The organism is Streptococcus sp. HMSC056C01, assembly GCF_001811305.1.
GTDB lineage: Bacteria > Bacillota > Bacilli > Lactobacillales > Streptococcaceae > Streptococcus.
This window is the reverse complement of sequence record NZ_KV804182.1, coordinates 48,799-106,469: the sequence shown is the minus strand read 5'-3', so window position 1 is coordinate 106,469 and position 57,671 is coordinate 48,799. Positions and strand designations below refer to the sequence as shown.

The following is a 57,671-nucleotide window of genomic DNA, read 5'->3' as shown; positions in this document are numbered from 1 at the left end:
CAAGCTAGATGCTGTCACTGTTGCCTGTGGTTTTTTGCATGACGTGGTAGAAGACACAGATGCTACTTTAGATGACTTAGAACGCGAATTTGGTCACGATGTTCGAGTGATTGTAGATGGTGTTACCAAGCTTGGTAAGGTTGAGTATAAGTCTATCGAGGAGCAGCTGGCTGAGAATCATCGCAAGATGCTCATGGCTATGTCAGAAGATATCCGTGTTATCTTGGTCAAACTATCTGACCGCCTGCATAATATGCGCACCCTTAAGCACCTTCGTAAGGACAAGCAGGAACGTATTTCCAGAGAAACCATGGAAATCTATGCACCGCTTGCTCACCGTTTGGGGATTTCAAGTGTGAAGTGGGAACTGGAAGATCTCTCTTTCCGCTATCTCAATCCAACTGAATTTTACAAGATTAGTCACATGATGAAGGAAAAACGTCAAGAGCGTGAAGCCTTGGTCGATGAAGTTGTGACGAAACTCGAGGAATACTCATCTGAGCGCCATCTTACAGGAAAAATCTACGGTCGTCCAAAGCATATCTACTCTATCTATCGCAAGATGCAGGACAAGAAAAAACGCTTTGAAGAGATCTATGACCTAATTGCCATTCGTTGTATTCTAGACACTCAGAGTGATGTCTATGCGATGTTGGGCTACGTTCATGAGCTGTGGAAGCCAATGCCGGGACGTTTTAAAGACTATATTGCCAATCGTAAGGCCAATGGTTACCAGTCTATCCATACGACTGTTTATGGACCAAAAGGGCCGATTGAGTTCCAGATTCGTACTAAGGAAATGCATGAGGTTGCTGAGTACGGGGTTGCGGCTCACTGGGCTTACAAAAAAGGAATCAAGGGTCAGGTTAATAGTAAGGAATCTGCTATTGGAATGAACTGGATCAAGGAGATGATGGAACTCCAAGATCAAGCAGATGATGCCAAGGAGTTTGTAGATACTGTCAAAGAAAACTATCTGGCTGAGGAGATTTATGTCTTTACTCCAGATGGAGCGGTTCGTTCACTTCCAAAGGATTCTGGACCGATTGACTTTGCTTATGAAATTCATACAAAGATTGGGGAAAAAGCAACAGGTGCCAAGGTTAATGGCCGCATGGTACCATTGACTACCAAGCTAAAAACAGGTGACCAGGTTGAAATCATCACCAATCCAAATTCATTTGGACCAAGCCGTGACTGGCTCAACATGGTTAAGACCAGCAAGGCACGAAATAAAATTCGTCAGTTCTTTAAAAACCAAGACAAAGAATTGTCCATCAATAAAGGTCGTGAATTGCTGATTAGTCAGCTCCAAGAAAACGGCTATGTAGCTAATAAATTTATGGACAAACGTCACATGGATGAAGTCCTTCAAAAAACTAGTTACAAAACAGAAGAAGCCCTTTTCGCAGCCATTGGTTTTGGAGAAATCGGAGCTATTACTGTCTTTAACCGTTTGACAGAGAAGGAACGTCGTGAAGAAGAGCGGGCCAAAGCTAAGGCAGAAGCTGAAGAATTGGTCAAGGGTGGCGAAGTTAAAGTGGAGAACAAGGACACGCTTAAGGTTAAGCATGAGGGTGGAGTAGTCATCCAAGGTGCTTCTGGTCTCTTGATACGGATTGCCAAATGTTGTAATCCTGTTCCAGGTGATGATATCGTCGGCTATATTACCAAAGGACGTGGAGTTGCCATCCACCGTGTGGACTGTATGAACCTTCGTTCACAGGAAAATTACGAACAACGTCTACTCGATGTTGAATGGGAAGACCAATTCTCAAGTAAGGAGTATATGGCTCACATCGATATCTACGGGCTCAACCGTTCTGGTCTATTGAATGATATCTTGCAAGTCTTATCAAATACAACTAAAAATATCTCAACAGTTAATGCCCAACCAACCAAGGATATGAAATTTGCCAATATTCATGTTTCTTTTGGAATTTCAAACCTTTCGATGCTGACCACAGTGGTTGATAAGATTAAGAGTGTACCAGAAGTCTACTCGGTTAAACGTACCAATGGTTAAGTTGGCTTGATATAATCAGAAAGGATTGCTATGAAAATTGTCGTTCAGCGTGTCAAGACAGCTCAAGTTTCTATTGAGGGGCAAGTATATGGGAAAATCCAGCAGGGGCTCTTACTCTTAGTAGGTGTTGGACCTGAGGATCGAAAAGAAGATTTGGATTATGCAGTGAGAAAGCTTGTCAATATGCGAATTTTCTCAGATACTGAAGGTAAGATGAACTTATCGGTTAAGGATATCCAAGGCCAAGTCCTTTCCATCTCTCAGTTTACTCTGTTTGCAGATACCAAAAAAGGCAATCGTCCAGCCTTTACAGGGGCAGCTAAACCGGATATGGCGGAAGCTTTCTATCAAGAATTTAACCAAGAACTAGCTAAGGAAGTTCCTGTTGAGACAGGAGTCTTTGGAGCAGATATGCAGGTGGAACTGGTCAATGATGGCCCAGTAACCATCATTCTTGACACCAAAAATAGATAAGAAAAACCAAGCTCGCGGGCTTGGTTTTTCTTATCTATCACAAAATATTCCAAAATGAAATGGGTTCTTGATAGGCTTGGGGGAAGTCTCTTTTCAGGCTTTGGCAGGTGCGATAGGAAGGGATGAGATATCTTAGGATGAGGAGACTTCCCTGAAGGAAAGGTGGGATACCACTTAAAAACAGCAAGGAGAGAATTATCAGGTTATCCCATAGGAGGATTTGTAAGGCAAAACGCCAGAATCTCGGTCTAATCTGGGAATAGAGTTGACTAAAGTGGTCACAAAGTTGGTTGGAAAGATAGGTAAACAGCACAGGGTGAAAGAAGATGAGCCAACCACTGTAAATCAAAATCCAATCCCAGGTAATACTCTTCGAAAATCAAATTCAAACTACGTCAGCTTCGCCTTGCCGTACTCAAGTACAGCCTGCGGCTAGCTTCCTAGTTTGCTCTTTGATTTTCATTGAGTATAAGTCCCTCTTTAAATGTCAAAAATGCCAGCATGATTCCATCGATGATGAGGAGTTGAATGGTTTTGATGTAGATGATTTTTTTCATGATAAAACCTTTTTTTCTTAGAGACACTCCCACAAATAGATATGTTTGTCATAAAAGTCTGGATAGTTTTCTTTTAGGTGGCTAGCCGTTATATAATAAAAAGTAGAATGACAGGAAGTAAAGACTGGAGTAAGAGAGTAAAAATGTTGAGGGCCAGTGATGGCTAAAAAGACAAATAATAGTAGGTCAGTGGAGAGAATCTCTAAGTAGTAAAGGCGAATTTTTTTGTTCATCTGAGGATAAATCTCAGAGAAATGTTTTTTGAGTCGATTGACCAAGCGAAATAGCAGTAGTCCTTGAGCAAGGATGAAAATGAAGCAAAAAATCAGGCCTCTCTCCAAAGAAAGTTCGTATCGGGGTCTGAAAGTTACCAACAGTAGCAAATCGCTGACTACGATGGCTGTAAAATGGATTCTAAAGAGATTTTTCATAAGATGACCTCCCTCTTTTATCTAGCTTCATTCTACTCCAAAAGAATGGGAGTTACAAGTAAAATGATAAAAAATTTTAGTAAGGAGATTCTATTAAGTCGACTTGCTTTCTTTATTTGAGTTTCCTTCTATTTTTCCACTTCTTCATCATTCCAGACAAATAAAGCTCCGATTGCATTGAGGATATAAAAGATGTATTTTCCGATATTGGCAAAGTTTCCTTGAATGCCAGCCTTTGTCAGCTGAACGAAATTGTAAATCAACCAAAATCCCCACTGAGTTGTCAGTTTCAATGCATTCAAAGCATTGGCAATGAGGGAGAGTGCAAAGGAAATAGTTGTTACGTAGGCAAGGAGATTCATCTTTCCTCCATAGCCGATATAGTTGGTCATAAATGCAAAGAGGAAGGCTAGAACTGAAATGATGACGGCTGCCCATTTCAATTGTTTTTGGTTCATCTTGTTGGGTCTACCTTCTTGTGAAGCTTCCCATTTCTTAATGGCAAAGGTATAAATGAGGAAGGTGACAGGATAGGTGATAATGGCCGCCTTATTTCCAAGGATATAGTCAATGGTGCCGGACAAAATCGTATTGACAATGCCAAAGTAATTTCCCCATTTGCTTAATTTTCCCGTGAAACGAGTGGACAACATGGAAATCCCAACGTTGGTTACGGAAATCAATCCAAAGGGCACAAGGGCAGTCCATGGGCCCCAGTCTACGAATTTATCGAGACGGGAGTTGAGGTAACCAGATGCGATCGCAATTCCAACGACCAGAGCAACCCCAAAGAGGTCAAACCATTTGGATGTCGCAAAAATTTTTAGTGATTTTTTCATAGATTAAAATATCTTTCTTTTTTTTACAAACATTCTACAACAAAATGAGAGTAACATCAAATGCTAGAAATAAAACCCTGAAAATCAAGCTTTCAGGGTTGGTAGGGGACTTGAGAAATTAGTTCAGTTTTTCAACATAGAGCTGTTTGGCGATTTCTAGGCTGACTTGGAGTTCTTCATTCTTGTGAATGAGAGTGAAGGTATTAGAGAAGCCATCAAACTGCTTGACTTGGAGTTGGTCTCCAATATGGATGCTGTGTTTTTCCAAATACTGGAGAAGTTCAAAACTATCATGGACCCGAGTCAGTAGATAGGTCCCTGCTTCTTTGATATCAGAGAGTGGAAGGTTATTAATCTCAACTAAAAGCTCTCCCTTGGCAGGAATGGTTCCTCCATGGGGACAGGTTTTTGGAAAGCCTAACATTTTGTCTAATCTCTCGACAAAAAAGTCTGAAACCGTATGTTCTAATACCTCAGCTTCATCATGAATCTGATTACTGGTATAGTCCAGATGGTGAACCAGAAAAACTTCAATGAGTCGGTGCTTTCGGTAAAGGTCAGATACAAGTTTTAAACCAATATCCGTTAGTAAGTAGCCCTTTTTCTGATCTTTTAGGATAAGATTTTCGGATTGCATGCGCTTGATCATTTCAGTTACAGCTGGAGGTGATACCTGCATTCGAGCAGCGATTTCCTTATTGGTAATCTTAGGAAGTTCCATGCCAATCTCATAAATACATTTTAAGTAATCTTCTTTATTTGGTGTCATTCGCATTTCCTTGTTTATTATCTCCATCTAGTATACCAAAAAAAGCTAGATTTCTCTAGCTTTCTGCCTTGTTATAAGTGGTCTTTCTTTTAGTCAAGCGACTTTGCTGCTTCAATGGCCGCTTCAAAGTTTGGCTCGGAATTGATATTGTCCACATACTCAACATAACGGATGGTATTGTCAGTATCGAGAACAAAGACCGCGCGTGCTAGGAGATGCCATTCATTGATTAAGAGGGCGTAATCACGTCCAAAGGAGTGGTCGAAGTAGTCTGAGAGCATGATGGCATTTTCAATTCCCTCTGCGCCACACCAACGTTTTTGAGCAAATGGAAGGTCCATAGAAACAGTAAGGACAACAGTGTTGTCCAAGCTAGCCAATTCTTGGTTAAAGCGACGAGTCTGAAGTGAGCAGATCCCAGTGTCGATAGAAGGAATGACACTCAAAATCTTTTTCTTACCATCAAAGTCAGCCAGTGATTTTTTAAAAAGGTCAGTTGTTGTTAGAGAAAAGTCAAGAGCCTTGTCTCCTACTTGTAGTTGTTTTCCTGTGAAAGTTACAGGATTTCCAAGGAATGTAGTCATAAGCTACTCCAATCTTTTTTCTTTCATTCTACATTAAATGTTCAGACTTTTCCAATAGTTTGACTGAAAATTGATTAGACAAAAACGCCAATTCAAGGAGAATGACGTTTTTAGAAATTTATTTAGACAAACCTTCAGCAATCTTTTCAAGATTGTATTTCATCATGTTGTAGTAGCTATCGCCTTCTTTGCCTTCTTCAGCGATAGAATCTGTAAAGATTTGAGCATAGATTGGGATGTTTGTGTCTTGTGAAACAGTCTTCATTGGGCGGTCATCCACACTTGATTCTACAAAGAGGGAAGGAACTTTTGTTTGACGAAGTTTTTCAACCAAGGTCTTGATTTGGTCTGGTGTTCCCTCTTCTTCGGTATTGATTTCCCAGATGTAGGCACTTGGTACGCCGTAAGCTTTAGAGAAGTATTTGAAGCATCCTTCGCTGGTTACGATGAGTTTCTTATCAGCAGGGATAGTGTTAAATTTCTCTTTGGCTTCCTTGTCTAGAGCATCAAGTTTTTCAGTGTATTCTTTGAGATTTTTTTCGTAGAATTCTTTGTTGTCAGGGTCTTTTGCGATGAGCTGTTTGGCAATATTTTGCGCATAAATCATCCCGTTTTCAAGGTTGAGCCAAGCATGTGGGTCTTCTTTGCCTTTTTCGTTTTGGCCTTCAAGGTAGATAACATCAACGCCTTCGCTGACTGCAAAGTAGTCTTTGTTTTCAGTTTTCTTGGCATTTTCTACCAATTTTGTAAACCAAGCATTTCCACCTGTTTCAAGGTTGATACCGTTATAGAAAATCAAATCAGCTTGAGAAGTTTTCTTGACATCTTCAGGAAGTGGTTCGTATTCGTGTGGGTCTTGACCAACAGGAACGATACTGTGAAGGTCAATCTTGTCACCTGCGATATTTTTAGTAATATCAGCGATGATTGAGTTTGTAGCAACAACTTTTAGTTTTTGACCAGAAGCTGCATCTTTTTTTCCGCTAGCACATGCTACAAGAACAATGGCGGAAAGAAAGAGAACGAGTAATGTACCTAATTTTTTCATTAGATCCTCCAATTTAGTGGGGTTCTGCCCCTTATTTTAACAAATGTTTATTTTTCAGTTTCAAATATCGTTGTTTTGGAGCGATAAAGAAGCTAATGAGAAAGAAACTAGCGGCTGTAAGCACGATACTAGAACCTGCCGCAACGTTAAAGCTATAACCGATAAAGAGTCCCAAAACTGAAGCAGTCGCTCCAAAGGTTGAGGAAAGGAAAATCATACTTTTCAGGCTATTAGCATACAGATAAGCAGTTGCCGCTGGGGTAATCAGCATGGCTACAATCAGGATAGTTCCGACACTTTGCATGGCTGTCACAGACACAAGAGTTAGGAGTACCATGAGAAGGTAGTGATAGAAATTGACAGGCATTCCCATGGCTTTAGCCAAGAGTTCATCAAAGGAAGTTATTAAGAGTTGCTTGAAGAAAATCCAGATTAACAAGAGAATGGCTGCCCCTACCCCCATGGTAATAAACATATCCGTATCTTGGACGGCTAGGATATTACCAAAAAGGATATGGAAAAGGTCAGTTGAACTTTTAGCGACACTAATCAAGATGATACCGAGGGCTAAGAAAGAAGAAAAGGTAATGCCGATGGCGGTATCGCTTTTGATAATCGAGTTCCCCTTGATGTAGGTAATGATGATAGCAGCTAGCAGTCCAAAGACAATGGCTCCGATAAAGAAGTCAATGCCCAAGATGAAGGAGAGGGCTACACCTGGTAACACAGCATGTGAAATGGCATCTCCCATGAGTGACATCCCACGTAGAATGATGAAACATCCTACAGCTCCAGCTACGACCCCGATAACAATAGCTGTTATCAAGGCATTTTGTAAGAAATGGAATTTTTGCAATCCATCTATAAATTCTGCAATCATAGGTCACCTCCATTGAAAAAGAGTCGATTACCGTAAGCTTCTTTGAGATTGGCTTGGGTAAAGGTTTCTTTGGTCGGACCAAAAGCAATCACTTCTCGATTGACAAGCAAGACTTGATCGAAGTAGTTGGGAACCTTGCTGAGGTCGTGGTGGACGATGAGAACCGTCTTCCCAGCTTTTTTCAGATCTCTCAGCGTATTCATGATAATCTCTTCACTGACTGAGTCAATCCCCACAAAGGGTTCATCTAAGAGGATATAGTCGGCTTCCTGCACCAAACATCTGGCAATCAAGACCCGCTGGAACTGACCTCCAGACAGTTGACTGATTTGACGTTCAGCGTAGTCAGCTAGGTCGACGATTTCAAGGGCCTCTTGCACTTTCTTCCAATGTTTAGCATTTAAACTTCGAAAGAGAGGAATAGAGGGAAATAGTCCTAACGAGACGCATTCCTTGACCTTGATGGGAAAGTTGTAGTCGATATTGATTTTTTGTTCGACATAGGCGATTCGATGTAAGGATTTTTTAACTTCCTTGTCATCGAGAAATGCCTGACCTTGATGTGGGATAATTCCCAGCATACCTTTTAATAATGTTGATTTCCCAGCGCCGTTTGGACCAATAATTCCGGTAATCGTTGGTCCTTGGAGCACTAGTGAAATATCCTTTAGTGCCAACGTTTCTTTGTAGGAGACACTGAGGTTTTCGATACGTATCATACAGTTATATTCCTCCTATCTTTTAATATACATTAAAATAAAAATTAAGTCAAGTTAATTTTTGTAAATATTTAAAATATTAACTAGAAAACAATCAGGAGAAGACGGTATTTTTAATTGCATTCCCCAGGGATTTTTGCTAAGCTAGGAATAAGTGAAAATAGGAAAGCGAGAACAAGATGACACGTTATCAAGATGATTTTTATGATGCTATAAATGGTGAGTGGGAAAAGACTGCTGTTATTCCAGCCGATAAATCGAGAACAGGTGGTTTTATCGACCTTGACGAAGAAATTGAAGAGTTGATGCTAACGACGACTGACAAATGGTTGGCAGGAGAAGATCTTCCAGAAGATCCTATCCTAGCAAACTTTGTCAAATACCACAGCATGGTGAGAGATTTCGATAAGCGAGAAGCTGATGGAATTGAGCCAGTTCTTCCTTTATTGGAGGAATACCAGGATTTGGAAAGTTTTGCGGATTTCGCAAGTAAACTAGCAGCATTTGAATTAGCTGGTAAACCAAACTTCCTTCCATTTGGTGTATCACCAGACTTTATGGATGCTAGAACCAATGTTCTTTGGGCTAGTGCTCCAGGAACAATCTTGCCTGATACAACCTACTATGCGGAAGACCATCCACAGCGTGAGGAATTGTTGAACCTTTGGAAAGAAAGTACTTCTAATCTCCTTAAAGCCTATAACTTCTCAGATGAAGAAATCGAAGATCTTTTAGAGAAACGATTGGAATTGGACCGCCGTATCGCAGCTGTGGTCCTTTCAAACGAAGAGAGTTCAGAATACGCCAAACTCTACCATCCATATTCTTATGAAGATTTCAAAAAGTTTGCCCCTGCTCTACCTCTAGATGACTTTTTCCAAGCTGTTCTTGGTCAAGTTCCTGATAAGGTCATTGTAGATGAAGAACGTTTCTGGCAAGCAGCAGAGCAATTTTATAGTGAGGAAGCTTGGCCTTTGCTCAAGGCAAGCTTGATTTTGAGTGTGGTCAATCTTTCAACGAGCTATTTGACAGACGAGATTCGTGTCTTGTCAGGTGCTTATGGACGTGCCCTTTCAGGAGTTCCAGAAGCCCAAGACAAGCGCAAGGCTGCTTACCACTTAGCCCAAGGACCATTCAAACAAGCCCTCGGCCTTTGGTATGCCCACGAAAAATTCTCTCCAGAAGCCAAGGCAGATGTCGAGAAAAAAGTGGCGACTATGATTGACGTTTATAAGGAACGTTTGGCTAAGAATGACTGGCTGACTCCTGAAACACGAGAAAAAGCCATTGTCAAACTCAATGTCATCAAGCCTTATATCGGTTATCCAGAAGAACTACCAGCCCGCTATAAGGACAAGGTAGTGGATGAATCTGCTAGCCTCTTTGAGAATGCCCTAGCCTTTGCTCGTGTGGAAATCAAGCACAGTTGGAGCAAGTGGAACCAGCCGGTTGACTACAAGGAGTGGGGAATGCCTGCTCATATGGTTAATGCCTACTACAATCCACAAAAGAACTTGATTGTCTTTCCGGCTGCTATTTTACAGGCGCCATTCTATGACTTGCATCAGTCATCTTCTGCCAACTATGGTGGTATCGGAGCGGTTATCGCCCATGAAATTTCTCATGCCTTTGATACAAATGGGGCTTCCTTTGATGAAAATGGTAGTCTCAAGGATTGGTGGACAGAGAACGACTATGCTGCCTTTAAAGAAAAAACGCAGAAGGTTATCGACCAGTTTGATGGCCAAGAATCTTACGGTGCAAGGATCAACGGAAAACTAACGGTATCAGAAAACGTTGCTGACCTAGGAGGAATTGCTGCAGCCCTTGAAGCTGCCAAGAGAGAACCAGATTTCTCAGCTGAAGAGTTCTTCCATAACTTCGCACGTATCTGGCGTATGAAAGGTCGCCCAGAGTTGATGAAACTCATGGCTAGCGTTGACGTACACGCACCAGCTAAACTTCGTGTCAATGTCCAAGTGCCAAACTTTGATGACTTCTTTACAACCTATGATGTCAAAGAAGGCGACGGTATGTGGCGCTCACCAGAAGACCGTGTGATTATTTGGTAATCAAAAAACCAAGGGTGTTTGATCCTTGGTTTTTATGTTTTAGAAAAATGGATTAAAGGTTTTTTCGTGGGCGATAGTCGTAGCTGGACCATGTCCTGGATAGACATCGTAGTTTGGAAGGGTAAAGAGCTGGGTTTGGACACTATGAAGGAGTTGTTCCATACTACCAGTTGGCAAATCTGTCCGACCAATGGTTTCTCGGAAAAGGGCATCTCCCGTTAAGACCAAGCGACCATCTGGAAAAACAAATGAAACTCCTCCGATAGAGTGGCCTGGAGTTGGTAATACAGTGAAGCGGAATTCTTCAATCTGGTATTCTTCATGAAAGACATAAGTGTGTTCAGCTGGTTTGCAGATGACATCCGCCATATCATCGTGTCGAGGGAGACCTGAAAGGTTGTCAACAGGAGTATAGAGCCAAGAAGCTTCACTTTCTGCCACATAGACTGGAGGATTTCTATAAGTATCTCTGACCAAGTCCAGACTCATAATATGGTCGTAGTGAGTGTGGGTCAGGAGAATGGCACAGACCGGTTTATTGATGGTTTCGATAGTCTTGCGAATGGCCTCCCAATGGTTACCCGGATCAACAACAATCAGGTGCTGGTCCCCTTCAAGATAATAAGTATTTTCATAGGCAACAGGGTTCACAGTTTTGTGGATTTTCATAGGATTTCCTCTTTCATAGATTTACAGTTTCTAGTATAACACAGAAGCACAAAATAAGGAATCAACAAAAGAGTCCCTCCATATAGGAAGGGACTTTTAACTTTTTAAAAATGATTTTTCCAGGCATGGAAACGAGCATCTAGTAGGAGTTGTGTCAGATTTTTTAAGATTTCAACTTGCTCAGGCTCTAGAGTCTGAGCTTGAGAAACAAGTTGTCGAACATGTTCAATAGCATTTTTAGAAGACAGTTCATTAATGGAGCTGATTCCAGATTCTAGGATGGTTCCGAAAAAGAGATCAAAGTAGAGTTCCAGTTCTTCATCGGGCACACTGTCCACCCATTCTTTAAGAGTGTCTTTGATTTGGAGACTTTCGCTACTGATGGCCTCTAGTTGGACAAAGTGGTGTCCCTCTGTCAGCCAACTAAAGGTACTGTGTTGGGCGATACCGCCGAGAGCTGTAGACTTGACGACGATAGGTGTATCAGGGACTTCTAGCATCATGCCAATGACAGATCCCTGTGGGACATAGCGGCGAATTTTTGGAATAACATCTTGATAACCAGTGGTTTCAGTCAGATGAGCCTGCAAACCAGGGGCATCGTAGGTATAAATCGCAGATATCTTTTCCTGCAATTCAGGTTGGATTTGACTAGCAGCATAGATGGCTAGATTCCCACCTTTAGAATGTCCAGCAAGCATGACGTTTTGTTTTGGATGTTGGGTAAAGAAATCTTCCAAGTATTCAAGAGCATCCTTTTGGGCAGGGATTTCCTTCATGTAGGTCATATGGAAATCTTCCTTCCAGCCAATAATACTGTCGTCTGTGCCACGAAAGACAATCAGATAAGTATCTAGGTTCAGACGATAGGTCATAGCAGCGAACTGCTTTTGAAGTTCTGTGTCGACCTCGTTGACAAAATTAGAAAGTTTGCTATTTTTAAAACGTTTGTGTTGGGATAACTGATTGAGGAGCTGAAGTCGTTCTTTATTGGTCAACATGGTACTTTCTCGAGGGACACGTGTTGCAACATCGCTTAAACGATTGACAGGCTGGTCCAATAGGTTATCAAAAGAAAGATAGGTCAACTCAGTCAGAGCAAGTATATCCAGTTCATTTAAGGGAAGATCATAAAAAGAATCGTATTGAACGTCAGTTAGGTAGTCAAAAATATTGGCCATGAGAATTCCTTTCTTAACTTTTATCATATCAGATTTACATCAATTTCGCTAGTAGTCAGAAGAATTTTGCTATAATATAAAAAAAGGAGGAGCAGATGCATAAGATTTTACTAGTAGAAGATGATCCAGTAATCCGTCAGCAAGTTGGGAAAATGCTCTCTGAATGGGGTTTTGAAGTAGTTATGGTAGAAGACTTTATGGAAGTTCTGACACTATTTGTTCAATCTCAACCTCATCTGGTTCTCATGGATATCGGCTTGCCTCTCTTTAATGGTTATCACTGGTGCCAGGAGATTCGCAAGATTTCCAAAGTTCCTATTATGTTTCTGTCATCAAGAGACCAGGCTATGGACATCGTTATGGCTATTAATATGGGGGCAGATGATTTTGTGACCAAGCCTTTTGACCAGCAGGTACTTTTAGCTAAGGTACAAGGATTATTGCGCCGCTCTTATGAGTTTGGAAGGGATGAGAGTCTCCTAGAGTATGCTGGAGTTATTCTCAATACCAAGTCTATGGATGTGCATGTCAATGGAAAACCTATCAGTTTAACAAAGAATGAATTTCAGATTTTACGTGTTTTATTTGAACATGCGGGAAATATCGTAGCGCGTGATGACTTGATGCGTGAACTCTGGAACAGTGACTTTTTTATTGACGACAATACCTTATCTGTTAATGTCGCGCGCTTGCGCAAGAAATTGGAGGAAGAAGGTTTGATTGGTTTTATCGAAACCAAGAAAGGAATAGGGTACGGATTGAAACATGCTTGATTTCAAAAGTTTTTTTCTAGCTTATATCCGTTCGCGTAGCCGTTTTTTCGTGTTTATTCTCTTACTTACAGGTTTACTCTTTCTCTTTGAGGTCTTATTTGATAACCAAGGGCCCTACTTTAACTATTTCTTCTTTCTATCTACATTTTTGACATTTTTGTTTTTGATATTTGATTTCTTGATAGAATTGCAACGTTATCGTAAGGAATTGCTCTATGGCGAAAGAAAAGCTAAGTCACCAATGGAAGTCCTTCTAACTGAAAAATTAGAGAAAAGCGAATCTGAACTCTATCAAAAGAAATCAGATGCTGAAAACCGCTATAATGATTTGGTGGACTACTATACACTCTGGGTTCATCAGATAAAAACTCCAATTGCGGCCAGTAAACTCCTCGTGAGTGAGGTGGCAGATCGCCAATTGAAACAACAGTTGGAACAGGAAATTTTTAAGATTGATTCCTATACCAACCTCGTTCTCCAATACCTACGTTTAGAGAGCTTCCATGATGATCTGGTATTGAAGAAAGAAAATGTGGAGGATTTGGTCAAGGAAGTCATTCGCAAATATGCCATTTTCTTTATCCAGAAAGGTTTAAGTGTTAATCTACATGACTTGGATAGAAGCATTGTGACGGATAAAAAATGGCTGTTAGTAGTTATTGAACAAATCCTTTCAAATAGCCTCAAATACACAAATGAAGGTGGAATTGAGATCTATATGGACAGTCAAGAACTTTGCATCAAAGATACTGGGATTGGTATCAAAAACAGTGATCAATTGCGGGTTTTTGAACGCGGATTTTCAGGCTATAATGGGCGTATGACCCAGCAGTCATCTGGACTTGGGCTCTACCTGACCCAAAAAATTAGCCAAGAATTAGGACATCAAATCTGTATCGAATCTGAACTTGGTCAAGGGACGACCGTGCGCGTTAAGTTTTCAGAAGTAAATCTACTGATCGAATGAAAAGAATTACTAAGAGCTTGGAAGAAACCTTTCAGGCTCTTCTTTAGACCTTGTTATGGTAAGAAAGTAGGTTTCAATCAGATAAAAAATTGTAATCTTACAAAAATGTAAGATTAAAGGCCTCTTTTGTAAGGTTATGTTATGGCAAGCTATCTTCATTTGGAGTAAACTTATAGCATAAAGAAAAAGGAGAGAAACCATGAAAACAATCTTACAAAAGAAAGATATAAGTAAACCAAGTCCAAAAGAGATCGAGCGTGTTCAGCTCGGTTGCGCTATTATGCAGGCTCAGTTTCAATTAATGGGATATTAAAAAGGAGATTATCATGACACTATTAGATGTAAAACATGTTCAAAAGATTTATAAAACACGTTTCCAAGGCAACCAAGTAGAAGCCCTGAAAGATATTCATTTTACTGTAGAAAAAGGCGACTATGTTGCCATCATGGGTGAGTCTGGTTCTGGGAAATCTACTTTACTCAATATTCTCGCCATGCTTGACAAACCAACTCGTGGTCAGGTCTTCCTAAACGGAACAGACACAGCTACCATTAAAAATACTGAAGCATCAAGCTTCCGTCGTGAAAAGTTAGGCTTTGTCTTCCAAGACTTCAATTTGTTAGATACGCTTTCTGTTAAAGACAATATCTTACTCCCTTTGGTATTGTCTAGAAAGCCTATTACAGAAATGATGAAAAAATTGGTAGTGACGGCTGAAAATCTAGGCATCAACCAATTGCAAGAGAAGTACCCTTATGAAATCTCTGGTGGACAAAAGCAACGGGTAGCAGTAGCCCGCGCTATCATTACAGAACCAGAAATTCTTCTTGCTGACGAGCCGACAGGAGCTCTAGACTCCAAATCATCTGCAGCCCTCCTTGATATCTTTGATCAAATCAATGAACAAGGCCAAACCATTCTCATGGTAACCCATTCAACAGCTGCAGCAAGTCGTGCGAAACGTGTCCTCTTCATTAAGGATGGCATTCTTTATAACCAAATCTATCGTGGTGAAAAAACTGATCGTCAGATGTTCCAAGAAATCTCTGACACCTTGACTGTTATGGCAAGTGAGGTGAACTAGTATGTTTCGATTAACCAATAAGTTGGCCATATCCAACTTAATCAAAAACCGCAAACTCTATTATCCCTTTGCTTTGTCTGTCGTTTTGGCAGTCACTATTAGCTATCTCTTTTATTCCCTAGCCTTTAATCCTAAAATTGTGGATTTGCGTGGTGCGTCTGCCATTCAATTTACCTTACAACTAGGGCTTGTCGTAGTGACACTTGCATCTGCCATTATCGTTCTTTATGCCAATAGTTTTGTCATGAAAAATCGATCCAAAGAACTGGGTGTATATGGCATGTTGGGCTTAGAAAAGCGTCACTTGATTGGTATGACCTTCAAGGAACTCTTGATTTTTGGGCTAGTAACAGTCACTGCTGGTATTGGGATTGGTGCCCTCTTTGACAATCTCATCTTTGCATTATTGCTTAAACTTGCAAAGATGAAGGTAGAGTTAGTAGCCACCTTCCAATGGTCCGTAGTCCTTTCCATCCTTCTGGTATTTGGGCTTGTCTTTTTAGTCATTGTCTTCCTAAATGCTATCCGCATTATCCGTATGGATGCTCTGCAACTTTCTCGTGAGAAAGCAAAAGGTGAGAAGAAGGGCCGTTTCCTAGTCCTTCAAACTTTAGTAGGACTAATTACTCTAGGTGGTGGCTACTACTTAGCACTAAGTGTAACAGATGCATTTAAAGCTGTCGCTACTTTCTTTATTGCGGTTATGTTAGTTATTGTAGGGACCTATCTCTTATTCAATGCTGGTATTACAGTTTTCTTGCAGTTGCTTAAGAAAAACAAGAGATATTACTACCAACCAAATAACTTTATCTCTGTTTCTAACCTTATCTTTCGTATGAAGAAAAATGCTGTCGGATTAGCAACCATTGCCATCCTTTCAACCATGGTTTTAATCACCATGTCGGCAGCAACCAGTATCTACAACGGTTCTGAAAACATGAAAAAACTCCTATATCCTCACGATTTTACTGTTAATGGAAAAAATGTCGAAGTTGAGAATTTAGACCAACTTTTGACTCAGTATGCAAGTGAGAAGAATCTAACGATTAGTAATAAGGATGTTCTCAGCTATGCAAGTTTCGGTCTTTCTAGTCAAGAGGGGACCAAATTAACCATCTTTGAAAAAGGGCAAAATAGTGTTATGCCCAAGACGGTCTTCTTAGTTTTCGACCAAAAAGATTACGAAAATATGACTGGTCAGAAATTGAATCTCACTGGAGATGAAGTAGGGCTTTGGGCTCGAAATGACCAACTTAAAGGACAGAAAGCATTTAGTCTGAACAATCAGAACTATACGATCAAGGAAGCAATACAGCAGGATTTTATTGCTAATCATGTTTCCAATCCTTATGTACTATTGGTATCGGATTATAACTATCTTGTAGTAGCTGATCTTCAAAGCTTTTTGGAACAGTACCAGGATTCAGCTGTATACACACAGCTCTACGGTGGTATGGATGTAACAGCTAGTCTAGAGGAACAGTTAAAGCTAACTGATGATTTTGAGGAGTTTGTAAATAATTTTAGTCATAATCTCAAAAATGAAGATGGTATGGTATATGGTGGAGGCACTGCAAGTGATGCAATTGCCCAAATGAATGCTCTCTTTGGAGGAGTTCTCTTTATCGGTATTTTCCTCTCTATCATCTTTATGATTGGAACTGTACTCGTTATCTACTATAAACAAATCTCAGAAGGTTATGAGGATCGTGAACGCTTTGTCATCCTGCAAAAGGTTGGTTTGGATCAAAAACAAATCAAGCAAACCATTAACAAGCAAGTCTTGACTGTTTTCTTCCTCCCTGTAATCTTTGCTTTCCTTCATCTAGCATTTGCCTATCATATGTTAAGCTTGATTCTCAAGGTTATTGGGGTAGTAGATACAGCTATGATGTTAAGCGTAACACTTTCAATCTGTGGTATCTTTGCCCTCATCTACGTACTTATCTTTATGATTACTTCAAGAAGCTATCGTAGAATTGTTCAAATGTAAAAACAGAAACATCAAAAAAGAGAGTGGGACAGAAATCGTTAATTCGTTAGAATTCGATTTCGTCGTCCCACCTCCGCACAGTTGAGTAGGGCTGTAAAAGCTGATGAAATCAGCGTAGTAGAGCCCAATCAACCACTGCGTCTTACTCGACAATCCAAAGACAATTGAGAGGCTAGGACTTTTGTCCCATCCTCTTTTTTAGTAGCTGGCATTTTGTACCAGGTTTTATCGTTTATTTTTCAACTCGTGATTTGTTAGCGATATCAGCTAGGATTGCTGCTACAAACTTATCATGTTTAAACATTAAAACGTTATCTTCTTTCAGAGGAGATAACGTTTTTTCTTTTTCGGATAAGGAAACAAAAATTTCTACCTTTCACTATCTTTCAAATTGATTGAGTTCTTCAGAGAAAGGTTGTAAAATTTTTGATATAATATCAAGGATGGACTGATGGATAGTTAAAAGATAATTTTCAAAAGAATGATAGGTGAGAAGAAAAATATGTAAGATTGGACAGAAGTCTCTCTACCATCGTCTATACAGAAACAAGATTATATGAAATAAAAGGAGTAACCAATGACCGGAAACTATTCAACACGTGAATACCGTGAGAAATTATATGATGACCTTCATGTTCGATTAAGAGATACAGTAATTTTAATGTGTGCGATTTTTATTGCCTCTATAGGTCTAAATATGAATTCAACAGCTGTCATTATTGGAGCCATGCTGATTTCCCCTCTTATGACACCGATTGTTGGACTGGGATTCGGTTTAGCTATTTTTGATACGCGTTTAATCAAGCAATCTCTAGAGGTTTTATTTACTCAAGTATTGGTCAGTTTGCTTGTCTCGACTCTGTATTTCTGGATTACTCCCTTATCTTATGCAAGTAGCGAGTTGATTGCACGAACCTCTCCAACAATTTGGGATGTTCTCATTGCTATTGCTGGTGGGATAGCAGGTGTTATTGGTTCAAGGAAAAAAGAAGCAAACAATATCGTGCCTGGAGTAGCTATTGCAACAGCTCTGATGCCACCTATCTGTACTGCAGGCTATGGTTTAGCTAATGGAAATGTACGATTTTTATTTGGGGCTCTTTATCTTTTCTTGATCAACTGTGTCTTTATCATGCTCATCAACATTGTTGGAACAAGAATGTTGATGAGAAAATCTCCCTTAAGTTCATTTAATGAGCTAAACATTAAAATGAAAATTGGGTTGATCTCCTTGATTGTATTATTGGTTCTTCCAGCCAGCTATTCAGCAGTCACTCTGACGATGGATCAAGCACGAAAAGAAGGGATTAAACAATTTGTAGGAAAAGAGTTCGCCAATCATACGGTTATTAATCAAGTCTACAAGTCAAGTAATAATGAATTGGTCTTGACAGTTGTTGGAGATCCGATTTCAGAAGAAGAATTAGAAACTATTCGCCAAAAGCAGGACTCTTACGGTATTCAATCTGTTCAATTGAAAGTTAATCAAGTCCATAATTCGACAAAATTAGATAGTGAGGCGACCAAGGAATTTTACGAAACCATTAACCAGTATATCGATCAAAAACTCTCTGAAAAAGATTCACAAAAAGATCTCGTAAAAGAGAATGAAGCAGACAAGGATTGAGGATATTGAACTTATCTAACTCATGGAAGCAAATCTTGGGAGGATATCTTATATCCAAAAGTTAGTGGATAGAAAGGATCGTTGATGAGGATACCATTTGTGGTGGTTTGACCAATCACTACTAGCTCAGGCTAAATAAAAAAGCAACAGCTGAAACAGTTGTTGCTTTTTTAGCTAGCTGGAATTTTTATCCCAGGTTTTATCGTTTATTTTTCAACTCGTGATTTCTTGGCAATATCAGCAAGAATCAATTCTACAAATGCGTCTACCGGCATAGTTTCAGTTTCTTTTTGACCATAACGGCGAACGTTTACAGCCTTCTCTTCCATTTCCTTGTCACCAACGATCAATTGGTAAGGAATTTTTTGAGTTTGAGAAGCACGGATCTTGAATTGCATTTTTTCATTGCGTTCATCCACATCGGCACGAACACCACGGTCACGGAGTTTCTTAGCTACTTTCCAAGCGTAGTCCACGTGTTTTTCGTTAGAAACTGGGATAAGAGTTACTTGGTGTGGTGCAAGCCATGTTGGGAAGGCACCCTTGTAGTTTTCAATCAAGATAGCTGTGAAGCGTTCCATAGTTGAGATAACACCACGGTGGATCATAACTGGACGGTGTTCTTCACCATCAGCTCCGATGTATTTAAGGTCGAAGCGTTCTGGAAGCAAGAAGTCAAGCTGGATAGTAGAAAGAGTTTCTTCTTTACCAAGGGCAGTCTTAACCTGGATATCCAATTTTGGTCCGTAGAAGGCTGCTTCACCTTCAGCTTCAAAGTAGTCAAGTCCCATGTCATCCATAGCTGATTTCAACATACGTTGAGCATTTTCCCACATCTCATCATTATCAAAGTACTTGTGAGTATCTTGAGGGTCACGATATGATAAACGGAAACGATAGTCAGTCAAGTTGAAATCTTCGTAAACATCGATAATCAATTGAAGCGTACGTTGGAACTCATCTTTGATTTGTTCAGGTGTTACGAAAGTGTGACCGTCATTAAGTGACATTTCACGTACACGTTGAAGCCCTGTAAGAGCACCAGATTTTTCATAACGGTGCATCATACCGATTTCAGCAATACGGATTGGCAATTCACGGTATGAGTGAACGTGGTGTTTAAAGACCTCGATATGGTGAGGACAGTTCATTGGACGAAGAACGAATTCTTCACCATCACCCATATCCATGGTTGGGAACATATCTTCACGGTAGTGATCCCAGTGACCAGAAGTCTTGTAAAGTTCAACTGAGGCAATTGGTGGAGTGTAGACGTGTTGGTAGCCAGCAGCGATTTCCTTGTCGACGATGTAGCGTTCCAATTCACGACGGATAGTCGCACCATTTGGCAACCAGAATGGAAGACCTTGACCAACTTCTTGAGAAATCATGAAGAGATCCAATTCTTTACCAAGTTTACGGTGGTCACGTTCTTTGGCTTCTTCACGCATTTGAAGGTAGTTCTTCAAGTCTTTCTTGTCAAACCAAGCTGTACCGTAGATCCGTTGCATCATAGCATTATCGCTATTTCCACGCCAGTAGGCACCAGCTACGTTGAGAAGGTGGAAGATTTGGATGCGACCTGTTGATGGGACGTGTGGTCCACGGCAGAGGTCCACATACTCTCCTTGACGGTAAATGGTCAAACCACCTTCGTCTTCTGAGTGCTCTTCAATCAATTCCAATTTGTATGGATCATTTTTGAAAATTTCACGCGCTTCATCCTTGGTCACTTCCTCACGGATTGATGGGAAGTTTTCTTTAACGATTTTCTTCATTTCTTCTTCGATACGAGGAAGGTCTTCATTTGAGATTTGACCCGCTTGGTTGTCTGTATCGTAGTAGAAACCATCTTCGATAGCTGGACCAACACCCAAGTGAATATCTGGGAAGAGGCGACGAGCTGCTTGAGCGAACAAGTGAGCCGCTGAGTGACGCAAGATTGGAAGGGCATCTTCGTGATCAGGTGTCACGATTTCAATGCTTCCATCTTCAGTGATAGCACGAGTTGTGTCAATGAGTTTGCCGTTAAATTTACCAGCAAGGACTTTTTTAGCTAGGGAATTACTGATAGATTGGGCAATTTCAAAAGTTGTAACGCCAGATTCGAATTCACGAACAGCGCCATCTGGGAAAGTAATTTTAATCATGGTTTTCTCCTTATATTATTAGTTATCAATTATTTTTATAGCAGAAGTGTTTCCCTATTTTTGCAGTTTTAAATCAAGAAAAACAAAAAGCGACCTCCTCAAAAGGACGTCGCAACGTGGTTCCACCTTCATTTATGTACAACAAAAACTGTTGACACCTCTGATTGGCTCTAACGTGGCCACCGTTTTATGTTTGCATAAAAGTTAGTAGAGTAGTATCAGTTTAGACTTCCTATGCGTTCTCAGCAACCACGCACTCTCTAAAAGAAAGATTCTAAGCGACTTGTCTCTATGCATTATTATAGCATGATTGCGAGATTTTTCAAGGATTTTGTGAAAGTTTTTTGTTTTTCAGTTTTTGAACCAGATACCTGATAATGGCACCAATAACTGTACCTAGTATAATAAGAATTTCATAGGCTAGGAAATAAACAATAATAAATTCTCTGAAAGGAATAATAGTAAAACAATAGAGCAAGCAACTACCTAGAAGCCAATGCAGTGAAAAACCAAAACGATAACTATAAAGAAGAGAAACTATAAAAACTACAACAGGCGAAATGATGAATATATTTAGAAGATAGAGGCCTGTTAAATCAGGATTCGATGATAGTAGTATAAATAATCCATAAAGTGGCCAATAAAAGAAAAATACGACCAGATAGTAGGGGAGATATTTGAAAAATTTACGCATGGTAATCACCTCACTTTTCAAGCTGTCTACTTAGATATCCTTCCTATAACTATTATAGCATATTTGTGGTATGGATAGTAAATCAGTTGACAAAGAACTTAGTTATTGGTAGAATAGAAATTGTCTTAAAGACAAATAACTTCTTCTTGGTTACAGGCATGCCAACCTGTCACTCGGATGAAGCCAAATAAAAAGGAGAAACATCATGGCAATCTCAAAAGAGAAAAAAAATGAAATCATCGCACAATATGCACGTCACGAAGGTGATACAGGTTCAGTAGAGGTTCAAGTTGCTGTCCTTACTTGGGAAATCAACCACCTTAACGAACACATCAAACAACACAAAAAAGACCACGCTACTTACCGTGGATTGATGAAGAAAATCGGTCGCCGTCGTAACTTGCTTGCATACTTGCGTAAAAACGACGTTAACCGTTACCGTGAGTTGATCAACTCTCTAGGACTTCGTCGCTAATCTGCTTTATTTTCCACTTACATTGCGTTGTCACCTTACCTCGATATACTCAAGTATAATCTTCGGTTACGATTCCTAGCACTGTAAGGTAAAATAAACCAGAATGATCTCCCTTCGGGGAGATTTTTTGTTTTACTAACATTTTTGTACAATCTTCGGCTTGCCGCCTAGTCTATAAACGTTTGATCCAGCAAGAATCATGATGCTAAGGGCGTAAGAAATCCGTATGAAAATAGGGAAACGACACCGTGTTCGATGAACACAAGGAGTTTCATCTTTTTCACTAGGATTTTAGCCCGAGCTCAAATCAGCTCTCTGACCTCAGGGAGCTTTTTTTATTTTTGTCACCTACCTCGATATACTCAAGTATAATCTTAGGTTACGGTTCCTAGTACTGTAAGGTAAAATAAACCAGAATGATCTCCCTTCGGGGAGTTTTTTTGTTCACTAGGATTTTAGCCCGAGCTCAATCAGCTATCTAGTTTTAACAGTCTTTTTAGCTGTATCTTTCTAGTCTTGTCCCTACTTTAGAAATGTGGTATACTATTTATGAAAATTGTCTAAATTTTTAATTTTATTAAGGGAGAGTTTTATGATTTCCAAATCTTCTGGAAGCCATCAAAACCTGCGGTATGTTTTTCTCCTATCTCTGTTGCTGGGAGCTTTGGGAGTTTCTCTATTTTTGGCTGTTTCTATGGGTTCAGTTCAAATTAGCTTGAGTGATACTTATCGGATTATTTTGAGTAAGATGGGGGCTCCTCTGGATATAGGAGACCTTTCGAAGTCTACACTTGCTATTGTTTGGAATATGAGATTACCACGGGTTTTTCTTGGTTTGATAGTTGGTGCTGGCCTTTCCATGTGTGGTAGCGTTATGCAGTCAACAGTCAATAATCCAATCGCAGAACCTTATGTGTTAGGAATTTCAGCTGGGGCAACCTTTGGTGCGACTTTGAGCATCATTCTCGGGTTTAAGGTCATGATTGGTCTTGGCTCTTTCCTTGGAGCGCTTGTGGCAACAATTGCAGTTCTACTCATTGCATCCATGCAGGGCAGAATGACAACTTCAAGCCTGATTTTATCCGGGACAGTAGTGAATGCACTATTTTTGGCTTTTTCAAACTTTATTATCTCAATTGGCGCTAATGCTGATAGTGTCATGACCATCAAGTTTTGGACCATGGGTTCTTTAGCGGGGACTTCCTGGGCTCACTTAACCTTGCCAACTATAATCGTGGGAATTGCTTTTTTATTTTTCTCTACCCAATATCGTGTTTTTAATGCCATGATGATGGGTGATGAGGCGGCTTTGACCTTAGGGATTCCCCTACGTTTTTACTGGTATCTTTATGTGACGATTGTGGCTGTAATGACAGCAATCTTGGTATCGACCTGTGGGATTATTGGTTTTGTTGGTCTCATCACACCTCATTTGGCACGAAGTTTGGTTGGTACTAATTACAGAAGACTTTTTCCGATCGCTACTTTGCTCGGCGCCCTCTTTGTTATCTGGGCAGATGTCCTTGCTCGTGTCTTGATTCAAAATGCTGAGCTGCCGATTGGGATTTTCACGGCTCTAGTAGGTGCTCCTTTCTTTATTTACATGGTTGGAAGTAGACGAGGGGAGGTGAAAGTCTGATATGGACTTAATGTGCCAGGATATTCACTTTGGAATAGGAGAGAAAAAAATTCTCAAAGGAGTGTCGCTCAAACTGGAGGGCAAGCAATTTCATACCATTTTGGGACCCAATGGAAGTGGGAAAACTAGCTTGCTGAAACTCCTCTATCGACAGGAAAAACCTGATCAAGGTTTGATTTCTCTAAATGGGAAACCGATAGAACAAATGAGCGTCAAGGAAACGGCAAAACAGATGGCAGTCGTCACGCAGTTTAATCAGTTACAATTTGATTGTAGGGTTGAGGAAATCGTCATGCTGGGCAGAACACCCCATCTCTCTTTCTTACAAAAGGAAAAAGAAAAAGACTTTACCTTGGTTGAGGATGCTCTGGTCAAGGTAGATATGTTCGAAAAGAGAAATCGACTCTACTCTTCTCTGTCAGGAGGAGAGAAGCAGCGGGTTTTATTGGCACGAGCCTTGGCCCAAGAACCGACTCTCCTGCTCTTAGACGAACCGACCAATCATTTGGATATCAAGTACCAACTAGACTTGTTAACCATTGTCAAACATCTCCATATCAATGTGCTAGCAGTGTTGCATGATATTCAGCTAGCTTGTCGCTATTCAGACTATCTCTATCTGATGAAAGAAGGAGAGATTGTTTACCAAGGGACTCCAAAAGAGACCATCACTCCTGAGTCTTTGCAGGCTGTCTATGGTGTCCAAAGTAAGGTTACTTGGACAGAAGATCAGCAAGCCATGATTCACTATTTATAAAAAATGAAAAGGAAAACAAAACATGAAAAAATCAATCGGTATTTTGCTCCTAACAGTAGCTACCTTAACTTTGGCAGCTTGTGGCAATAGTTCAACAGAAAAAGCTACCACACAATCAAGCGCAGAGACAAGTCAAAAATCTACTACAGAAACCAACTATCCTGTAACCATCAAAACTTATGATGCCAAAGGAAACGAAGTCGAACAAGTCTTTGAAAGGGCACCTGAAAAGGTTATTACCAACAATCTTTCAACAACTGAAATCCTACTCGAACTTGGTTTGAAGGATAAAATTGCCGGCATGCTCAATCCTGATAATGCCGTAACTGGTAAATACAAGGAAGCAATTGAAGCCATCCCTCATATTGGGGATAAAAAATCAGTCTCACAAGAAACGGTTCTTTCTTATGAACCAGATGCTTTGATGGGACGTAATATGATGTTCTCTGAAAAGTCAATGGGAACTATCAGCGCTTGGAATGAAAATAAAATCCCTGTTTATACGCAAAAAGCCTCACTTTCAAATATCCAACAGGATTTGGGAAATATCGTAGAAGATGTGAAGAATCTTGGTACCATTTTCAATGTCCAAGACAAGGCTAATCAATACGCAGAGCAATTGCAAGCTAAAATCGATGCGGTTAAAAAAGCTAACCCAGAAACACAGGGTGAAAAGAAAAAGGCTTTGATTATGGTAGCCTACAATGACGAAACTTTTGGTGCTTACAAGTCAGCCCTTCAAGAAAGCTTGCTCAACCAACTTGGTTACACAAATGTCGCAACAGGAACTTCTGGCTTGACCCTGGAAAATCTAGTATCAATGGATCCAGAGCTGATTATCTATGTAACCAGCGACCGCAATCAAAAGTTGGATGAAAAAGCAGTGGATTTGATGAAGGCAAATGCTGTTTTGGAAAATGTCCCAGCAATCAAGAATCAAAAAATCATGACCATCTCTTACGATGAGTTGATGGATTACGGTCCTGCAGTGATTGACTCCCTTGAAAAAATCAATGACTTTATCAAGAAATAAGGAGTTTAACTGGGAAGGGATTCAGGTTAGGGTCAGCCTTCCTTCAACCTATGACTCTAAACAAGCCTACCCAGTTGTGCTTTTAAACGATGGGGAACTGGATTATTTATCAGACCTATCCCAATCTGTGATTTTGGTGGGCTTGATTCCAGAAAATCGTCTGGATGACTTTACACCCTGGCAGTCTAAGGCTTTGAAAGAAGGGACCCCAGATTTTGGTGGGAAGATAGATGCATACCATCAGAAGCTCTTTCAAGGGATTCTAACAACTCTGCAAAAGGACTACTTGATTGATGAAAGTCGAATTGCCTATGGTGGCTATTCACTGGGCGGTCTTGCTGCTGTTTATAGTCTCTATAGTAGCTATCTTCCTTTGAGCTGTATTTTCTCTATCTGTGGTTCCTTCTGGTATCCAGACTTTATAGATTTTTGTAGGGAACATGACTTGATACAGAGCCAAAGATTTATTTATCTACAAAATGGTCAGACAGAAGGTGCTAATCATTCCAACCGTTTGTCTAAGGCTCCTATTTATGCCAGAGATCTACATGATCTGATTTCAGAGAATGTGCCTTCGACTTATTGCACATTTGATGCTTATGGGCATCATGAAGCTCTCGACCAACGCTATCATCATTTTTGTGATTGGCTGAGAGAAGAGTGGAAGCTTACGTAAAAATCTAATACTCTTTGTTTAGGATGGACAGAGAGTATTTTTCTTGTCATTATTCGGGTATATTTTGAAATTTCCACGTGATTATCCAAAACGAAAGTTTAACTGTAATGCATCAAAATGTGGTATAATGAGTAAATAGATAGAATCGAGGATATTATGTCATTTACGAAATTTAAGTTTAAAAAATATATAGAAGAAGCCTTGGAGGAGTTGAAGTTTACCACTCCAACAGAGGTGCAAGATAAGTTGATTCCTATTGTCTTGGCAGGTCGTGACTTGGTTGGTGAATCAAAAACAGGTTCAGGGAAAACTCATACCTTCTTGCTTCCAATTTTCCAACAGTTGGATGAAGAGAGCGATAGCGTGCAGGCAGTTATCACAGCTCCGAGTCGTGAGTTAGCAACACAGATTTATCAAGCTGCTCGTCAGATTGCAGGACACTCAGAAGTAGAGATTCGTGTCGTTAACTATGTGGGTGGTACGGACAAGGCCCGTCAGATTGAAAAATTGGCAAGTAATCAGCCCCATATTGTTATCGGAACACCAGGTCGTATCTATGATTTGGTAAAATCAGGCGATTTAGCTATCCACAAGTCTAAGACCTTTGTAGTCGATGAAGCTGATATGACCTTGGATATGGGATTCCTAGAGACGGTTGATAAGATTGCAGGAAGTCTTCCGAAAGACTTACAGTTTATGGTCTTTTCAGCGACTATCCCACAAAAACTGCAACCATTCTTGAAAAAATACTTGTCTAATCCAGTTATGGAAAAAATCAAGACCAAAACAGTTATCTCAGATACCATTGATAACTGGTTGATTTCGACTAAAGGTCGTGATAAGAATGCCCAGATTTATGAATTGACTCAAGTCATGCAACCATACTTAGCTATGATTTTTGTCAATACTAAAACGCGGGCTGATGAATTGCATACATACTTAACAGCCCAAGGCTTGAAGGTTGCTAAGATTCATGGGGATATTGCTCCTCGTGAACGTAAACGGATCATGAATCAGGTCAAAAATCTTGATTTTGAGTATATCGTAGCAACTGACCTGGCTGCGCGTGGGATTGACATCGAAGGTGTCAGTCACGTTATTAATGATGCTATTCCACAAGACTTGTCCTTCTTTGTCCACCGTGTCGGACGAACTGGACGTAATGGCTTACCAGGAACAGCCATTACACTTTACCAGCCTAGTGATGACTCAGATATTCGTGAGTTGGAAAAACTAGGAATTAAGTTTACTCCTAAGATGGTTAAAGACGGAGAGTTCCAAGATACTTATGACCGTGACCGCCGTGCTAATCGTGAGAAGAAACAGGAAAAACTGGACATCGAAATGATTGGCTTGGTTAAAAAGAAAAAGAAAAAAGTCAAACCAGGTTATAAGAAAAAAATCCAGTGGGCCGTCGATGAAAAACGCCGTAAAACCAAGCGAGCAGAAGGTCGTGCTCGCGGACGTGCAGAGCGAAAAGCCAAGCGCCAGACATTTTAAGAATAAAACAGTAGAACCGAGTCGGTTTTACTGTTTTTTTATAGTTCTACACTGGGATTGGTGAAATAAATGTTATTGTTTATTTGATATATGTGTGTACTGGTCTCGCTCCTCTCTTTCATATATCGATCATCGGCTCAGAGGTGACTACTGGAAAAATTGTTTTAACCATCTTAGGTATAGTCTACGCTATTTTTTTAACGATTGCTAGAATTTATCGAAAGTTTTTCTGGTAAGAATCATATTGAAATGTTAAAATCCCATCAGAAATTTGAACTGCACCTCAAAAGTTAGACAGAAAAAATCTAACTTTTGGGGTGTTTTATTATGAAATTGAATTATGAAGATAAAGTTCAGATTTATGAACTAAGAAAGCAAGGACAAAGCTTCAAACAGCTTTTGAAAAGATTTGGTGTGGATGTTTCTGGTCTAAAGTACATGATGAAATTAATTGACCGTTATGGCATAGATATCGTCAAGAAAGGGATGAATCGTTATTATTCTCCAGAACTAAAACAACAAACGAATTAAAGTCAAACTAAAACTATTTTTCATCAAATACCTTAATATACTTGACAAATGGTAGAAAAGGACTTAGCCCTGTGCAATACAGAACTAAATCCTTTCAATAATTATTTGTCCAACTTTTGGGGGTCAGTACAGCTTTCCTTTTTGGTATAAAATATGTGCTTTCTATGACTAGGCAATTTTCTTAATCGAAAAATTACGAAATAGAAAGAGAGATTTCAAATCCATGCATCCATTCGGATTTTACTACGATGTCGATTTTTAAAGCATCTGCTAATTGTTTGACAAGATAGAGACCCATGCCTGTTGATTTTTTCCTTGTCTCTCCTGAATCACCTGTAAATCCTTTTTCAAAGATATGAGGGAGGTCGCAAGCTTTAACTCCACACCCATTATCCCTAATAATCAGGGTTTTGCGCTCCTTGTCACTTGACATAGAAATCTTGAGTTCTGGTTTATCAGAGCTATATTTAAGGGCGTTGGCTAATATTTGAGACAGGATAAATCCAAAACTGCGTTGATCGGTGTAGCAGATTCCTTGTATGTTTTCTAACTTAATCGTAAAATTCTTTTCTTTGAGCAAGGGGTCAAAGTTCTCCAAAAGATCTTGGATACACTCTTCTAGGTCAAGGTCTTCAAATAGAAAATCATTTTTCTCACTTTTCACCCTGTAGTAGAATAGGATCTGTGATACATTTTCTTGGATTTGATTTTTCACATAGTCCAATTTAAAAGCAGTATCCTCAGGTAGTTGGTCACTTTGATTGTCTAAAAGGAGGGAAAGAAGCGATAAAGGAAGTTTAATCTCATGCGCCCATTTTTCAACATAGTCCTCGTACTCGGCTAGTAATGAGTTGAGTTTTCCTATTTGAGCCTGCTTTTGATAAAGTGTATCTGCTATTTTTTCAATGCTTTCTTTCTCTGAGACACTTGATAAATTCAATAATTCAAGCTCAGTATCGATTTTAGGATTGGCTATGAAGGATTTATAAGCAGCGGATTTTTTTCTTTCTTTTCTTATAAGTAAGAATGATAGGATGAAAAAAAGTAGGACGGTGGCTAAAATATAGAGAAGGATGAGAGCTTGAAACATTCTCACATCTGAAAGCCAAAGCAGGACAGCTGTAAATAGGTCAAATGCTAAGAGAACAAGTAACCAAGGTAGATAACTAGCTAGATATTTTAGATTATATTTCATCTGGACTTACCTCTTCTAGCTTGTAACCAATACCTCTGACGGACTTGACTTTAAGGGCAATGCCAGCCTGTTTCATCATCTTTTTCAGCCTTGCAATGTTTACTTGTAGGGCATTTTCATCGATGAACTCAGTTGTATTCCACAGTTTCATGCTTAGTTCTTCTTTTGTGACGACTGAATCAGTTGCCACTAATAAGGTTTCTAACAATTTCCCTTGATTTTTAGGGAGTAAAATCGAATGTCCGTTGATATAAAGAGTATAGGTATTTCTATCCAGCAGGAAATTATCTTTTTCAAGCAAATTTTGTCTACCTTCATAGCGTTTCAAGATATTTTCTATACGAGCCAAGAATCTTTCTTTCTTGAAAGGTTTTGTTAAATACTCGTCAGCCCCTAATTTTAGGGCGTAAATCTCATCTTTTAGTTGTTCACGGGAGGTGAGAATCAATATGGGCACAGAGCGTTTGGACTTGAGATTCTTACAAATGTGGAAACCTGTTTCTCCTGGCAAATTCAAATCCAGTATGATTAGATCCGTATCGTATTGCAACACTTGTTGGCTTGTATCTTTGAAGTCAGTCAACTTATCAACTTGATAATTCGCTTTCTCTAACAAGATGACAATTTCATCTCGAATCAAGGCCTCATCCTCAATAACCAGGATATGCTTCATATTGGTTCCTCCTTTTCCTATTTTATTCTATCTTATTCATCTCTTTTGGGTTCCATTAAGGACAACAAGTATTTGTTGCTATTTTTCTTTACAATTCTGATATAGATGACTTCAAAACCTGCTAAGAGCAGTACTATCAGCATGGCTGTGATAAATTTCTGCCCCATGACCATTCTTATACTGGCTGGTACTATTCCTGTGAGGAGAGAGCTCACTCCGAAGCTACTACTGATAAGTGCAAGGGCTATTGGCAGACCGAAATACCAGTTGATTTGCTTTTCTGACGATTTACAAAGAGTTTCGTAGTTGGCTCCGAGATGGATCAAGGTTTGGTATCGTCTGTAGGATTGTCTCTGACCCATCAAAAATTGAACGCCAATGATTGTATTTGCCACAACAAGGAAGATGATAGCTAGATAGATAGTGATATAGCTGGCAGAGATAATGTAAAATAATTGTCTTCCCATATTTTGTATATAGCTTTCATAGCCAAGAGAGGTTTGATTTAGCTTTTCATTGGTATCTGAGATAGCTCTCATCAAGCCTTTTTCCTTGACTAGCTCAGGAGCCAAGATACCGCTGACATAGTTCGAATAGTGACCGTCTGTATAACTCATAAAGGTCTCATCTGGGACTATGAGGGCAACAGAGAGGGTGATCTCACGATCCGTTACGATTGGCAAAGACTCCACCTCTCCAATCAATTTTACATCATTTTCCATGACATTGATTTGAGGCTTCGTCTTCAGAACAGAGTTGACGAGACTTTCATCTGGGAGAAAATCTTTCCCCATATACAAGTAGGCTTCCTTGCTAGTTAATTCTAGAGGAGGGAGATTGGCAGCCTTTCTAAGTTCATTGTATTCGGAAACTGGCATGAGGTGGGAAGTAGTAGACTGTTTAAATTTACGGAGCAAAATTTCCTTGTTCTTGCTGTCTTTTTGCTTTTTCAACTCCTTGATGACCTCTTCGAAGGACACGGACTCGTGTTCTTTCGGTTTGCCGATTTTGATTTGCAGAATCTTTGAAAACTGTGATGCTAGTCCAGCAGCTTCAAGCTCTTTTTTTACTGTATTTACATCAAGATTTTCATCTGTATCCTGCTTGCTATCTCTAAATGTATAATCCAATACGTGGGTTTGATTGCCTGAATTGCCACTTGCAATGGCAACACCTGCTCCAAAGAGGCACAAGGCAGAGAAGATTAAGAGGGAGCAGATAGCCAGTATAGTTGAGCGCTGGATAACTAATTCCTGAATCTGTCTAAAATTATAGGCATGAAGTTTTCGATTGTTTCCAAGCTTGACCAAAAAGTCTATAAATAAACGCATACCAAAGAAGAGGAGGATAGTTCCTAGAGTCCCCAAGAAAACAGTGATGCCCATGGTTATGACACTTTTCCAAGCTCGTCCACTCATACCCATGTAATAGGTTGTTCCTAGAAGCAAAATTCCGAGGACTGAAGCAAGAAGGTACACCCCCTTGGGGAGTAGTTTCTTCATTCCAGAAGGAGAATAGGATAGCAGATTTCCAATTTCCTTATTGGCCGTCTTTGCACTTAAAAGAACAAAAACAGCTAATTTTACAGCTAGGAAACCGATGATTGTATAGAATAGAGCTGTGGTAGATAGAGAAAACTGATGTTCAATAATCCCTAGCCCAACAATTTTAGCGGTTATTAGGCTAATCAGTTCTGAAATCAAGATTGAAATTGGAAGACCTATTCCAAGAGCAAGGATACTGTTTCTCAAATCCTCGAGTAGGAGCAGCAAGAACAGTTTGCTTCTTCGCATCCCTAGCGTTAGATAGACACCAAATTCATGTTTTCTCCTTTCCATCTGCATACTGCTTGCGAAGTAGACTAGAAAAAAGAGAATAAAGAGGGTTGCTACATAAAGAATGGGAATCATGCTAAAGAGTTTATTTACAGCGTCACTCTCTATTTGTTTGAGAAAGATCATCGCATCTTGATGGGACAAAGAAAGGATGATGTAAAAGGAGATAATAGAAAGAACCATGGAACTGAAATACAAGCCATTATTCTTTCGATCCCTCTTGCTATTTCTTGAGACTAATTTAGAAAACATTGCCATCACCTCCAGCCAGTGCAGACATGACCTTTAGTATTCTGTGGTAAAAATCTTCTTGACTTTCTCTTGGATAATCGCGTCGAATTTCATGGAATAGTTTTCCGTCTTGGATAAACAAGATGCGGTTGCAAAAGCTGGCAGCGACTGAATCGTGGGTCACCATGAGAATGGTGGTTTCTTCCACTTGATTCATTTCGGATAATTTTTGCATCAAAATGGTCGCATTTTTTGAATCCAAAGCTCCTGTGGGCTCATCTGCAAATACAATCTTAGGGTCTAAAATTAAGGCACGCGCAGCAGCTACCCTTTGTCGTTGACCACCTGATAATTGAGATGGGAACTTATCCAGAAGTTCAGAAATATCTAGATATTGGGAAAGCAATTCTAACCGAACCTTGCTTTCGTTGGCATCGACCTTGTGCAAAGACAAGGGGAGTAAAATATTTTCTTTGGCTGTCAGATTGTCCAAAAGCTCAAAATTTTGAAAAAGGTAACCAATTTCCTTGCCACGATAATCAGCTAACTGACTACCTTTTAACTGACTTAAATCTTTTTCTTGCATTTGAATGGAGCCATCAGTTGGTTTGATGATAGTAGCGAGACAGTTAAGAAGGGTTGTTTTCCCAGAACCACTGCTCCCCATAATCCCTAAGAACTCACCTTTGACAACTTGAAAAGATATACCGTTCAAGGCTTTGGTGATATTCGGCTCTTTTCCATAATGCTTTTTTAATGATTCTACTCGTAAAATTGTTTCCATGTGAAACACCTCCATCTTTTGTTACTTTCATTATAATATGAATCAGAGTAGAATAACACTTACGTATGATGTAAGAAATCTTTATCATTAGGTTATTGGAGCTATACTTACTATATTATAGCATGGTTTCAAGGATTTAAAAAGAGGAGTTGAGAGTCGAGAAATTTTCCTAATATTGAAATAAAAAAAATAATACCACTGTAGTCCATGCTCCAGCAGTATTATTTATTATTTTATAGGAAACTCTATTCCCACTCAACAGTTGCAGGTGGTTTACTTGTAATATCATAGACGATGCGGTTAACGTGGTCAACTTCGTTTACGATACGAACTGAAATTTTTTGGAGAACTTCCCAAGGAATCTTAGCGAAGTCAGCTGTCATTCCGTCGATAGAAGTGATGGCACGGATAGCAATGGTATAGTCATAAGTACGACCATCTCCCATAACCCCTACTGAACGAACGCCAGTGTTAACAGTGAAATATTGCCAGATATCACGGTCAAGACCAGCTTTGGCGATTTCTTCACGAAGGATAGCGTCTGATTCACGAACAGTTTCAAGTTTTTCTTCAGTGATTTCCCCCATGACACGGATAGCAAGTCCTGGTCCTGGGAATGGTTGGCGCCATACGATGTGGTCTGGCATACCAAGTTCAGTACCAAGAGCACGAACTTCATCCTTGTAAAGAGTGTTAAGAGGTTCGATGAGTTCAAACTGCATGTCTTCTGGAAGTCCCCCAACGTTGTGGTGAGATTTAATAGTTTGAGCAGTATCAGTACCTGACTCGATAACGTCTGTATAAAGAGTTCCTTGCGCAAGGAATTTCACATCTTTTAGTTTGCTTGCTTCATCATCAAAGACATAGACAAACTCGTTACCGATAATCTTACGTTTTTGCTCTGGATCAGACACACCAGCAAGTTTATCCAAGAAACGTTTAGCAGCATCTGCTTTGACAATGTTCAAACCAAACTTACCACCAAGCATATCCATAACTTGGTCAGCTTCTCCTTTACGAAGAAGACCGTGGTCTACAAAGATACAGATCAATTGATCGCCGATGGCTTTTTGGAGGAGAACCCCAACAACAGAAGAGTCAACACCACCTGAAAGACCAAGGAGAACACGTTTGTCTCCAACCTTTTCACGGATTTGTTTGATTTGCATCTCGATGAAGTTATCCATAGTCCAGTCACCTTTGGCACCACAGATATTGAGAGCGAAGTTACGAAGGATATCATAACCGTGAACTGAGTGACGAACCTCTGGGTGGAATTGGATACCGTAGATTTTCTTATCTGGATTTTCAATAGATGCGTATGGACAGTCAGCTGATGTACCAGTACGAACGAAATCAGCTGGAATTTCAGTAACAGCATCTCCGTGGCTCATCAAAACTAGTTGCTCATCTGGAGTACCCGCAAAAAGAGCAGACTCTGTGTGAGTCAATTTTGATTGACCGTATTCGCGGTTACCAGCATCACCTGCAGGAACAACCTTACCACCAAGCTTGTGAGTCAATAGCTGCATACCGTAGCAGATTCCTAAAATTGGAATTCCAAGTTCAAAAATCTCTGGATCAATATCAAATGAGCCTTCTTCATAAACAGAGTTTGGACCACCTGAAAGTACAATCCCGATAGGATTGATAGCGCGGACTTCGTCAGCCGAAATCTTGTGACTTTTTAGTTCTGAAAAGACACCAATCTCACGGATACGACGTGAGATAAGTTGGTTATACTGGCTACCATAGTCCAGTACGATGATCTTTTCGACATCTTGCAAATCAGTTGAAATGTTGGTCATCTTTTCCCTTTCTTAAAAGAAATATCTTCTTGAATATTCTATCATAAATGCCCCAGAATTACCAACCAAACAAGTGCAGTTTGACTTTTCCCCATGAGATAGGGTACAATGGAAAAAATAAAGAAAAGAAGTGAGCAAGCATGTTACCAGCTTATATGAAAATCCACGACCAAATCAAGAAAGACATTGATGAGGGAAATTGGAAAATTGGAGAGAGACTCCCAAGCGAGAGAGACTTAGCTGAGGAATTTGAGGTTAGCCGTATGACCCTTCGTCAAGCCATCTCCCTTTTGGTCGAGGAAGGAGTTTTGGAGCGTCGTGTGGGTAGCGGGACCTTTGTTTCTAGTACTCGTGTTCAGGAAAAAATGCGTGGAACGACCAGTTTTACGGAAATCGTGAAGGCGCAGGGGAAAACACCATCGAGTCATCTGATTTCCTATCGTCGGACTATTCCGAATGAGCAAGAAGTTGAAAAATTAGGGATCAAGGCCACTGAAAATATTATTCGGATGGAACGTGTTCGTTATGCAGATCAAGTTCCTGTGGTCTATGAGGTGGCTTCTATTCCTGAGAAATTTATCAAAAATTTCAAGAAAGAAGAAGTAACCAAGCACTTCTTTCAAACCTTACAGAAACATGGTTATCGAATTGGTAAATCTCACCAGACTATTTATGCTCGCTTAGCCAAGGAAAAGATTGCTCATTATCTGGAAGTAGAAAAGGGGCATGCTATTTTAGGACTGACTCAGGTTTCTTACTTTGATGACGGTACAGCTTTTGAGTATGTAAAGAGCCAATACGTCGGAGAACGTTTTGAGTTTTATCTAGAAAATAATTAGTTTTTAAGAAATCTCTTGAAGTTGGAAATCCTATCCACTTTAAGAGTTTTTATTTGGCTAAGATTAGAAAACAGTTTCCAATTAAGAAAAATAGTAATCATACGAGTATTTTTTAAAGATTCGTGTTATAATAGTTAGGTTATATGGTCCCGATAAGGTGGTAGTGAAGGTCGTTTATCGATTCTCTACCAGTACTTTGTAACTCTATAACGAATATTTTTTAAGGGGGGACATTTTTATGTCAGAACGTAAATTATTCACGTCTGAATCTGTATCTGAGGGGCATCCAGATAAGATTGCAGACCAAATTTCAGATGCTATCTTGGATGCTATTTTAGAGCAAGATCCAGAAGCCCACGTTGCTGCTGAAACAGCTGTTTATACTGGTTCAGTTCATGTTTTTGGTGAAATTTCAACCAATGCCTATGTAGATATTAACCGTGTGGTACGTGATACCATTGCAGAGATTGGCTATACCAACACTGAGTATGGATTCTCAGCTGAAACAGTAGGAGTTCACCCATCACTTGTTGAGCAGTCTCCAGATATTGCCCAAGGTGTTAATGAAGCCTTGGAAGTTCGTGGAAATGCGGATCAAGATCCACTTGATTTGATTGGAGCTGGAGACCAAGGTCTCATGTTTGGTTTTGCAGTTAATGAAACTGAAGAACTCATGCCATTGCCAATCTCACTCAGCCACAAGTTGGTTCGTCGTTTGGCAGAGCTTCGTAAGTCTGGTGAAATTAGCTATCTTCGTCCAGATGCTAAATCACAAGTTACTGTTGAATATGATGAAAATGACCAGCCAGTGCGCGTGGATACAGTTGTTATTTCAACTCAACACGATCCAGAAGTTAGCAATGAACAAATTCATGAGGACGTGATTAACAAGGTTATCAAAGAAGTGATTCCAGCTTCTTATCTTGACGATGAAACTAAATTCTTCATCAATCCAACAGGTCGTTTCGTTATCGGAGGACCTCAAGGAGACTCAGGTTTGACTGGTCGTAAGATCATCGTGGATACTTATGGTGGTTACTCACGCCATGGTGGTGGTGCCTTCTCTGGTAAAGATGCAACTAAGGTTGACCGTTCAGCTTCTTATGCAGCTCGCTACATTGCCAAAAACATCGTTGCTGCAGGTCTCGCTAAGAAAGCAGAAGTTCAATTGGCTTATGCCATTGGTGTAGCTCAACCTGTATCTGTTCGTATCGATACCTTCGGTACTGGAACAGTAGCTGAAAGCAAGCTTGAAAAAGCAGCGCGTCAAATCTTTGACCTTCGTCCAGCAGGAATCATCCAAATGCTTGATCTCAAACGTCCAATCTACCGTCAAACTGCGGCTTATGGACACATGGGACGTACAGATATCGATCTTCCATGGGAACGCTTGGATAAGGTTGACGCCTTGAAAGAAGCAGTTAAATAAAGTAAAAAGGAGTTGATTTAAACTCCTTTTTTACTTTATTTATTGATAGTTTTTAAAAAAGCCCAGTTTCCAATAGACTTAGCCCCATACTCTAACTCCATAAAATCTAGCAATTCATAATCATTCTTTTTATAGAATGGAACATTTTTTTCTGTACTGGTAATGAGTCCTAAGCGCTTGCAGCCCTTGGATTTGACATAAGGCTCAACTGCGTCTCTAAGAAAAGCACTGCCCACACCTTGTCCTTTAACGGATGAATTGACTGCAAGGAGCATCAAATACCAGTCAAAGCTATTAGATTTTTTCAAATGTTCTTCGGAACGGTCTACTAAATCAAGATACTTCAAAAAATTTCGAGGACTAATGTAGCGAAACAGTTTTATGACACCATTTAGCAAGTAAGATAGGATAGAAAAATCATTTTGTTGTAATAAGGCGACAGCTAGGATTTCTGCGTCTTGTTCAGCTACTAAACAGGTCTCTTCTTTGATATAGAGGCGAGTCAGGAGACTTTCCAATAGTTCTAAAAAAGCAGGATAGTTTTCAGGTTTCTTGAGATCATCTATGATTAGAGTTAAAAATGGATAATCAAAGAAGCTATCGGCTATTACTTTTCCAATTTTTTGGTATTCGTCTAGCCTTGCTTTTCTGTATACTATTTTCTCCATTTATGAGCTCCTTTTTTAATGTTAGTAAATTATAATAGTAAAATTAATTGTTTTGATGATCAAGTACCGAGTTTTTACAAAAATATTACCAAACTTAGTAAGTTGAAGGATTGTTAGAAAACTCTTTCTGTAACACTGAATCTGATTTTAGAATATAGGATTAGACAGACAAAGAACACTCTAAAAAGTTAGAATTTTTAGAGTGTTGTCCAAATATTGCTAAGTTTTATTTTGTTGGGATTGAGATTTCAATCAATTTTTCAGAGTAGAGGGTCTTGATATTAGCTTCATCGATATTTTGCTTTTCGATCTTGCGATTCAAGAAAAATTCTTGGATTTTTTCTATTTCTTGTTCGCGGATAGCACGATGTTTATTGGAAATGAGGATTTCATAATGAAGCGGTGCCTGAGTAAAGATAACATCAGTGTTGCCTGCAGAGTAGACTTCTACGAGTGTAGCGTCGGTACTCTCCAGTTGGCTTTTAACAAGGTTTGAGTGAGAATTAGTAGTGTTGATGAGCTTCATAGGCTTTCCTCCTGTGTTTCTATTTCTATTATAGCACTTTTTGGAAAAATTGGAAAAGTTAATTTAAACTTGATGCTGTTTTTTCCAGGCTTCAATTGCCCATTTATGACTGCCACGTTTTAAGTTAGCAATGGCTTCATCGATTGGGAACCAAGCTAGATGATTGAAGTCCTCCAAAGGTTTTTGGATTTCTTGATAAGAAGTAGCTTCGTAAAGATAGGCTGGATTGTAGTAGTAAGTATCACGATGGCTGGAATAGAAATATTCATCTGCTTGTCCATAATAAGTGCCAATCTCAGCTGTAAAACCTAATTCTTCAATCAGTTCTCGTTTGAGAGCTTCAAAATGATCTTCACCTGCTTCAATCTCGCCACCAGGCAAGAACCATGCACCATTTGGAGCTTGAACGAGGATAATCTTTTCAAGTGCTGAGTCAGGGATGACTGCATAAACACCATATCTAGTTTTGTAGGTTACACCCTCTTTTTTTTCTCCAAAGGTTGGATTTGTCATAAATTTCTCCTTTATGTGTGCGCTTTCTTTCTATCATATTAAAGAATGCTCTTACTGTCAAGTAAGAACATTCTTTTAGTATGTGGAATTAGTCATTTGAGTCAACTGTTTCCAATTTATTTTTTGATTTAATCATGATTTTACCATTGCTAGTCATGACGGCTTTGAGGTTTTTCTCGCTTGGATTTTCAAGGTAGTAGTCTGTAATCGCATCTTCGATATGATCTTGAATGGTACGACGTAGTGGACGAGCTCCCATTTTTGGATCATAACCAAGGTCTACAAGTTTCTCCTTAACCTTATCTGTTACATCTAAATGGATGTTATTGCTTGAGAGACGTTGATTGACATCATCTAACATGAGATCAACGATTTGAAGGAGATTTTCCTTGCTGAGGGCCTTGAATTCGATAATGCCATCAAAACGGTTCATGAATTCTGGGCTAAAGAAGTTGCCTAATTCTCCAAGAACAGAGTTAGTACGGCCTTCTCTAGCAGCACCAAATCCAACACTAGCTTCTGCCTTACCTGTACCTGCATTTGAGGTCATGATAATGATGGCGTCTTTAAAGCTAACAGTACGACCTTGACCATCCGTTAAACGACCATCGTCCAAGACTTGAAGGAACATATGCATAACATCTGGATGGGCTTTTTCAACTTCATCCAAGAGGATTAGTGAGTAGGGGTTACGACGAACTTTTTCAGTCAATTGACCTGCTTCATCATAGCCTACGTATCCTGGAGGGGCACCAACGAGTTTAGCCACGCTGTGTTTTTCCATGTATTCACTCATGTCAAAGCGAATCATGCTGTCAGCAGAACCAAAGAGTTCGATGGCCAGCTGTTTAGAAAGTTCTGTTTTACCGACACCGGTAGGACCAACAAAAAGGAAGCTACCGATTGGACGGTTTGGAGTACCGAGTCCAACACGGTTACGACGGATAGCCTTAGCGATCTTATCAACTGCATCATCTTGACCAATAACATGAGCCTTGAGGTCATCTGCTAGGTTGATGAGTTGAGATTGTTCTTTTTCTTTCAAATCACCAACTGGAATATTAGTTTTTTGTTCGATGATGTGTTCAATCGTCTTTTCGCTGATGATTGGGGTATCCTGATCCGTTACCTTGGTCTTTTGCATTTCCTTATATTTGGCAATCTGGTCACGGAAGTAGGCTGCTTTTTCAAAATCTTCATCGCGGGTTGCTTGTGCCTTGAGATTTTCTGCTTCGATTAAGCGTTGGTCGATGACCTTAGGATCTACAAAATTCAAGGTTAAGTTCATTTTTGAACCAGCTTCATCTAGAAGGTCAATGGCCTTGTCTGGCAAGAAACGATCTTGGATGTAGCGGTTAGAAAGGGTAGCGGCCGCTTCGATAGCGCCGTCAGTATAATGAACGTGGTGGTAATCTTCGTATTTCTTTTGGATACCTTTCAGGATAATAATGGTTTCTTCAACGGTTGGTTCATCAACTTTGACAGGTTGCATACGACGTTCAAGGGCAGCATCTTTTTCGATGATGCGATATTCATTGAGGGTAGTAGCACCAACCAGTTGGAGTTCGCCACGAGCAAGAGCTGGTTTTAGGATATTTCCTGCATCCATATTCCCTTCTCCTGCTGAACCAGCACCGACAATTTCATGAATTTCGTCAATGAAGAGAATAACATCCTCGCGCTCACGAATTTCTTCCATGAGTTTTTGCATGCGCTCTTCAAACTGACCTCGGATACCTGTTCCTTGAACAAGGCTAACGACATCTAAGCGGATGACTTCTTTGCCTTGAAGCTTATGGGGAACATCACCGTCAACAATTTTCTGAGCTAAACCTTCGACAACAGCTGTCTTACCAACACCGGGCTCACCGATGAGGACAGGGTTGTTTTTTGTTCTGCGGTTGAGGATTTCAATGACACGGATAATCTCTTCGTCACGGCCAATTACAGGGTCAATATTTCCACGACGGGCAATCTCAGTGACATTGATACCATATTCATCCAAGAGTCCTTTTTCCTGGATTGGTGGTGGGGTTTGGGCAGAACCACGATTTTGGGAACCATAACCCCCATTTCCACCGTATCCACCCCCTGACTGAGTTGGGGGGATATTGTTGTTATTAGAAGAAGGTCTAAAGTTGTTGAGATCGTTAAAGAAGTCTCCAAAGGGATCAAAATCACGGTTGTTTAAATCTGTAATGCCCTTGAACAAGCTATTGTTAGGATCTGTTTTGATAATTTTGTAGCAATTCTGGCAAAGGTCGATTTGCTTTTGTTGCCCATTGAGATTGGTATAAAGATGAATCGTTGAGTCATTGATTTTACAGTTTTGACAGAGCATACCGCCACCTCATTTCTTTCTTAGTCTTGACTAAATCTAAAAGGTCAAAAATAGTCAAACAAGTATATAATTTAATTATATCATGATTATTGGGCAATTCAAGTAAAAAGATTGGATACTAGCACTATAAATAGTAGAGCGCTAATCTGGAGAATATTTTGATAGCAAGAAAAAAATCCTATTTGTCATACAAAAAGGATTCTCGTTGGTGAAAGGCGGTGGGACAGAAATCGATAGACAAAGTCTCGATTTCGTAGTCCCAGCCCCGCGAAGATGATTAGGAGTTTTGGGAGTCTAAAAGACGAACGAAAAGTCCAATCAGCTACCGCGTCAAAGTTTGATTGCTAATAAAAAGTGAGGTCGGGATCTTTTGTCCCAACCTCTGTATATCTATTATTAGTATAGAAGTTCGTAAATTTCCATCGCAATCAAGTCGATGCTGTCAAAAGTATATGTTTCACGCGCTTCAACATCACGAAGTGTAAAGATTGGGCCATTTTCTTCATCATGGTTAAAAGCAACTTCAGCTACAACAACTCCCTCGCGCTCAAAGTTACGTTTTAAGTTACCACCATCTTTTGTCATTGCTTCTAGGCGGTTGATGATTCTAACCAAATGTGATTCCATTTTGATTCTCCTCCATTTCTTATCGTTACTATTTTACCATAAAGAGTATCCACTTGACTAGAAAAAACTAAGATTTCTCACTATTTCTGTTTTCTTTGAAATTTTATTGAAAATAAAAGGAAAAAGATTGCATTTTTATTCAAAACATGTTATACTCATACAAGTTTTAAGTTAGAAATTAGAAAGTAGTGGATTTATGAATTTTTCTTTTTTACCTAAATATCTGCCATATTTTAACTATGGTGCTCTTGTAACAGTCTTGATCTCTGTTTTGGTTGTCTTTTTGGGGACAATTTTAGGGGTAGTCTTGGCTTTTGCTCAACGTTCTAAAATAAAGCCCATAGCTTGGCTTGCCAATGTTTATATTTGGATTTTCCGTGGAACACCTATGATGGTTCAGATCATGATTGCTTTTGCTCTTATGCATATCAATGCCCCGACTATTCAAATTGGAGTTTTGGGAGTTGATTTTTCACGTTTGATTCCAGGGATTATCATTATTTCTATGAATAGTGGTGCCTATGTATCAGAAACAGTTCGTGCTGGTATCAATGCAGTACCTAAAGGACAATTAGAGGCGGCTTACTCTCTAGGGATTCGTCCTAAAAATGCCATGCGCTATGTCATCTTGCCACAGGCTATCAAGAATATCTTGCCAGCCTTGGGGAATGAGTTTATTACCATTATCAAGGATAGTTCACTCTTGTCAGCAATCGGTGTTATGGAATTGTGGAATGGAGCTACTACGGTGTCAACAACCACCTACTTGCCTTTAACTCCACTTTTATTTGCAGCCTTTTACTACTTGATTATGACCTCTATCTTGACACTAGCCTTGAAAGCTTTTGAAAATCGTATGGGACAAGGAGAGAAAAAATAATGACTGAAACGCTTATAAAAATTGAAAACCTTCATAAAAGCTTTGGAAAAAATGAAGTTTTAAAAGGTATTGATCTTGAAATCAAAAAAGGGGAAGTTGTGGTCATTATCGGACCATCTGGTAGCGGTAAGTCAACCCTCCTTCGCTCTATGAATCTCCTCGAAGAAGCGACAAAAGGAAAGGTTATCTTTGAAGGAGTAGACATTACAGATAAGAAAAACGACCTCTTTGCCATGCGTGAAAAGATGGGAATGGTTTTCCAACAGTTCAATCTCTTCCCCAATATGACAGTGAAGGATAACATCACGCTTTCTCCTATCAAGACCAAAGGGGAAAGTAAGGAAGTTGCTGAGAAGAGAGCGCATGAGCTCTTGGAAAAAGTTGGTTTACCAGATAAGGCAAATGCTTATCCACAAAGTTTGTCTGGTGGGCAGCAACAACGTATCGCTATTGCTCGTGGTCTTGCCATGGAACCAGATGTCCTACTTTTTGATGAACCGACTTCTGCCCTAGACCCAGAAATGGTAGGGGAAGTACTAGCGGTTATGCAAGAACTTGCTAAGTCAGGAATGACTATGGTCATCGTGACGCATGAGATGGGCTTTGCGCGTGAAGTGGCAGACCGCGTCATCTTTATGGCTGACGGTGTTGTTGTCGAAGATGGAACTCCAGAGCAAGTCTTTGAACAAACCCAAGAACAAAGAACCAAGGATTTCTTGAGTAAGGTTTTGTAAGAATATCATGAAAAGCTCCAAGTGGGCTTTTTCTTATAGTTTCAGACTATAAGGTCTCTTAGGTAAGAAGTGTTAGAGGGACAAGTGTTTTTTTGATATAATAGAAGATATTTGTTAGAAAAGAGAAAACACATGACACAGATTATTGATGGCAAGGCTTTAGCAGCCAAGCTACAAGGACAATTGGCTGAAAAGACTGCGAAATTGAAGGAAGAGACAGGTTTGGTGCCTGGTTTGGTGGTTATTTTGGTTGGGGAAAATCCAGCCAGTCAGGTTTACGTTCGTAACAAGGAACGTTCAGCGATAGCTGCAGGTTTCCAAAGTGAAGTCGTGCGAGTTCCGGAGACCATTACCCAAGAGGAATTGTTGGACTTGATTGCCAAATACAATCAAGATCCAGCTTGGCATGGTATTTTGGTGCAGTTGCCATTACCAAAACACATCGATGAAGAAGCTGTTTTATTGGCTATTGATCCAGAAAAGGACGTGGATGGTTTTCATCCGCTCAACATGGGGCGCCTTTGGTCTGGTCATCCAGTTATGATCCCTTCAACTCCAGCTGGTATCATGGAAATGTTTCACGAGTATGGGATTGAACTAGAAGGTAAAAATGCAGTTGTCATTGGTCGTTCAAATATCGTCGGTAAACCAATGGCCCAGTTGTTATTAGCTAAGAATGCAACTGTAACCTTAACCCACTCACGAACACACAATCTTGCCAAGGTAGCTTCTAAGGCGGATATTCTTGTCGTAGCAATCGGTCGTGCTAAGTTTGTGACTGCTGACTTTGTCAAACCTGGGGCTGTTGTTATTGATGTGGGGATGAACCGAGATGAAAATGGCAAGCTCTGTGGAGATGTTGACTATGATGCCGTTGCACCAATCGCTAGCCATATCACACCTGTACCTGGTGGAGTTGGGCCTATGACCATTACCATGCTGATGGAGCAGACTTATCAGGCGGCATTGCGTAGTTTGGATAGATAATACAAGCATTGATTTTATATAGTGAAGAAACAAGTTCTCAAAAATGAACTTGTTTTTTTCTTGCACTTCTTTTAATAAAATTACAGTAAAATTTCTACAAATTATTGAAAAAACTCTACTATTTTGATATATTAAAAGTATCAATATTTATATGGATAAAATAAGTAAGCGTCTAGAGGGAGGTTTATTTTTTGGAGTAAAATGTAATCGCTTACTAGAACATTGGAAAGGAACAATAATGGATAAGAGATTTTTTGAAAGACGGTGTCATTATAGTATTCGTAAATTTGCCATTGGTGCGGCTTCAGTTATGATTGGAGCTAGTATATTTGGTCTTCAGGTGGCTCAAGCAGCTGAAACCGAAACAGCAAGTCCCAGTGAGGAAACGATTCATCAAGTTCAACCTTTAGATAAGCTTCCAGATGAGGTTGCTGCAGCAATTGCAAAAGCTGAGCAAAATGGCCCACAAGATAACGCTACTGAAGAAGAAAATGATACTGTTGAATCCGCAAAACCAGCAAGTGAAGAAAAGGTAACTGAGGCAACAAGCCCTAAGGTAGAAAAGGAAGCAGAAGTAGTCAGCCCTAAAGAAGACAAAGTTGAAAAAACTGAAAAATCTGCTGCTGAAGCGAATGGGAAAGAGTCTACAGTTTCAAAAGCAAGTGCTGAAAAGCCAACAGTTCGAGAAGAACATTCTGATACACCTAATCAGAATAAACCTGTAACGGACGATAAAAGCAAGGAAGAAAAAGCTTCGGCAAGTGAATTGCCTCAAGCCACAAAAGAGAAGGAAAAAGAAGACCAACTTTTACAGGAAAGAAAACAAAATTTCAACAAAGACTGGTATTTTAAATTAAACGCTCAGGGTGATTTTTCTAAGAAAGATGTGGATGTTCATGACTGGTCTAAGTTGAACCTTCCTCATGACTGGAGTATCTATTTTGATTTTGATCACAAGTCTCCTGCTCGAAATGAGGGTGGTCAATTAAATGGTGGGACTGCCTGGTATCGTAAGACCTTTACTGTAGACGAAGCTGCCAAGGACAAGGATGTTCGTATTAATTTTGATGGAGTTTACATGGACTCTAAGGTTTATGTAAATGGCAAATTTGTCGGTCATTATCCAAGTGGTTATAATCATTTTTCATATGACATCACTGAATTTTTAAATAAAGATGGTAGTGAAAATACCATTGCGGTCCAAGTTACTAATAAGCAGCCAAGTAGTCGATGGTACTCAGGAAGTGGGATCTATCGTGATGTGACTCTGAGCTATCGTGACAAGGTACAGGTGGCTGAAAATGGAAATCATATCACAACTCCAAAATTAGCTGAACAAAAAGATGGCAATGTTGAAACACAAATTCAAAGCAAGATCAAAAATACTGCTAAGACTTTAGCCAAGGTATTTGTGGAGCAACAGATTTTTACTAAGGAAGGTAAGGCTGTCTCAGATTTGGTTCGTTCTGTAACTAAGAATCTATCAGGAAATGAGACAGCTGACTTTAAGCAAACGATTTTGGTTAATAAACCAACTCTCTGGACAACAAAAAGCTACCATCCTCAGCTCTATGTTCTAAAAACCAAGGTTTATAATGAAGGGCAGCTAGTTGATGTGACAGAAGATACTTTTGGTTATCGTTATTTCAACTGGACAGCTAAAGAAGGCTTCTCACTGAACGGTGAGAGAATGAAATTCCATGGAGTTAGTATTCACCATGATAATGGAGCCTTGGGGGCAGAAGAAAACTATAAGGCAACCTACCGAAAATTAAAACTCCTAAAAGATATGGGAGTTAACTCTATCCGTACAACCCACAATCCAGCAAGTCCACAGTTGTTAGATGCTGCAGCAAATCTAGGACTTTTGGTCCAAGAAGAAGCCTTTGATACTTGGTATCGTGGTAAGAAAACGTATGACTATGGACGTTTCTTTGACCAAGATGCAACTCACCCAGAAGCTAAGAAGGGTGAAAAGTGGTCTGATTTTGACCTGAGAACCATGGTCGAACGTGATAAAAATAATCCATCTATCGTTATGTGGTCACTCGGTAATGAAGTTGATGAGGCTGATGGTGGAGCTCGTTCACTAGAAACAGCCAAGCGTTTGAAAGCTGTTATCAAAGCAATTGATACAGAGCGCTATGTGACTATGGGTGAAAATAAATTCAGTCGTGCTTCTACAGGCTTGTTCTTAGAATTAGCAGCAATCATGGATGCTGTAGGTATGAACTATGGAGAGCGTTTTTACGATGCTGTTCGTAAAGCCCATCCAGACTGGTTAATCTACGGTTCTGAAACTTCTTCAGCAACTCGAACTCGAGATTCTTATTTTGATCCTGCTCATTTACTCTGGCACGACAATCGTCCAAATCGTCACTATGAACAATCAGACTATGGTAATGATCGTGTAGCCTGGGGTAGAACAGCTACTGAATCTTGGACCTTTGACCGTGATCGTGCTGGCTATGCAGGTCAGTTTATCTGGACTGGTTTTGACTATATCGGTGAACCTACACCATGGCATAATCAAGATAATACACCAGTGAAAAGCTCTTACTTTGGTATCATTGATACGGCAGGATTGCCTAAGAATGATTTCTACCTTTACCGTAGTGAATGGTATAGTGCCAAAGAAAAACCAACTGTTCGCATCATGCCTCACTGGAATTGGACTGAAGAAACGCTCAAGGAACGTAATATGCTCATCAATGGTAAGGTTCCAGTTCGGACCTTCTCAAATGCTGCTAGCGTAGAATTGTTCTTGAACAACGAGTCCCTTGGTAAGAAAGAATTTGTTAAGAAAACAACTGAAGATGGGCGCCCTTATCACGAGGGAGCTAAACCAAGTGAATTGTATCTTGAGTGGTTGGTGGACTATAAACCAGGTACCTTAACAGCTATTGCTCGCGATGAAAATGGAAAAGAGATTGCGCGTGATAGTGTGACAACAGCAGGGGAGCCAGCTAGAGTTCGTCTCACCAAGGAAGAGCATGTCATCACTGCAGATGGCAAAGATTTGTCTTATATCCATTATGAAATCGTTGATGAAGACGGCAATGTTGTACCAACTGCCAATAATCTTGTTCATTTCAATCTTCATGGCCAAGGCCAAATCGTCGGTGTGGACAATGGGGAACAAGCTAGCCGTGAACGTTATAAGGCTCAGAAAGATGGTACATGGCAAAGAAAAGCCTTCAATGGTAAAGGTGTTGTCATTGTAAAATCTACTGAAAAAGAAGGTAAATTCACTCTTTATGCGGATTCTGCAGGCTTGGCTTCAGATCAGGCAACAGTCACAACCGTTTCAGGCAAGAAAGAAAATCGCCATTTTGTCGCTTTTGCCCCTGTGAAAGCAAGAACTGATGTCAGCGAAAATCCTAAATTGCCAGAGACTGTGACAGCTATTTATAGCGATGGTAGTGTCGAAGAAAAAGCTGTGACTTGGGACATCCCAGAAGATCTCCTTTCAAGTGCTGGTGAGAAAAAAGTCCTTGGTAGTGTGGAAGGACTCGAAGCCAAGGCTGAAGCCCTTGTCAAGGTAGTTGCGCTTGATAAGTGGTTGCCAAAAGTAGCAACTGTCCCAGTTGGTACAGCTGTTGAAAATTTGGACAAGACTGTTACGGCTGTTTTATCAGATGGTAACTTGGTTGATGCGGATGTCGTTTCTTGGACCTTGAAAGATCCATCTGCCTTGACCAAAGAAGGTGGACGTACTGAAGCAACTGGTAAATTGGAAGGCAATGACTACGAGGTTACGGCAACCTTTATCGCAAGTGATAAGGAAACAGAAAATACTGTTACAGGTCTCACGGTTGGAGATAAGACTCTTGAAAACTTTGAGCCTGGAAAGACCTACTACCGAGTATCCCTTCCTTATACTTCTAAGATTCCAAATGTTGGTGCACAGACAACAGGCTATCAGGTAACAGTTCAACAAGCCTCAGCTGCCAATGATTATCAGGCTTCTGTATTCTTGAGTGACCAGAAGGGCGATTTAGTTCAAACTTACTTGATTCAGTTTGTGAAAGAAGCGCCTGCCTTGACACGCTTGGAAGTAAGTGTTGAAGGAAAAGAAAATGCAACAGAAGACCAAGTTCTCCCTTATCATGTCATTGGACATTATGAGGATGGTTCACAGACTGAATTTTCAGCGTCAGATATCCATTTGGAAGTTAAGTCAGCTGATGGTGCTCATCTTGAGGTGAATGGTCAGAACTTGCTTCTTTACAAGAAAGGTAGTGTAACCCTCACTCCTCGTATTGACAATCAAACTGATAAGACTCAGTCTGTAGCAACTGAACTTGTGATAAAAGAAAATACAGTAGACAAGAAAATTGTCAAGCTTCATCCTGTTTCAATCTCTACAGATATCAATCAGCAACCGAATTTGCCTGATCAAATCGGAGCAGAATTTGATAAGGGCTTACCTCGTAAAGTTTCTGTAACTTGGGACAAGGTAGATGCCAAAGAACTTGGTTACTATCATAGCTTTACCCTTAAAGGTCATGTCGAAGGTACAGATATTGAGGCTCTTGCCAATGTAACTGTTGAAGGTTTGCAGGTTGCAGAAGAAATCAGCCTTACTCTTCCTAAGGGTGAAACTGTTCAATTGCCATCTAGTGTTCGTGCTTATCATTCTAATGGAACAACTGTCTATAAAGATGTCCTTTGGGACAAGGTTCCTGAGAACTTTAGTCAGACTGAAGGTATCTATGAAATCAAGGGTCAATTAGTGGGTAGCCATCTGACTACCAAGGCCCATGTCCGTGTTTCTAGTCAAGTTGTTGCTGGAAATAATATCTCGAAACAATGGACTGGTTCTCAATTGCCAGCTGCTATTGTATCCAATACGGGTGGTGATGATTCGGCAAGTACCCTGAACGATTTGACGGTTTCAAGAGCCAATACAGATGTTAAGAATCGATGGACTACATGGCAAACAGGTACAGATAATGATTGGGCGTCTATCTTGTTTGGTAATTCAGGTGATTTGACCAAACGATTTGTCGATAATCTTTCCGTTGATTTCTATACAGACGGAGCTATCGGACTTCCAAAAGAATATGTCATTGAATATTATGTTGGTCAAGAAGTTCCAGATCTTCCAAACGATGTCAATCATGCTCAAGGAGATACCAAGCATCCATTCAACAATGCTGCCAACTGGAAGGCTGTAGAAAATCTTCACGCTCCTGGACAATTATCTGCAGGTCAAACAAACCACTTTACATTTGATAAGGTTGAAACTTATGCTGTTCGTATGCGTATGAAGAAGGCAGATGGAAAGGCTGGTGTTGGTTTAACAGAAATTACTATTTTAGGAAGTAAGGTTCCAAGTGCTACCAGCTCAGAAATTTCTATCCAAGTAGATGGTAAGAAGCTCGAACATTTCAATCCGTCTAAGACAGATTATTATATTCCTCAAGCAAGCAAGGAAATCACTGCAACAGCCAGCAACAACGGTTTGGTGACAGTTGTTCCAGCAACAAGTGAAAAAGGTGCGACACGTCTTATCTTGAAAGCTGAGGATGGAACTGTTCTTAAAGAATATCGTATCTTCCGTGATGACGAAAAAGAGTCAACACAACCAGTAGCTGCGGAAAATAGTGCCCAGACCTTGAATGTTGGCGATCAACTTCAATTGCCTGCCGAGGTAACAGTCTACTATCCATCACAGACTGGCTGGGTTAAAGCTAATCTTGCTGTCCAATGGGATGCAGTCCCAGAACATGCGACTGCCCAAGAAGGTAACTTTGAAGTGCTTGGTCATGTTCTAGGAACAGACTTAACAACCAAGATGCAAGTAACAGTTGTTACAAAAGGTAATCAAGTTATCTCAGAAAATGCAAGCAATAATGCGACAGATTCTAAAGCCTTTGCATCTACTACAAATGATACACAAGCAGCTTCTCGGGATAAGATTTTCTATATCAACGATGGTCACTTTAACGAAGATGGACGTTGGACTAACTGGTCTCGTACTCCGAAAGACCAAGAAACATCTGTGGGAATTCTCTTTAAGAAGAATGGTCAGATTACACCTCAGTCTGTTGGAAAAGTAGCTATTCAGTTCTTTAAAGACAGTGGAACAGACGCACCAGCGACAATGGTATTAGAAAGATATGTTGGGCCTGCCTATACAGAACCAAGTACCATTTCTCGTTATGAAGAAAATGCGGATCATCCATTTAACAAGGCAGAAAACTGGCAAGAAATTCCTTATAAGGCATCTGGAGAAATCGTGGCTGGTAAACCGATTGAATTTACCTTTGATCCAATTCAGACAACAGCTATTCGAGCACGCATGACTCGTAAATCGACAACTAATGGTCTAGCAATGGTCGAATTTAGTGCTTACTCTCCTGCTAAAGCAATTGATGTGGAAACTCCTTCAGTGACTATTTCGGTTGCTGGAAAAGCATTGGAAAACTTTGATCCTGAGGTTTCAGATTATACAGTGAGCTTAAATGGCACTAAACCACAGGTGACTGCTCAAGCAAGTGGTCACGGTGTGACAACGGTTGTTGAATCTAGTCAGGATAACCTTCCTAGCCTTGTTCGTCTCCTTGCTAAGGATGGTAGTCTTGTCAAGGAATATCGTATTCACTTCAAGCCTAGTCACCGTATAGTTCCTGAAGAAGGTGACCAAAGTCCTGTTCTCGAACGACCAAGTTTAGAAGTTGTCAAGACCGAAATTCCATTTAAGGAAATTATTCGTGAAAACAATGACTTAGCGCAAGATGAACGTCGTGTAATCTCAGAAGGTAAGAAGGGTGAAAGAGTTGATTATGTTGAGGTTCTAGGATCTAACCGTACCACTGTTCATACAGATACGACAGAGGCGCAAGATCGAGTTGTTGAAGTCAAGGTCAAACCAGCCATTACTACAAGTAAGGGTGATGAGCCAGCTCCAGTGGTAGAAGTCCCAGAATTTGAGGGCGGCGTAAATGCAGTAGAGGCTGCTAAGCATGAGTTGCCAGAATACACAGAGGCAGTTGGCACAGTAGGTGACGAACCAGCCCCAGTGGTAGAAATTCCAGAATTTGAGGGCGGAGTCAATGCAGTAGAAGCGGCTAAGAATGAATTGCCAGAATACACAGATGCAATTGGCACAGTAGGCGACGAGCCAGCTCCAGTGGTAGAAGTGCCAGAATTTGAGGGCGGAGTCAATGCAGTAGAAGCCGCTAAGAACGAGTTACCAGAATACACAGACGCAATCGGGACAGCAGGTGAAGAGCCAGCACCAGTAGTAGAAGTCCCAGAATTCAAGGGTGGTGTCAATGCAGTAGAGGCAGCTAAGAATGAAGTCCCAGAATTTACAGGTGGCGTTAATGCTGTGGAAGCAGCCAAGAATGAATTACCAGAATACACAGGAACAGTGGCTACAGCTGGAAATGAGCCTGCACCAAGTCTTGTTAAACCAGCCGAAGAGGTTCGAATTTTGACTGATAAGGAAACTGGAGTTCTGGTAGCAGGGCTAACTACAGAGTTATCTAAAGACCTCAAGCTTCAAGTGCAAAAGGTTCTACGTCAAGAATTAGCTGGTAAGCACTACGATGCTTATCAAGTGAAATTGCTGGATAAGGACAACCAAGAAGTTGAACTCAAAGGTGCTGTCCTAGTGAGGTTACCAGTCAAGGGACAGGTTCAAGGAGTTTATCACATGAGCTTAGATCAAGGCTTACAGGTTCAAAAGGTGACGTTTGTAGGTGACATGGTTGAATTTGTCACCAAAGATCTAGGACTTTATGCGATTGTCTATAAAGAACAAAACCAAGAACAAGTAAAACCAGTAGAACAAGCTCATGAACCAGCAGTTAAGGGAGAAAACTTTGAAAATGCTTCAGAGAAAGTAGATTCAGCAAGACTTCCAGAAACAGGTGAAAGTCGATCTGATACAGCTGCTTTCCTAGCAAGTCTCAGTCTTGTTTTATCAGTAGCTCTACTAACAGTTAAACGTAAAGAAAAATAGAGTTTGGAACTCTACATTGCTGATTGATTGTAGAAATACTTGGACTATCCCAGTGGATAGGATCGAAAAATGCTACAACCATATGGAGAGGACCTCTAGGTTCTCTCCATTTTTTAAAATAGGGATGAAACCGCTTAGATGAGTGGTTGGAGGAAAGGAATAGAAGAAAGATGGATCATCAATTTTTTGAGAAACGTTGTCATTATAGCATTCGAAAATTTGCAATAGGAGCAGCTTCAGTAATGGTTGGTGCGAGTATCTTTGGAGCCAGCATGGTACAAGCTGCAGAGACAGAGCCCGCACTAGAAGCAGAAACAAGTCTTACACAGCTTCCACCAGAGGATAAGTTATCACCAGAATTGGCAGGCGCTATTAAAAGTGCAGAGGCAGACTTAGTTTCAGAGACTAAAGTGGAAGCGGTAGCTACTAAGTCCCAAGCTCCAGAAGAAACTTCTTCAAAAGCAGAAAAAACTAAAGATTCTACAGTAGAGGAGACAAGAGCAACCGTCGACAATGCTTCTACAGAAGTAGCTCCTACTGAAACCAATGCAGTAACAGAACCTACGAAACCAGCTGAAGTAAATGGAACGGTGGAGAAAGCTGATTCATTCACAGCAGATAAACCTGCAAGTAAAGCAGAAATTGATGCCGCAAAATCTCAAGTAGCTAAAAAGGAATATACGGTATTTCCAAGACCTCAAAAGGTTACTTATGGCGATGGTGTTACTGCTCTAGAAGGAAAGGTAAACCTTGTCTTTAGTGATGGCTTAGATATCTATACACGTAACCGTGCCAAAGAAGTTCTCCAAGCTAGTAATGTGTCTTACACTACCAGTACAAAAGCTACAGAAGGGGCAACCAACATTTTCCTTGGAGTGCGTGGGAAAGCTCCTCTGGCAGAAAAAGAAGTCCAAGATATTTCGTCTGATCTATACGATAAAATTGATGCCTATGTCTTGCGCGTGAAGGACAATAAGATTTCGATTGTCGGAAAGGATACCGATGCTGTCTTCTTTGGACTAACAACCTTGAAACAGATGCTGAAGGAAAGTTCAGTCCCAGTTCTTCGAGATGTGACCGTAGAAGACTATGCAGAAGTGAAGAACCGTGGCTTTATCGAAGGCTATTACGGAAATCCTTGGACCAAGGAAAACCGTGAAGAGTTGATGCGCTATGGTGGTGACTTGAAGTTAACTCAGTACTTCTTTGCGCCTAAAGACGATCCCTACCACAATGCTAAATGGCGTGAACTCTATCCAGAAGAAAAAATGTCAGAGATTCGTGATCTAGCTCGTGTGGGGAATGAAACAAAGACTCGTTATGTATGGACCATCCATCCATTTATGCATAACAAGATGCGTTTTGACACGGGTGAATTATATAAACAAGATTTAGATGTCATTAAAGCGAAATTCACCCAATTGCTGGATGCAGGTGTGCGTGAATTTGGGGTTCTAGCTGATGATGCGGCCTGGCCTGTTGGTGGCTACAATAGTTATGTTCGGTTAATGACTGACCTGACAAATTGGCTAACTGAACAAGAAACAAAATACAGTGGCCTTCGTAAAGATATGATTTTCGTGCCAGCTTGGTATATGGGACAAGGGACAGAAGATGAACTTCGCACGCTCAACGAACGCCTTCCAGAAACGGTCCATTTAACTCTAACAGGAGGAAAAGTTTGGGGTGCAGTTGACCAAACCTTCCTAACAAATTTGAAGAAGAATTTGACAGAAGGTGGTAAGAAGTATCGTCCAATTCATTTCTGGATCAACTGGCCTTGTAATGATAATACCAAGCAACACTTGATTCTGGGTGGTGGTGAAAAATTCTTACATCCCAATGTTGATTTGTCCTTGGCGCAGGGCATTATGCTAAATCCGATGCAACAATCCGAAGCTTCAAAGGTAGCCCTCTTTGATGTGGCTCAGTATGGTTGGAAGCAATGGAGAAGTGCGGAAGAAGCTGAAAAAATCAATGATATGGCCTTTAACTACGTGGCCAATGGAAACTTTGAAGAAAGCGAAGTATCAAAAGCCTTTCGTGAACTTGGTAAGCATATGCGCAACCAAAATCGTCCTCCACATGTCACAAAATTGGAAGAATCTGTTGAACTTGCACCTAAATTGACAGACTTTTATAATAAATTGAAGACTGGTCAAAACGTAGACGCAGAGAGAAAAGAATTAAAAGGTATCTTTGCAAACTTGAAGGCTGACGCCCTCCTTCTGAAAGAAAAAGGGGACAAGAAGCTTATTGACCAAATCCACTACTGGTTAGATAATGCAGTGGATCAGATGGATGCTTTAGAAGCCTTGCTGACAGCGACAGAAGGTCTGGCTGAAAAGAATGATGCTAAGGTTTGGGAGCATTACTATGCTGGGGTTAAGTATTACGATCAGTCCATTAGTTACTCTTTCTTCTATGTAGACCATTATGAACGTGCAGAGTTTGGAGTGCAACATATTCGGCCATTTATCAATAACTTAAAGGAATACTTGGCAACACATATCCAGACCATGTTGCATCCAGATAAACTTGTGACCACCTTTATTACCAACCGTGCGGGGATTGAAGGAGGTCTTGCAGAAGTAACAGATGGCGACTTGGATACTCATGCGATTGTCAAGACGACAACCGTTATTGAACGAGATGATTATGTAGGACTTCGTTTTAATAAAGCCATTAAGGTCCATACGCTAGGTTTTGCTACAGGTACAAAGACAGCCGATAATTATACCTTTGGAAATGCCCTTGTGGAATATCAAAACGAACAGGGAGACTGGGTAGCTCTCACAAGTCCAGCCTACACAGGTAGAGAACGTACGCTTGAATTTACTAATCTTGATATTACGGCACAAGCAGTTCGTATGCGTGCCACTGCTAAGAAAGATAATGCTTGGCTTGCCATGCGTGAGATTGCCGTCAATAGACCGCTCGAACTTGGAAGCAAGAAGGTAAAAGGAACCATTACCCTTAGTCCAAATCTGGTTTACAAGTATGGAACCAGTGTGCTTCAAATGCAGGATGGCAAAGATAACACCGAATCTATGATGGCTCATGCCAATCAAACAAATGTGACTCCAGAAAATGCTTGGGTTCAAATGGACTTGGGTGGAGCTAAGAAAGTGAAACATGTTCATCTAGTTCAAGGGGAAGGTGACAAACTAGCAGCTGGTGTCATCGAATATTCTACAGACGGTACAAACTGGAAGACACTTCAGACCTTAGCTGGGGATTGGATTTCAGATATTAGCCAGAACTTCACAGCCCAATACGTTCGTGTCCGTAATACCCAACTTCTCAGCAAATGGTGGAGAATTGCGGACTTTAGAGTTGACGTCGATACACCAAATACTGATTTGACCGTCACCAATGTCGACAGCCTGAAGGAAACGCCAGTAGTGGACAGTCGTGGTCGTTATGAAATGACCTTACCTCAAGGGAATCATCTTCCAGCAAATGGCTATCTTGGCTTGAAATTGGATCGCCTCCATGAAGCTAGTTCAATTGTACTTGAAGGTGCAGGTGAAACAGGTTTGACACTGGAATATTCAGCAAATGAAGTGGAATGGATGAGCGCTGACCAACTTCCAGAACACGCCTTGGTACGCTATGTACGCATCGTGAACAAGACAGATAAGGATCAAGCGCTTCCTACTGGAAAATTAGTCGTCAAGACAAAAGAAGTGGATCCAACTGAACTCTTATCAACCACTATGGGTATCCACCAATATTATGGTGCTAATGATGTTCGTCGCGTACACAACCTTGGTCAACTATTTGATGGGGACTTTAATAATTTTGTAGAATTTTCTGATTACCAACGTAAAAACTGGGAAATTGTCATGAAACTAGGCACAACTCGTCAAGTCAAGAAGATTCGTGCCTATATTCAGGATGCTCAGCGTAATTATTTGCGTGATGGAAAGATTCAAGTCAGTGAAGATGGTAAGAATTGGACGGATGTTGTAACAGTCGGAGATGGTGTGGAAAATGAAATTCGTGATAATTCCTTGACCGACGGCTGGACACATGATTCTGCAAACCCAGGAAATCGTTATATTGAAGGTATTCTGGATCAACCTGTAACTGCTAAGTTTATGCGTGTTCTCTTTACAGCGGACTATAATGCTCGTTTTGTAGGATTTAGCGAAATCGTGATTAATGATGGTGAATTTATCAATCCTGAAAATAATCCTACAGTGACAGGAACTGGTAGCGAAGAAGCGGATAACCTGAAGAAAAATATGACTGACGGAAATGTCTTGACAAGCTATGCAGCTACTGAAGATAAAGGAGAGCTTGTTTATCATTTATCTGAAGAAACCAAGGTCAATCATGTTCGCTTGATTGCTGACTTGCCAGAAGGTGCAAAAGTAAATGTCCAAGTTCGTACCTTGAATGATGCTGGTGAATCAGTATGGAAAAATTTGGGTGAAGTAAGATCAAGTTTCCAAACCTTTGCCCTTTCAGGAAAAAATCCACGGATTCTTGAGGTAAAAGTTTCTTGGGAAGGTGGCGAACCAGAGTTCTACGAAATGACTACCTTCTATCAAGAAGTGGAAAACGATCCAGCACAGACAACAAGTAAAGGAGACGAACCAGCTCCGGTAGTAGAAGTCCCAGAATTTAAGGGCGGTGTCAATGCAGTAGAAGCCGCTAAGCATGAGTTGCCAGAATTCACAGATGCAATCGGCACAGTAGGTGACGAACCAGCCCCAGTGGTAGAAATTCCAGAATTCAAGGGTGGTGTCAATGCAGTAGAAGCCGCTAAGAATGAGTTACCAGAATTCACAGATGCAATCGGCACAGTAGGCAACGAACCAGCTCAGGTAGTAGAAGTGCCAGAATTTAAGGGTGGTGTCAATGCGGTAGAAGCCGCTAAGCATGAGTTACCAGAATACACAGAGGCAGTTGGCACAGTAGGCGACGAACCAGCACCAGTAGTAGAAATCCCAGAATTCAAGGGTGGTGTCAATGCACTAGAAGCCGCTAAGCATGAGTTACCAGAATACACAGGAACAGTGGCTACAGTGTGGAACAAGCCAGCCCCAAGTGTGGAAAAACCAGCTGCAGAGGTTCGAATCTTGTCTGATAAGGAAACTGGAGTTCTGGTAGCAGGGCTAACTACAGAGTTATCTAAAGACCTCAAGCTTCAAGTGCAAAAGGTTCTACGTCAAGAATTAGCTGGTAAGCACTACGATGCTTATCAAGTGAAATTGCTGGATAAGGACAACCAAGAAGTTGAACTCAAAGGTGCTGTCCTAGTGAGGTTACCAGTCAAGGGACAGGTTCAAGGAGTTTATCACATGAGCTTAGATCAAGGCTTACAGGTTCAAAAGGTAACGCTTGTAGGTGATATGATTGAATTTACAACCAAAGATCTAGGACTTTATGCGATTGTCTATAAAGAACAAAATCAAGAACCAGTAGCATCAGATCATGAACCAGCAGTTAAGGGAGAAAACTTTGAA

General features: G+C 40.3%; 43 protein-coding genes and 4 pseudogenes (1 of these 47 running past the window's edge). 24 read left to right on the top strand and 23 right to left on the bottom strand.

The genetic code is table 11. The features are described from left to right. Together HMPREF2795_RS01585 and dtd are read left to right on the top strand one after the other, a co-directional pair. On the top strand, window positions 1-2,026 hold the 3' portion of the coding sequence (locus HMPREF2795_RS01585) for a RelA/SpoT family protein (RefSeq protein ID WP_001123766.1). The gene continues 191 nt to the left of window position 1, outside the view; the window shows 2,026 of its 2,217 coding nt (coding positions 192-2,217); its start codon lies beyond the left edge, outside the window; the stop codon is at window positions 2,024-2,026. A 30-nt stretch (window positions 2,027-2,056) separates the two neighbouring features. After that, window positions 2,057-2,500: a D-aminoacyl-tRNA deacylase gene (gene dtd, locus HMPREF2795_RS01580; RefSeq protein ID WP_075228053.1), complete on the top strand. Its 444-nt coding sequence runs from the start codon at window positions 2,057-2,059 to the stop codon at window positions 2,498-2,500. 37 nt (window positions 2,501-2,537) lie between these two features. Here dtd and HMPREF2795_RS11015 read toward each other — a convergent pair whose 3' ends face one another. The 8 genes from HMPREF2795_RS11015 to HMPREF2795_RS01545 all read right to left on the bottom strand — a co-directional run bounded on the left by HMPREF2795_RS11015 (window position 2,538) and on the right by HMPREF2795_RS01545 (window position 8,327). After that, on the bottom strand, window positions 2,538-2,867 hold the full coding sequence (locus HMPREF2795_RS11015) for a hypothetical protein (protein ID WP_315940712.1): 330 nt from the start codon (window positions 2,865-2,867) through the stop codon (window positions 2,538-2,540). Between the two features lie 207 nt (window positions 2,868-3,074). Next, the gene (locus HMPREF2795_RS10840; protein WP_075228052.1) at window positions 3,075-3,488 is read right to left on the bottom strand and encodes a hypothetical protein; all 414 of its coding nucleotides are present in this window, start codon (window positions 3,486-3,488) and stop codon (window positions 3,075-3,077) included. 128 nt (window positions 3,489-3,616) lie between these two features. Continuing rightward, window positions 3,617-4,327: a nicotinamide mononucleotide transporter family protein gene (locus HMPREF2795_RS01570; RefSeq protein ID WP_148131248.1), complete on the bottom strand. Its 711-nt coding sequence runs from the start codon at window positions 4,325-4,327 to the stop codon at window positions 3,617-3,619. A 118-nt stretch (window positions 4,328-4,445) separates the two neighbouring features. After that, window positions 4,446-5,096, bottom strand: a complete 651-nt coding sequence (locus HMPREF2795_RS01565; protein ID WP_075228051.1) for a metal-dependent transcriptional regulator — start codon at window positions 5,094-5,096, stop codon at window positions 4,446-4,448. A gap of 89 nt (window positions 5,097-5,185) precedes the next feature. After that, window positions 5,186-5,680 (bottom strand): thiol peroxidase, encoded by a 495-nt coding sequence (tpx, locus tag HMPREF2795_RS01560; RefSeq protein ID WP_075228050.1) that lies wholly within the window; start codon window positions 5,678-5,680, stop codon window positions 5,186-5,188. A 118-nt stretch (window positions 5,681-5,798) separates the two neighbouring features. Beyond that, the gene (locus tag HMPREF2795_RS01555) at window positions 5,799-6,728 is read right to left on the bottom strand and encodes a metal ABC transporter substrate-binding protein (protein ID WP_075228049.1); all 930 of its coding nucleotides are present in this window, start codon (window positions 6,726-6,728) and stop codon (window positions 5,799-5,801) included. Window positions 6,729-6,759: 31 nt separating this feature from the next. Next, the gene (locus HMPREF2795_RS01550) at window positions 6,760-7,608 is read right to left on the bottom strand and encodes a metal ABC transporter permease (protein WP_075228048.1); all 849 of its coding nucleotides are present in this window, start codon (window positions 7,606-7,608) and stop codon (window positions 6,760-6,762) included. Further along, window positions 7,605-8,327 (bottom strand): metal ABC transporter ATP-binding protein, encoded by a 723-nt coding sequence (locus HMPREF2795_RS01545; RefSeq protein ID WP_075228047.1) that lies wholly within the window; start codon window positions 8,325-8,327, stop codon window positions 7,605-7,607. Before HMPREF2795_RS01545 ends, HMPREF2795_RS01550 begins: the two co-directional genes overlap by 4 nt. A gap of 179 nt (window positions 8,328-8,506) precedes the next feature. Between HMPREF2795_RS01545 and HMPREF2795_RS01540 the strand changes: the two genes are divergently transcribed. Beyond that, window positions 8,507-10,399 (top strand): M13 family metallopeptidase, encoded by a 1,893-nt coding sequence (locus HMPREF2795_RS01540; protein WP_075228046.1) that lies wholly within the window; start codon window positions 8,507-8,509, stop codon window positions 10,397-10,399. A 39-nt stretch (window positions 10,400-10,438) separates the two neighbouring features. Here HMPREF2795_RS01540 and HMPREF2795_RS01535 read toward each other — a convergent pair whose 3' ends face one another. Further along, on the bottom strand, window positions 10,439-11,068 hold the full coding sequence (locus HMPREF2795_RS01535; protein WP_075228045.1) for an MBL fold metallo-hydrolase: 630 nt from the start codon (window positions 11,066-11,068) through the stop codon (window positions 10,439-10,441). Window positions 11,069-11,172: 104 nt separating this feature from the next. Next, window positions 11,173-12,249 carry a DUF2974 domain-containing protein gene (locus HMPREF2795_RS01530; protein ID WP_075228044.1) on the bottom strand — a complete coding sequence of 359 codons (1,077 nt, stop codon included), beginning with the start codon at window positions 12,247-12,249 and terminating at the stop codon, window positions 11,173-11,175. Between the two features lie 95 nt (window positions 12,250-12,344). On the opposite strand from HMPREF2795_RS01530, the gene HMPREF2795_RS01525 reads away from it, so the two are divergent. The 5 genes from HMPREF2795_RS01525 (at window position 12,345) to HMPREF2795_RS01505 (ending at window position 18,694) form a co-directional block, all read left to right on the top strand. After that, window positions 12,345-13,022 (top strand): response regulator transcription factor, encoded by a 678-nt coding sequence (locus HMPREF2795_RS01525; RefSeq protein ID WP_004251237.1) that lies wholly within the window; start codon window positions 12,345-12,347, stop codon window positions 13,020-13,022. Next, window positions 13,015-13,989: an ATP-binding protein gene (locus HMPREF2795_RS01520; RefSeq protein WP_075228043.1), complete on the top strand. Its 975-nt coding sequence runs from the start codon at window positions 13,015-13,017 to the stop codon at window positions 13,987-13,989. Before HMPREF2795_RS01525 ends, HMPREF2795_RS01520 begins: the two co-directional genes overlap by 8 nt. A 326-nt stretch (window positions 13,990-14,315) precedes the next feature. After that, window positions 14,316-15,074, top strand: coding sequence for an ABC transporter ATP-binding protein (locus HMPREF2795_RS01515; protein WP_070459777.1), 759 nt, complete (start codon window positions 14,316-14,318; stop codon window positions 15,072-15,074). 1 nt (window position 15,075) lies between these two features. Continuing rightward, a complete protein-coding gene (locus HMPREF2795_RS01510; RefSeq protein WP_075228042.1) occupies window positions 15,076-17,067 on the top strand; it encodes an ABC transporter permease in 1,992 nt (663 codons plus the stop codon). Window positions 17,068-17,644: 577 nt separating this feature from the next. After that, window positions 17,645-18,694, top strand: coding sequence for a DUF389 domain-containing protein (locus HMPREF2795_RS01505; protein ID WP_075228041.1), 1,050 nt, complete (start codon window positions 17,645-17,647; stop codon window positions 18,692-18,694). 206 nt (window positions 18,695-18,900) lie between these two features. On the opposite strand, the gene thrS is transcribed toward HMPREF2795_RS01505, so the two are convergent. The 3 genes and pseudogenes from thrS to HMPREF2795_RS10835 all read right to left on the bottom strand — a co-directional run bounded on the left by thrS (window position 18,901) and on the right by HMPREF2795_RS10835 (window position 21,538). After that, the gene (gene thrS / locus HMPREF2795_RS01500) at window positions 18,901-20,844 is read right to left on the bottom strand and encodes a threonine--tRNA ligase (protein ID WP_075228040.1); all 1,944 of its coding nucleotides are present in this window, start codon (window positions 20,842-20,844) and stop codon (window positions 18,901-18,903) included. 73 nt (window positions 20,845-20,917) lie between these two features. Then, window positions 20,918-21,045 (bottom strand): annotated as a pseudogene (locus HMPREF2795_RS11055) (AAA family ATPase); the annotation flags it as partial. Between the two features lie 121 nt (window positions 21,046-21,166). Further along, window positions 21,167-21,538 (bottom strand): hypothetical protein, encoded by a 372-nt coding sequence (locus HMPREF2795_RS10835; protein WP_049509230.1) that lies wholly within the window; start codon window positions 21,536-21,538, stop codon window positions 21,167-21,169. Window positions 21,539-21,743: 205 nt separating this feature from the next. On the opposite strand from HMPREF2795_RS10835, the gene rpsO reads away from it, so the two are divergent. The 8 genes and pseudogenes from rpsO to HMPREF2795_RS10745 form a co-directional block, all read left to right on the top strand. Next, the gene (rpsO, locus tag HMPREF2795_RS01490) at window positions 21,744-22,013 is read left to right on the top strand and encodes a 30S ribosomal protein S15 (protein ID WP_001018251.1); all 270 of its coding nucleotides are present in this window, start codon (window positions 21,744-21,746) and stop codon (window positions 22,011-22,013) included. A gap of 592 nt (window positions 22,014-22,605) precedes the next feature. Further along, window positions 22,606-23,652 carry a FecCD family ABC transporter permease gene (locus tag HMPREF2795_RS01485; protein ID WP_049509229.1) on the top strand — a complete coding sequence of 349 codons (1,047 nt, stop codon included), beginning with the start codon at window positions 22,606-22,608 and terminating at the stop codon, window positions 23,650-23,652. 1 nt (window position 23,653) lies between these two features. After that, the gene (locus tag HMPREF2795_RS01480) at window positions 23,654-24,409 is read left to right on the top strand and encodes an ABC transporter ATP-binding protein (RefSeq protein WP_049509228.1); all 756 of its coding nucleotides are present in this window, start codon (window positions 23,654-23,656) and stop codon (window positions 24,407-24,409) included. 22 nt (window positions 24,410-24,431) lie between these two features. Further along, a complete protein-coding gene (locus HMPREF2795_RS01475) occupies window positions 24,432-25,442 on the top strand; it encodes an ABC transporter substrate-binding protein (RefSeq protein WP_075228039.1) in 1,011 nt (336 codons plus the stop codon). After that, on the top strand, window positions 25,423-26,118 hold the full coding sequence (locus tag HMPREF2795_RS01470) for an alpha/beta hydrolase-fold protein (protein WP_075228038.1): 696 nt from the start codon (window positions 25,423-25,425) through the stop codon (window positions 26,116-26,118). Before HMPREF2795_RS01475 ends, HMPREF2795_RS01470 begins: the two co-directional genes overlap by 20 nt. Before the next feature lie 156 nt (window positions 26,119-26,274). Next, on the top strand, window positions 26,275-27,618 hold the full coding sequence (locus HMPREF2795_RS01465) for a DEAD/DEAH box helicase (RefSeq protein WP_049509225.1): 1,344 nt from the start codon (window positions 26,275-26,277) through the stop codon (window positions 27,616-27,618). A gap of 56 nt (window positions 27,619-27,674) precedes the next feature. Beyond that, window positions 27,675-27,854: a hypothetical protein gene (locus HMPREF2795_RS10830; RefSeq protein ID WP_080980069.1), complete on the top strand. Its 180-nt coding sequence runs from the start codon at window positions 27,675-27,677 to the stop codon at window positions 27,852-27,854. A gap of 91 nt (window positions 27,855-27,945) precedes the next feature. Further along, window positions 27,946-28,140: pseudogene (locus tag HMPREF2795_RS10745) on the top strand (helix-turn-helix domain-containing protein); the annotation flags it as partial. Window positions 28,141-28,342: 202 nt separating this feature from the next. Here HMPREF2795_RS10745 and HMPREF2795_RS01455 read toward each other — a convergent pair. From HMPREF2795_RS01455 to guaA, 5 genes are all read right to left on the bottom strand, one after another. After that, on the bottom strand, window positions 28,343-29,344 hold the full coding sequence (locus tag HMPREF2795_RS01455; protein ID WP_049509661.1) for a sensor histidine kinase: 1,002 nt from the start codon (window positions 29,342-29,344) through the stop codon (window positions 28,343-28,345). After that, window positions 29,334-30,017 carry a response regulator transcription factor gene (locus tag HMPREF2795_RS01450; protein ID WP_049509660.1) on the bottom strand — a complete coding sequence of 228 codons (684 nt, stop codon included), beginning with the start codon at window positions 30,015-30,017 and terminating at the stop codon, window positions 29,334-29,336. Before HMPREF2795_RS01450 ends, HMPREF2795_RS01455 begins: the two co-directional genes overlap by 11 nt. A 32-nt stretch (window positions 30,018-30,049) precedes the next feature. After that, the gene (locus HMPREF2795_RS01445; protein WP_049509659.1) at window positions 30,050-32,104 is read right to left on the bottom strand and encodes an FtsX-like permease family protein; all 2,055 of its coding nucleotides are present in this window, start codon (window positions 32,102-32,104) and stop codon (window positions 30,050-30,052) included. Further along, window positions 32,094-32,867 (bottom strand): ABC transporter ATP-binding protein, encoded by a 774-nt coding sequence (locus tag HMPREF2795_RS01440; RefSeq protein ID WP_049509658.1) that lies wholly within the window; start codon window positions 32,865-32,867, stop codon window positions 32,094-32,096. Before HMPREF2795_RS01440 ends, HMPREF2795_RS01445 begins: the two co-directional genes overlap by 11 nt. A gap of 245 nt (window positions 32,868-33,112) precedes the next feature. Then, complete coding sequence (guaA, locus tag HMPREF2795_RS01435; RefSeq protein WP_075228037.1) at window positions 33,113-34,675, bottom strand: glutamine-hydrolyzing GMP synthase; 1,563 nt, start codon at window positions 34,673-34,675, stop codon at window positions 33,113-33,115. Between the two features lie 140 nt (window positions 34,676-34,815). Between guaA and HMPREF2795_RS01430 the strand changes: the two genes are divergently transcribed. Beyond that, window positions 34,816-35,514 carry a GntR family transcriptional regulator gene (locus HMPREF2795_RS01430; protein ID WP_075228036.1) on the top strand — a complete coding sequence of 233 codons (699 nt, stop codon included), beginning with the start codon at window positions 34,816-34,818 and terminating at the stop codon, window positions 35,512-35,514. 238 nt (window positions 35,515-35,752) lie between these two features. Next, a complete protein-coding gene (metK, locus tag HMPREF2795_RS01425) occupies window positions 35,753-36,943 on the top strand; it encodes a methionine adenosyltransferase (RefSeq protein WP_000003967.1) in 1,191 nt (396 codons plus the stop codon). 35 nt (window positions 36,944-36,978) lie between these two features. Here metK and HMPREF2795_RS01420 read toward each other — a convergent pair whose 3' ends face one another. The 5 genes from HMPREF2795_RS01420 to HMPREF2795_RS01400 form a co-directional block, all read right to left on the bottom strand. Then, window positions 36,979-37,611: a GNAT family N-acetyltransferase gene (locus tag HMPREF2795_RS01420; RefSeq protein WP_000411987.1), complete on the bottom strand. Its 633-nt coding sequence runs from the start codon at window positions 37,609-37,611 to the stop codon at window positions 36,979-36,981. A gap of 226 nt (window positions 37,612-37,837) precedes the next feature. After that, the gene (locus tag HMPREF2795_RS01415) at window positions 37,838-38,137 is read right to left on the bottom strand and encodes a DUF1827 family protein (protein WP_000767183.1); all 300 of its coding nucleotides are present in this window, start codon (window positions 38,135-38,137) and stop codon (window positions 37,838-37,840) included. 63 nt (window positions 38,138-38,200) lie between these two features. Next, entirely contained in the window at window positions 38,201-38,650 is a 450-nt protein-coding gene (locus HMPREF2795_RS01410) for an NUDIX hydrolase (RefSeq protein ID WP_000184295.1), read from the bottom strand. A gap of 88 nt (window positions 38,651-38,738) precedes the next feature. After that, window positions 38,739-40,991 (bottom strand): ATP-dependent Clp protease ATP-binding subunit, encoded by a 2,253-nt coding sequence (locus tag HMPREF2795_RS01405; protein WP_075228035.1) that lies wholly within the window; start codon window positions 40,989-40,991, stop codon window positions 38,739-38,741. Window positions 40,992-41,387: 396 nt separating this feature from the next. Next, on the bottom strand, window positions 41,388-41,618 hold the full coding sequence (locus HMPREF2795_RS01400) for a DUF1797 family protein (RefSeq protein ID WP_000443576.1): 231 nt from the start codon (window positions 41,616-41,618) through the stop codon (window positions 41,388-41,390). A 196-nt stretch (window positions 41,619-41,814) separates the two neighbouring features. Between HMPREF2795_RS01400 and HMPREF2795_RS01395 the strand changes: the two genes are divergently transcribed. The 6 genes and pseudogenes from HMPREF2795_RS01395 to HMPREF2795_RS01375 form a co-directional block, all read left to right on the top strand. Beyond that, window positions 41,815-42,498, top strand: coding sequence for an amino acid ABC transporter permease (locus HMPREF2795_RS01395; protein ID WP_001011628.1), 684 nt, complete (start codon window positions 41,815-41,817; stop codon window positions 42,496-42,498). Continuing rightward, window positions 42,498-43,232: an amino acid ABC transporter ATP-binding protein gene (locus HMPREF2795_RS01390; protein ID WP_000140935.1), complete on the top strand. Its 735-nt coding sequence runs from the start codon at window positions 42,498-42,500 to the stop codon at window positions 43,230-43,232. Before HMPREF2795_RS01395 ends, HMPREF2795_RS01390 begins: the two co-directional genes overlap by 1 nt. A 132-nt stretch (window positions 43,233-43,364) precedes the next feature. Then, complete coding sequence (locus tag HMPREF2795_RS01385) at window positions 43,365-44,219, top strand: bifunctional methylenetetrahydrofolate dehydrogenase/methenyltetrahydrofolate cyclohydrolase (RefSeq protein ID WP_000192098.1); 855 nt, start codon at window positions 43,365-43,367, stop codon at window positions 44,217-44,219. A 238-nt stretch (window positions 44,220-44,457) separates the two neighbouring features. Next, window positions 44,458-52,194, top strand: coding sequence for an SIALI-17 repeat-containing surface protein (locus HMPREF2795_RS01380; protein WP_075228034.1), 7,737 nt, complete (start codon window positions 44,458-44,460; stop codon window positions 52,192-52,194). Between the two features lie 170 nt (window positions 52,195-52,364). Next, window positions 52,365-52,433: pseudogene (locus tag HMPREF2795_RS11050) on the top strand (YSIRK-type signal peptide-containing protein); the annotation flags it as partial. A gap of 291 nt (window positions 52,434-52,724) precedes the next feature. Continuing rightward, window positions 52,725-57,671 (top strand): annotated as a pseudogene (locus HMPREF2795_RS01375) (SIALI-17 repeat-containing surface protein); the annotation flags it as partial.

What these genes read in the sequence shown, in the direction of transcription:
- HMPREF2795_RS01405 (WP_075228035.1), bottom strand. Translation starts at nt 40,991, where the DNA reads ATGCTCTGTCAAAACTGTAAAATCAATGACTCAACGATTCATCTTTAT.
- HMPREF2795_RS01450 (WP_049509660.1), bottom strand. Translation starts at nt 30,017, where the DNA reads ATGAAGCATATCCTGGTTATTGAGGATGAGGCCTTGATTCGAGATGAA.
- thrS (WP_075228040.1), bottom strand. Translation starts at nt 20,844, where the DNA reads ATGATTAAAATTACTTTCCCAGATGGCGCTGTTCGTGAATTCGAATCT.
- metK (WP_000003967.1), top strand. Translation starts at nt 35,753, where the DNA reads ATGTCAGAACGTAAATTATTCACGTCTGAATCTGTATCTGAGGGGCAT.
- HMPREF2795_RS01440 (WP_049509658.1), bottom strand. Translation starts at nt 32,867, where the DNA reads ATGGAAACAATTTTACGAGTAGAATCATTAAAAAAGCATTATGGAAAA.
- dtd (WP_075228053.1), top strand. Translation starts at nt 2,057, where the DNA reads ATGAAAATTGTCGTTCAGCGTGTCAAGACAGCTCAAGTTTCTATTGAG.
- HMPREF2795_RS01545 (WP_075228047.1), bottom strand. Translation starts at nt 8,327, where the DNA reads ATGATACGTATCGAAAACCTCAGTGTCTCCTACAAAGAAACGTTGGCA.
- HMPREF2795_RS01390 (WP_000140935.1), top strand. Translation starts at nt 42,498, where the DNA reads ATGACTGAAACGCTTATAAAAATTGAAAACCTTCATAAAAGCTTTGGA.
- HMPREF2795_RS01410 (WP_000184295.1), bottom strand. Translation starts at nt 38,650, where the DNA reads ATGACAAATCCAACCTTTGGAGAAAAAAAAGAGGGTGTAACCTACAAA.
- HMPREF2795_RS10840 (WP_075228052.1), bottom strand. Translation starts at nt 3,488, where the DNA reads ATGAAAAATCTCTTTAGAATCCATTTTACAGCCATCGTAGTCAGCGAT.
- HMPREF2795_RS01430 (WP_075228036.1), top strand. Translation starts at nt 34,816, where the DNA reads ATGTTACCAGCTTATATGAAAATCCACGACCAAATCAAGAAAGACATT.
- HMPREF2795_RS01480 (WP_049509228.1), top strand. Translation starts at nt 23,654, where the DNA reads ATGGACTTAATGTGCCAGGATATTCACTTTGGAATAGGAGAGAAAAAA.
- HMPREF2795_RS01515 (WP_070459777.1), top strand. Translation starts at nt 14,316, where the DNA reads ATGACACTATTAGATGTAAAACATGTTCAAAAGATTTATAAAACACGT.
- HMPREF2795_RS01570 (WP_148131248.1), bottom strand. Translation starts at nt 4,327, where the DNA reads ATGAAAAAATCACTAAAAATTTTTGCGACATCCAAATGGTTTGACCTC.
- HMPREF2795_RS01520 (WP_075228043.1), top strand. Translation starts at nt 13,015, where the DNA reads ATGCTTGATTTCAAAAGTTTTTTTCTAGCTTATATCCGTTCGCGTAGC.
- HMPREF2795_RS01485 (WP_049509229.1), top strand. Translation starts at nt 22,606, where the DNA reads ATGATTTCCAAATCTTCTGGAAGCCATCAAAACCTGCGGTATGTTTTT.
- guaA (WP_075228037.1), bottom strand. Translation starts at nt 34,675, where the DNA reads ATGACCAACATTTCAACTGATTTGCAAGATGTCGAAAAGATCATCGTA.
- HMPREF2795_RS01415 (WP_000767183.1), bottom strand. Translation starts at nt 38,137, where the DNA reads ATGAAGCTCATCAACACTACTAATTCTCACTCAAACCTTGTTAAAAGC.
- HMPREF2795_RS01540 (WP_075228046.1), top strand. Translation starts at nt 8,507, where the DNA reads ATGACACGTTATCAAGATGATTTTTATGATGCTATAAATGGTGAGTGG.
- HMPREF2795_RS01530 (WP_075228044.1), bottom strand. Translation starts at nt 12,249, where the DNA reads ATGGCCAATATTTTTGACTACCTAACTGACGTTCAATACGATTCTTTT.
- HMPREF2795_RS01535 (WP_075228045.1), bottom strand. Translation starts at nt 11,068, where the DNA reads ATGAAAATCCACAAAACTGTGAACCCTGTTGCCTATGAAAATACTTAT.
- HMPREF2795_RS01525 (WP_004251237.1), top strand. Translation starts at nt 12,345, where the DNA reads ATGCATAAGATTTTACTAGTAGAAGATGATCCAGTAATCCGTCAGCAA.
- HMPREF2795_RS01385 (WP_000192098.1), top strand. Translation starts at nt 43,365, where the DNA reads ATGACACAGATTATTGATGGCAAGGCTTTAGCAGCCAAGCTACAAGGA.
- HMPREF2795_RS01395 (WP_001011628.1), top strand. Translation starts at nt 41,815, where the DNA reads ATGAATTTTTCTTTTTTACCTAAATATCTGCCATATTTTAACTATGGT.
- HMPREF2795_RS01445 (WP_049509659.1), bottom strand. Translation starts at nt 32,104, where the DNA reads ATGTTTTCTAAATTAGTCTCAAGAAATAGCAAGAGGGATCGAAAGAAT.
- HMPREF2795_RS01510 (WP_075228042.1), top strand. Translation starts at nt 15,076, where the DNA reads ATGTTTCGATTAACCAATAAGTTGGCCATATCCAACTTAATCAAAAAC.
- HMPREF2795_RS01380 (WP_075228034.1), top strand. Translation starts at nt 44,458, where the DNA reads ATGGATAAGAGATTTTTTGAAAGACGGTGTCATTATAGTATTCGTAAA.
- tpx (WP_075228050.1), bottom strand. Translation starts at nt 5,680, where the DNA reads ATGACTACATTCCTTGGAAATCCTGTAACTTTCACAGGAAAACAACTA.
- HMPREF2795_RS01420 (WP_000411987.1), bottom strand. Translation starts at nt 37,611, where the DNA reads ATGGAGAAAATAGTATACAGAAAAGCAAGGCTAGACGAATACCAAAAA.
- HMPREF2795_RS01555 (WP_075228049.1), bottom strand. Translation starts at nt 6,728, where the DNA reads ATGAAAAAATTAGGTACATTACTCGTTCTCTTTCTTTCCGCCATTGTT.
- HMPREF2795_RS10835 (WP_049509230.1), bottom strand. Translation starts at nt 21,538, where the DNA reads ATGCGTAAATTTTTCAAATATCTCCCCTACTATCTGGTCGTATTTTTC.
- HMPREF2795_RS01565 (WP_075228051.1), bottom strand. Translation starts at nt 5,096, where the DNA reads ATGACACCAAATAAAGAAGATTACTTAAAATGTATTTATGAGATTGGC.
- HMPREF2795_RS01505 (WP_075228041.1), top strand. Translation starts at nt 17,645, where the DNA reads ATGACCGGAAACTATTCAACACGTGAATACCGTGAGAAATTATATGAT.
- HMPREF2795_RS01475 (WP_075228039.1), top strand. Translation starts at nt 24,432, where the DNA reads ATGAAAAAATCAATCGGTATTTTGCTCCTAACAGTAGCTACCTTAACT.
- HMPREF2795_RS01550 (WP_075228048.1), bottom strand. Translation starts at nt 7,608, where the DNA reads ATGATTGCAGAATTTATAGATGGATTGCAAAAATTCCATTTCTTACAA.
- HMPREF2795_RS01400 (WP_000443576.1), bottom strand. Translation starts at nt 41,618, where the DNA reads ATGGAATCACATTTGGTTAGAATCATCAACCGCCTAGAAGCAATGACA.
- HMPREF2795_RS01470 (WP_075228038.1), top strand. Translation starts at nt 25,423, where the DNA reads ATGACTTTATCAAGAAATAAGGAGTTTAACTGGGAAGGGATTCAGGTT.
- HMPREF2795_RS01465 (WP_049509225.1), top strand. Translation starts at nt 26,275, where the DNA reads ATGTCATTTACGAAATTTAAGTTTAAAAAATATATAGAAGAAGCCTTG.
- HMPREF2795_RS01455 (WP_049509661.1), bottom strand. Translation starts at nt 29,344, where the DNA reads ATGAAATATAATCTAAAATATCTAGCTAGTTATCTACCTTGGTTACTT.
- rpsO (WP_001018251.1), top strand. Translation starts at nt 21,744, where the DNA reads ATGGCAATCTCAAAAGAGAAAAAAAATGAAATCATCGCACAATATGCA.